The 56,643-nt window shown below is 40.7% G+C and carries 67 protein-coding genes (2 of these 67 only partly in view); 12 read left to right on the plus strand and 55 right to left on the minus strand.

Going from position 1 to position 56,643, the window contains the following annotated elements:
* Positions 1–417, plus strand: the 3' portion of a protein-coding gene (locus HMPREF9455_RS13295; protein WP_006800226.1) for a helix-hairpin-helix domain-containing protein. 240 nt of this gene lie to the left of the window's left edge; only the last 417 of its 657 coding nucleotides appear in the window; its start codon lies off the left edge, out of view; the stop codon is at positions 415–417.
* Here HMPREF9455_RS13295 and HMPREF9455_RS13300 read toward each other — a convergent pair.
* The 5 genes from HMPREF9455_RS13300 to HMPREF9455_RS13320 are packed head-to-tail and all read right to left on the minus strand — an operon-like array spanning position 414 to position 4,188.
* Positions 414–1,064 (minus strand): helix-turn-helix transcriptional regulator, encoded by a 651-nt coding sequence (locus HMPREF9455_RS13300; protein WP_006800227.1) that lies wholly within the window; start codon positions 1,062–1,064, stop codon positions 414–416. The two genes, HMPREF9455_RS13295 and HMPREF9455_RS13300, sit on opposite strands and share 4 nt — an antisense overlap.
* A gap of 42 nt (positions 1,065–1,106) precedes the next feature.
* The gene (locus HMPREF9455_RS13305) at positions 1,107–1,931 is read right to left on the minus strand and encodes an alpha/beta hydrolase (protein WP_006800228.1); all 825 of its coding nucleotides are present in this window, start codon (positions 1,929–1,931) and stop codon (positions 1,107–1,109) included.
* 26 nt (positions 1,932–1,957) lie between these two features.
* Positions 1,958–2,785, minus strand: coding sequence for an alpha/beta hydrolase (locus HMPREF9455_RS13310; RefSeq protein ID WP_044216320.1), 828 nt, complete (start codon positions 2,783–2,785; stop codon positions 1,958–1,960).
* Between the two features lies 1 nt (position 2,786).
* Positions 2,787–3,194, minus strand: a complete 408-nt coding sequence (locus HMPREF9455_RS13315) for a hypothetical protein (protein ID WP_006800230.1) — start codon at positions 3,192–3,194, stop codon at positions 2,787–2,789.
* A gap of 4 nt (positions 3,195–3,198) precedes the next feature.
* Positions 3,199–4,188, minus strand: a complete 990-nt coding sequence (locus tag HMPREF9455_RS13320) for a lysylphosphatidylglycerol synthase transmembrane domain-containing protein (RefSeq protein WP_245532194.1) — start codon at positions 4,186–4,188, stop codon at positions 3,199–3,201.
* A gap of 534 nt (positions 4,189–4,722) precedes the next feature.
* On the opposite strand from HMPREF9455_RS13320, the gene pbpC reads away from it, so the two are divergent.
* Positions 4,723–7,116, plus strand: a complete 2,394-nt coding sequence (gene pbpC, locus HMPREF9455_RS13325; protein ID WP_006800232.1) for a penicillin-binding protein 1C — start codon at positions 4,723–4,725, stop codon at positions 7,114–7,116.
* 342 nt (positions 7,117–7,458) lie between these two features.
* Here the strand turns inward: pbpC and rplQ are convergent, their stop codons facing one another.
* From rplQ to HMPREF9455_RS13495, 34 genes are all read right to left on the minus strand, one after another.
* Entirely contained in the window at positions 7,459–8,091 is a 633-nt protein-coding gene (rplQ, locus tag HMPREF9455_RS13330) for a 50S ribosomal protein L17 (protein WP_006800233.1), read from the minus strand.
* A gap of 8 nt (positions 8,092–8,099) precedes the next feature.
* Entirely contained in the window at positions 8,100–9,092 is a 993-nt protein-coding gene (locus tag HMPREF9455_RS13335) for a DNA-directed RNA polymerase subunit alpha (protein WP_006800234.1), read from the minus strand.
* An 8-nt stretch (positions 9,093–9,100) separates the two neighbouring features.
* On the minus strand, positions 9,101–9,709 hold the full coding sequence (gene rpsD, locus HMPREF9455_RS13340; protein WP_006800235.1) for a 30S ribosomal protein S4: 609 nt from the start codon (positions 9,707–9,709) through the stop codon (positions 9,101–9,103).
* A gap of 109 nt (positions 9,710–9,818) precedes the next feature.
* Positions 9,819–10,208, minus strand: a complete 390-nt coding sequence (gene rpsK, locus HMPREF9455_RS13345; RefSeq protein WP_006800236.1) for a 30S ribosomal protein S11 — start codon at positions 10,206–10,208, stop codon at positions 9,819–9,821.
* Between the two features lie 10 nt (positions 10,209–10,218).
* Positions 10,219–10,599 (minus strand): 30S ribosomal protein S13, encoded by a 381-nt coding sequence (gene rpsM / locus HMPREF9455_RS13350; protein ID WP_006800237.1) that lies wholly within the window; start codon positions 10,597–10,599, stop codon positions 10,219–10,221.
* Between the two features lie 33 nt (positions 10,600–10,632).
* Positions 10,633–10,749, minus strand: a complete 117-nt coding sequence (ykgO, locus tag HMPREF9455_RS21100; protein WP_006800238.1) for a type B 50S ribosomal protein L36 — start codon at positions 10,747–10,749, stop codon at positions 10,633–10,635.
* Positions 10,750–10,760: 11 nt separating this feature from the next.
* Positions 10,761–10,979: a translation initiation factor IF-1 gene (gene infA, locus HMPREF9455_RS13355; protein ID WP_006800239.1), complete on the minus strand. Its 219-nt coding sequence runs from the start codon at positions 10,977–10,979 to the stop codon at positions 10,761–10,763.
* 18 nt (positions 10,980–10,997) lie between these two features.
* Complete coding sequence (gene map, locus HMPREF9455_RS13360; protein ID WP_006800240.1) at positions 10,998–11,798, minus strand: type I methionyl aminopeptidase; 801 nt, start codon at positions 11,796–11,798, stop codon at positions 10,998–11,000.
* Positions 11,799–11,809: 11 nt separating this feature from the next.
* Entirely contained in the window at positions 11,810–13,126 is a 1,317-nt protein-coding gene (gene secY, locus HMPREF9455_RS13365) for a preprotein translocase subunit SecY (RefSeq protein WP_006800241.1), read from the minus strand.
* Between the two features lies 1 nt (position 13,127).
* Complete coding sequence (gene rplO, locus HMPREF9455_RS13370; RefSeq protein WP_006800242.1) at positions 13,128–13,577, minus strand: 50S ribosomal protein L15; 450 nt, start codon at positions 13,575–13,577, stop codon at positions 13,128–13,130.
* Positions 13,578–13,607: 30 nt separating this feature from the next.
* Positions 13,608–13,784, minus strand: a complete 177-nt coding sequence (gene rpmD, locus HMPREF9455_RS13375) for a 50S ribosomal protein L30 (RefSeq protein ID WP_006800243.1) — start codon at positions 13,782–13,784, stop codon at positions 13,608–13,610.
* Between the two features lie 18 nt (positions 13,785–13,802).
* On the minus strand, positions 13,803–14,321 hold the full coding sequence (gene rpsE / locus HMPREF9455_RS13380) for a 30S ribosomal protein S5 (protein ID WP_006800244.1): 519 nt from the start codon (positions 14,319–14,321) through the stop codon (positions 13,803–13,805).
* A 5-nt stretch (positions 14,322–14,326) separates the two neighbouring features.
* Positions 14,327–14,671, minus strand: a complete 345-nt coding sequence (rplR, locus tag HMPREF9455_RS13385; protein ID WP_006800245.1) for a 50S ribosomal protein L18 — start codon at positions 14,669–14,671, stop codon at positions 14,327–14,329.
* 19 nt (positions 14,672–14,690) lie between these two features.
* Positions 14,691–15,245, minus strand: a complete 555-nt coding sequence (rplF, locus tag HMPREF9455_RS13390; RefSeq protein ID WP_006800246.1) for a 50S ribosomal protein L6 — start codon at positions 15,243–15,245, stop codon at positions 14,691–14,693.
* 22 nt (positions 15,246–15,267) lie between these two features.
* The gene (gene rpsH, locus HMPREF9455_RS13395; RefSeq protein ID WP_006800247.1) at positions 15,268–15,663 is read right to left on the minus strand and encodes a 30S ribosomal protein S8; all 396 of its coding nucleotides are present in this window, start codon (positions 15,661–15,663) and stop codon (positions 15,268–15,270) included.
* A 128-nt stretch (positions 15,664–15,791) separates the two neighbouring features.
* A complete protein-coding gene (gene rpsN / locus HMPREF9455_RS13400; RefSeq protein WP_044216278.1) occupies positions 15,792–16,061 on the minus strand; it encodes a 30S ribosomal protein S14 in 270 nt (89 codons plus the stop codon).
* 1 nt (position 16,062) lies between these two features.
* A complete protein-coding gene (gene rplE, locus HMPREF9455_RS13405; protein WP_006800249.1) occupies positions 16,063–16,626 on the minus strand; it encodes a 50S ribosomal protein L5 in 564 nt (187 codons plus the stop codon).
* Entirely contained in the window at positions 16,626–16,943 is a 318-nt protein-coding gene (rplX, locus tag HMPREF9455_RS13410; protein WP_006800250.1) for a 50S ribosomal protein L24, read from the minus strand. The genes rplE and rplX overlap by 1 nt, the downstream gene beginning before the upstream one ends.
* Before the next feature lie 20 nt (positions 16,944–16,963).
* Positions 16,964–17,329, minus strand: coding sequence for a 50S ribosomal protein L14 (gene rplN / locus HMPREF9455_RS13415; protein ID WP_006800251.1), 366 nt, complete (start codon positions 17,327–17,329; stop codon positions 16,964–16,966).
* Positions 17,330–17,331: 2 nt separating this feature from the next.
* Positions 17,332–17,589 carry a 30S ribosomal protein S17 gene (gene rpsQ / locus HMPREF9455_RS13420; RefSeq protein ID WP_006800252.1) on the minus strand — a complete coding sequence of 86 codons (258 nt, stop codon included), beginning with the start codon at positions 17,587–17,589 and terminating at the stop codon, positions 17,332–17,334.
* A gap of 6 nt (positions 17,590–17,595) precedes the next feature.
* On the minus strand, positions 17,596–17,793 hold the full coding sequence (gene rpmC / locus HMPREF9455_RS13425; RefSeq protein ID WP_006800253.1) for a 50S ribosomal protein L29: 198 nt from the start codon (positions 17,791–17,793) through the stop codon (positions 17,596–17,598).
* A gap of 5 nt (positions 17,794–17,798) precedes the next feature.
* Positions 17,799–18,230 carry a 50S ribosomal protein L16 gene (gene rplP / locus HMPREF9455_RS13430; protein WP_006800254.1) on the minus strand — a complete coding sequence of 144 codons (432 nt, stop codon included), beginning with the start codon at positions 18,228–18,230 and terminating at the stop codon, positions 17,799–17,801.
* Positions 18,231–18,252: 22 nt separating this feature from the next.
* Positions 18,253–19,011 (minus strand): 30S ribosomal protein S3, encoded by a 759-nt coding sequence (gene rpsC, locus HMPREF9455_RS13435; RefSeq protein WP_006800255.1) that lies wholly within the window; start codon positions 19,009–19,011, stop codon positions 18,253–18,255.
* A 6-nt stretch (positions 19,012–19,017) separates the two neighbouring features.
* On the minus strand, positions 19,018–19,425 hold the full coding sequence (gene rplV, locus HMPREF9455_RS13440; RefSeq protein ID WP_006800256.1) for a 50S ribosomal protein L22: 408 nt from the start codon (positions 19,423–19,425) through the stop codon (positions 19,018–19,020).
* 46 nt (positions 19,426–19,471) lie between these two features.
* Positions 19,472–19,741 (minus strand): 30S ribosomal protein S19, encoded by a 270-nt coding sequence (gene rpsS / locus HMPREF9455_RS13445; RefSeq protein ID WP_006800257.1) that lies wholly within the window; start codon positions 19,739–19,741, stop codon positions 19,472–19,474.
* Positions 19,742–19,763: 22 nt separating this feature from the next.
* Positions 19,764–20,588 carry a 50S ribosomal protein L2 gene (gene rplB / locus HMPREF9455_RS13450; protein ID WP_006800258.1) on the minus strand — a complete coding sequence of 275 codons (825 nt, stop codon included), beginning with the start codon at positions 20,586–20,588 and terminating at the stop codon, positions 19,764–19,766.
* A 7-nt stretch (positions 20,589–20,595) separates the two neighbouring features.
* On the minus strand, positions 20,596–20,889 hold the full coding sequence (gene rplW, locus HMPREF9455_RS13455) for a 50S ribosomal protein L23 (protein ID WP_006800259.1): 294 nt from the start codon (positions 20,887–20,889) through the stop codon (positions 20,596–20,598).
* Between the two features lie 10 nt (positions 20,890–20,899).
* A complete protein-coding gene (rplD, locus tag HMPREF9455_RS13460; protein WP_006800260.1) occupies positions 20,900–21,529 on the minus strand; it encodes a 50S ribosomal protein L4 in 630 nt (209 codons plus the stop codon).
* Complete coding sequence (gene rplC, locus HMPREF9455_RS13465) at positions 21,529–22,143, minus strand: 50S ribosomal protein L3 (protein WP_006800261.1); 615 nt, start codon at positions 22,141–22,143, stop codon at positions 21,529–21,531. Before rplC ends, rplD begins: the two co-directional genes overlap by 1 nt.
* A gap of 38 nt (positions 22,144–22,181) precedes the next feature.
* Positions 22,182–22,487 carry a 30S ribosomal protein S10 gene (gene rpsJ, locus HMPREF9455_RS13470; protein WP_006800262.1) on the minus strand — a complete coding sequence of 102 codons (306 nt, stop codon included), beginning with the start codon at positions 22,485–22,487 and terminating at the stop codon, positions 22,182–22,184.
* Positions 22,488–22,580: 93 nt separating this feature from the next.
* Entirely contained in the window at positions 22,581–24,704 is a 2,124-nt protein-coding gene (gene fusA / locus HMPREF9455_RS13475) for an elongation factor G (RefSeq protein ID WP_006800263.1), read from the minus strand.
* 24 nt (positions 24,705–24,728) lie between these two features.
* Positions 24,729–25,205, minus strand: coding sequence for a 30S ribosomal protein S7 (gene rpsG / locus HMPREF9455_RS13480; RefSeq protein ID WP_006800264.1), 477 nt, complete (start codon positions 25,203–25,205; stop codon positions 24,729–24,731).
* A 163-nt stretch (positions 25,206–25,368) separates the two neighbouring features.
* Entirely contained in the window at positions 25,369–25,791 is a 423-nt protein-coding gene (rpsL, locus tag HMPREF9455_RS13485) for a 30S ribosomal protein S12 (RefSeq protein WP_006800265.1), read from the minus strand.
* 360 nt (positions 25,792–26,151) lie between these two features.
* Complete coding sequence (locus tag HMPREF9455_RS13495; protein WP_006800266.1) at positions 26,152–27,645, minus strand: OmpP1/FadL family transporter; 1,494 nt, start codon at positions 27,643–27,645, stop codon at positions 26,152–26,154.
* A 385-nt stretch (positions 27,646–28,030) separates the two neighbouring features.
* Here HMPREF9455_RS13495 and HMPREF9455_RS13500 point away from each other — a divergent pair, with 385 nt between their 5' ends.
* Positions 28,031–29,257: an MFS transporter gene (locus HMPREF9455_RS13500; protein WP_006800267.1), complete on the plus strand. Its 1,227-nt coding sequence runs from the start codon at positions 28,031–28,033 to the stop codon at positions 29,255–29,257.
* A 125-nt stretch (positions 29,258–29,382) separates the two neighbouring features.
* A complete protein-coding gene (locus HMPREF9455_RS13505; protein ID WP_006800268.1) occupies positions 29,383–30,366 on the plus strand; it encodes an alpha/beta hydrolase in 984 nt (327 codons plus the stop codon).
* 59 nt (positions 30,367–30,425) lie between these two features.
* Here the strand turns inward: HMPREF9455_RS13505 and HMPREF9455_RS13510 are convergent, their stop codons facing one another.
* Both HMPREF9455_RS13510 and HMPREF9455_RS13515 read right to left on the minus strand, forming a co-directional pair.
* Positions 30,426–30,980, minus strand: coding sequence for an NAD(P)H-dependent oxidoreductase (locus HMPREF9455_RS13510; protein WP_006800269.1), 555 nt, complete (start codon positions 30,978–30,980; stop codon positions 30,426–30,428).
* A 167-nt stretch (positions 30,981–31,147) separates the two neighbouring features.
* Positions 31,148–33,088: an NAD(+) synthase gene (locus tag HMPREF9455_RS13515; RefSeq protein ID WP_006800270.1), complete on the minus strand. Its 1,941-nt coding sequence runs from the start codon at positions 33,086–33,088 to the stop codon at positions 31,148–31,150.
* Positions 33,089–33,894: 806 nt separating this feature from the next.
* On the opposite strand from HMPREF9455_RS13515, the gene HMPREF9455_RS13525 reads away from it, so the two are divergent.
* Positions 33,895–34,491: a MarC family protein gene (locus HMPREF9455_RS13525; protein ID WP_006800272.1), complete on the plus strand. Its 597-nt coding sequence runs from the start codon at positions 33,895–33,897 to the stop codon at positions 34,489–34,491.
* 101 nt (positions 34,492–34,592) lie between these two features.
* Here HMPREF9455_RS13525 and trxA read toward each other — a convergent pair whose 3' ends face one another.
* The 10 genes from trxA to gltX all read right to left on the minus strand — a co-directional run bounded on the left by trxA (position 34,593) and on the right by gltX (position 45,076).
* Complete coding sequence (trxA, locus tag HMPREF9455_RS13530; protein ID WP_006800273.1) at positions 34,593–35,066, minus strand: thioredoxin; 474 nt, start codon at positions 35,064–35,066, stop codon at positions 34,593–34,595.
* Positions 35,067–35,077: 11 nt separating this feature from the next.
* Entirely contained in the window at positions 35,078–35,242 is a 165-nt protein-coding gene (locus tag HMPREF9455_RS21655) for a hypothetical protein (protein WP_006800274.1), read from the minus strand.
* Complete coding sequence (locus tag HMPREF9455_RS13535; protein WP_006800275.1) at positions 35,223–35,447, minus strand: DUF6132 family protein; 225 nt, start codon at positions 35,445–35,447, stop codon at positions 35,223–35,225. Before HMPREF9455_RS13535 ends, HMPREF9455_RS21655 begins: the two co-directional genes overlap by 20 nt.
* Positions 35,448–35,471: 24 nt before the next feature.
* Positions 35,472–37,913 (minus strand): DsrE/DsrF/DrsH-like family protein, encoded by a 2,442-nt coding sequence (locus HMPREF9455_RS13540; protein ID WP_006800276.1) that lies wholly within the window; start codon positions 37,911–37,913, stop codon positions 35,472–35,474.
* 48 nt (positions 37,914–37,961) lie between these two features.
* On the minus strand, positions 37,962–38,321 hold the full coding sequence (locus HMPREF9455_RS13545) for a MarR family winged helix-turn-helix transcriptional regulator (protein WP_006800277.1): 360 nt from the start codon (positions 38,319–38,321) through the stop codon (positions 37,962–37,964).
* Between the two features lie 179 nt (positions 38,322–38,500).
* Positions 38,501–38,932, minus strand: a complete 432-nt coding sequence (locus HMPREF9455_RS20755; RefSeq protein ID WP_006800278.1) for a Dabb family protein — start codon at positions 38,930–38,932, stop codon at positions 38,501–38,503.
* A 1-nt stretch (position 38,933) separates the two neighbouring features.
* Positions 38,934–40,121: a C1 family peptidase gene (locus HMPREF9455_RS13555; protein WP_006800279.1), complete on the minus strand. Its 1,188-nt coding sequence runs from the start codon at positions 40,119–40,121 to the stop codon at positions 38,934–38,936.
* A 31-nt stretch (positions 40,122–40,152) separates the two neighbouring features.
* On the minus strand, positions 40,153–42,240 hold the full coding sequence (locus tag HMPREF9455_RS13560) for an HD family phosphohydrolase (RefSeq protein WP_006800280.1): 2,088 nt from the start codon (positions 42,238–42,240) through the stop codon (positions 40,153–40,155).
* Positions 42,241–42,314: 74 nt separating this feature from the next.
* The gene (locus HMPREF9455_RS13565; protein ID WP_006800281.1) at positions 42,315–43,553 is read right to left on the minus strand and encodes a 3-deoxy-D-manno-octulosonic acid transferase; all 1,239 of its coding nucleotides are present in this window, start codon (positions 43,551–43,553) and stop codon (positions 42,315–42,317) included.
* A gap of 11 nt (positions 43,554–43,564) precedes the next feature.
* The gene (gltX, locus tag HMPREF9455_RS13570; RefSeq protein WP_006800282.1) at positions 43,565–45,076 is read right to left on the minus strand and encodes a glutamate--tRNA ligase; all 1,512 of its coding nucleotides are present in this window, start codon (positions 45,074–45,076) and stop codon (positions 43,565–43,567) included.
* A 379-nt stretch (positions 45,077–45,455) separates the two neighbouring features.
* On the opposite strand from gltX, the gene HMPREF9455_RS13575 reads away from it, so the two are divergent.
* The 4 genes from HMPREF9455_RS13575 (at position 45,456) to HMPREF9455_RS13590 (ending at position 47,683) form a co-directional block, all read left to right on the plus strand.
* Positions 45,456–46,115 (plus strand): CPBP family intramembrane glutamic endopeptidase, encoded by a 660-nt coding sequence (locus HMPREF9455_RS13575; protein WP_006800283.1) that lies wholly within the window; start codon positions 45,456–45,458, stop codon positions 46,113–46,115.
* A 245-nt stretch (positions 46,116–46,360) separates the two neighbouring features.
* Positions 46,361–46,744 carry a DUF6249 domain-containing protein gene (locus HMPREF9455_RS13580; protein ID WP_006800284.1) on the plus strand — a complete coding sequence of 128 codons (384 nt, stop codon included), beginning with the start codon at positions 46,361–46,363 and terminating at the stop codon, positions 46,742–46,744.
* Positions 46,745–47,302, plus strand: coding sequence for an RNA polymerase sigma factor (locus tag HMPREF9455_RS13585; RefSeq protein WP_006800285.1), 558 nt, complete (start codon positions 46,745–46,747; stop codon positions 47,300–47,302).
* Between the two features lie 39 nt (positions 47,303–47,341).
* Positions 47,342–47,683, plus strand: coding sequence for a hypothetical protein (locus tag HMPREF9455_RS13590; RefSeq protein WP_006800286.1), 342 nt, complete (start codon positions 47,342–47,344; stop codon positions 47,681–47,683).
* 90 nt (positions 47,684–47,773) lie between these two features.
* Here the strand turns inward: HMPREF9455_RS13590 and HMPREF9455_RS13595 are convergent, their stop codons facing one another.
* Positions 47,774–48,049, minus strand: coding sequence for a hypothetical protein (locus HMPREF9455_RS13595; protein WP_006800287.1), 276 nt, complete (start codon positions 48,047–48,049; stop codon positions 47,774–47,776).
* Positions 48,050–48,342: 293 nt separating this feature from the next.
* Positions 48,343–49,803 (minus strand): tryptophanase, encoded by a 1,461-nt coding sequence (locus HMPREF9455_RS13600; protein ID WP_006800288.1) that lies wholly within the window; start codon positions 49,801–49,803, stop codon positions 48,343–48,345.
* A gap of 348 nt (positions 49,804–50,151) precedes the next feature.
* Here HMPREF9455_RS13600 and HMPREF9455_RS13605 point away from each other — a divergent pair, with 348 nt between their 5' ends.
* Positions 50,152–50,973: an aldo/keto reductase gene (locus HMPREF9455_RS13605; RefSeq protein ID WP_006800289.1), complete on the plus strand. Its 822-nt coding sequence runs from the start codon at positions 50,152–50,154 to the stop codon at positions 50,971–50,973.
* A gap of 77 nt (positions 50,974–51,050) precedes the next feature.
* On the opposite strand, the gene HMPREF9455_RS13610 is transcribed toward HMPREF9455_RS13605, so the two are convergent.
* Both HMPREF9455_RS13610 and HMPREF9455_RS13615 read right to left on the minus strand, forming a co-directional pair.
* On the minus strand, positions 51,051–53,756 hold the full coding sequence (locus HMPREF9455_RS13610; protein ID WP_006800290.1) for an outer membrane beta-barrel protein: 2,706 nt from the start codon (positions 53,754–53,756) through the stop codon (positions 51,051–51,053).
* A gap of 147 nt (positions 53,757–53,903) precedes the next feature.
* On the minus strand, positions 53,904–54,665 hold the full coding sequence (locus HMPREF9455_RS13615; protein ID WP_006800291.1) for a DUF3667 domain-containing protein: 762 nt from the start codon (positions 54,663–54,665) through the stop codon (positions 53,904–53,906).
* A gap of 257 nt (positions 54,666–54,922) precedes the next feature.
* On the opposite strand from HMPREF9455_RS13615, the gene HMPREF9455_RS13620 reads away from it, so the two are divergent.
* Both HMPREF9455_RS13620 and bamJ read left to right on the plus strand, forming a co-directional pair.
* A complete protein-coding gene (locus tag HMPREF9455_RS13620; RefSeq protein WP_006800292.1) occupies positions 54,923–56,458 on the plus strand; it encodes a glycine--tRNA ligase in 1,536 nt (511 codons plus the stop codon).
* A 2-nt stretch (positions 56,459–56,460) separates the two neighbouring features.
* Positions 56,461–56,643: the 5' portion of a BamJ family beta-barrel-assembly machinery protein gene (gene bamJ / locus HMPREF9455_RS13625; protein ID WP_006800293.1), read on the plus strand. The gene runs 399 nt beyond the window's last position; 183 of the gene's 582 nt are visible here — the first part of the coding sequence; its start codon is at positions 56,461–56,463; its stop codon lies beyond the right edge, outside the window.

Here is a 56,643-nt window from a genome sequence, read left to right on the forward strand (position 1 = left end):
CAGAAGAAACTAGAGACAGGGGGAACCGTGGAACTCAATACTGCCGACACCGCATCGCTGAAAAAGATACCCGGGATAGGGACCGGATTCGCAAAACGGATAGTCAAGTATCGTAATCTGTTAGGTGGCTTTGCGGATATCACTCAACTGAAAGAGGTCTGGGGACTGGATAATGAATTATATGACAAGATCACGCCGTATATTGTGCTTGTTCCACAGATAGAGAAAATAAAAGTCAACTCGGCTGACTTCAACGAATTGAACAGGCATCCCTATATAGATTACAAGCAAGCCAGAGTCATTGCAGATATCAGAGAGCGGAAAGGCAGGATAGAATCACTAAAACGCCTGCGTTTGCTCGAAGAATTTACCGACGATGACATCAAAAGGCTTACACCTTATCTTTCCTTCGACTAGATATAATATTCGGCGAGGTCTACCAGTCCGGCACGCATAGCATACTTAATAGCCTCGTGCACATTGTTTACTTCCAACTTACGGAAGATATTTTTACGGTGAGTGATGATCGTATGAAAGCTAAGATTACGGTTCGATGCTATTTCTTTCGTCGTCCGTCCCAATGCTATCTCCTTGAGAATCTCTTTCTCTGTAACAGTAAGAATATGATCCAGTGATTCGATCACAGGCTTCTGGCTTTGCAAAAGCTGGTTTGTAACACGTCCGCAGATAAAACGTTCGCCACGGAATATATGCAGCAAACCCATATTTATCTCATCCAGTTCGCATGACTTCAGGACAATACTAAACGACTCACTGCTCATAATCAGGCGACGGAGAAAGTCATAACTCAACTCTTCGGAAAACAATAGCCAACGGGACTGTGAAAATCTATACCCTACATTTAGCAGTTCGTCTACACTCCCAAAATCGGAGAGGGTATAATCCAGTATCACAACTGCATCGGGGGTAGCTGTAAGCATCTTCACCAGATCGCCCTTACTGTCGGCGACCTGAACAGATGATGCCTTGTTGGTATCACTTATAAGGGTTTCTATCCCCACACGTGTGATATCCTGCCTGTCGACTATAATTACATCTTTCATCCCAATCTTTTGCGATTTGATATGATTAAAGCTCAAAGATAGTTATTTCCGTCCAAAGAACTTTGAAAAAAACATCATTTGATAATCTACGGCATTGTTCCAGTAGTCATGTGTATGTGCTCCCGGACGTATAATATAATCGTGAGGAATATTCATATATAACATTTTCTTATGCAGTTCTTCATTTACATTATAAAAAAAGTCATTCACCCCACAGTCTATTATTATGGCCAGTGAGTTCGGCTCTATCTTATACAATTGGTCTATAACAGTATGTTCATTCCATTGCCCTTCATTCTCTTTATATTTTCCAAGCCAGCTTTTCATTTCCCAATTGTTGGGAAAAGGACGGATATCTACCCCTCCGCTCATAGAACCGCATGCACCAAACATATCACTATGATTGATCCCAAGCCACAAGCCGCCATGACCACCCATACTGAAACCCGTTACAGCACGCCCTTTTGGGGAAGCTACAGTATTGTAATGTTCATCTATATACTTAATCAACTCGGAGCTTACATATGTTTCAAATTGCATTGACGGATCAACAGGGCTATCCCAGTACCAACTATTCTGCCCGTCGGGACAAACCACGATCATCTGCCAACGCGTAGCATCCTGAGGCAAACTCTTTTTAGTACCGTTTACCCACGTGTCATATTGTCCTCCATAGCCATGCAAAAGGTAAAGAACCGGGTACTTCGCGGGATTACTCTTGTCATATCCTTCCGGCAGAACAACTACATTTTTGATAGTCTTATTCATTTTAGGGCTGAATACCTGAATGGTATCTACTGTTTGCGAAAACAATGGCAGGCATGTTATAGCCACCAGCAAAGTCAAAGTTGTAAATAGTTTTTTCATTTTGTCAGATCATTTAGTTATTAGGTTTATAAGTTGCTCTTATTAAAAAAGTCGGAGAAAAACTGTAGCTGTTTTACAATAGCTTTATTCCAGTATTTACGGTCATGTCCTCCGGATTCTACAATATATTGGTGCTCTATCCCTTTATGTAGCATTGCCTGATGAAGTTGTTCGTTTACTTTCAGAAATCCATCTTCAGATCCGCAATTTATGATTACAGATAAAACATCCGGCTTTAGTTTTCCCAGCATATTAATAATCACACATTCATCCCATCGTTTTTTATTTGTGGCATAACCACCCAACTGGCTACTCAGTTTATACACCTTTGGGAAGGGACGGAAATCCACAGCGCCACTCATAGACCCACATACACCGAAAACACCGGGATGAAGGATAGCCAGACGCAAAGCCCCGTAACCGCCCATACTGAATCCCGATATAGCACGAGCCGGGGATGAAGGTATTGTTTTGTATTTATTGTCTATCGACTCTACCAGTTCCTCTGTTATGTATGTTTCGAATTGTGAAGCAGGATTTACCGGGCTATCGAGATACCAGCTATTTTCCCCGTTGGGGCATACGATTATCATATTATATTTGGTTGCGTCGTCAGGCAATTCTTTCCTTATTACCTTTGTCCATGAGATATGATCGGCCTGTACACCATGAAGAAGATACAGTACCGGATATTTTATGGTGTCCTGCCTGTTATATCCGGCAGGAAGAATGACAAGATTCTTTATGTCCCTTCCCATCTTTTTACTGAATACCTCAATAGTATCAACAGTCTGCGCATTGAGACTACCGATAAAGCAAAGCAAGGAAAATAATATATAAAGACTCCTTTTCATATCATCTGAATATACCCCAGTTGTCATTCAGTTTCTTTAAGGCCAGACCTTCTTTATTTTCTGATTCTTTAAGGCCTTTTACACAATACCAATATTCGAATGGAGCAATATAATTCTCGAAATCGACATTCAGATGAATTATTGCAGTGTCATCCGTATCATATGTTATCCAATATCTTCGCACCGACAATTTCTTTTTCAACGAGTCTATTATACTGAGATCTTCATCTTCACTCGATGTCGATATCTTATCTTTTAGCAATTCGAAAGAGAATCTGTTATCTTCATAAAACATCGTTATCTTTTCTTCCTCCGTATACCAGAATCGCTGGTAAGATATATAAAGCAATGCGGCAATTAAACATAGTGTGAATATTCCTCTGGTCGATCTGTTCCTTCTGTTGCTCATATAGTTAATCCTCTTTCTTTCCAAACGATTTCTTCACCCATCCCGGTACAATTACGGCACCTACAAACAGGTAATTGTAATAAGTAAGTAGCCGCCACAGCAGGATTATAACAGGTACTACACCTGCCAACGGAATAAATTCGCTCAGGTACTGTTTGAATATAAATTCCGTAAACCCGCTTCCTCCAGGAGTGGGACTGACCACCATAACAACCCACATAACAAACTGGCGGGCAAAAATCAACAGATTATCATGTACCTGAAAGAATGCCATAAAAATAGCATTCACTACCAGATAACGTGAACTCCACGACAAGATGGTAGCCATTATCAGCGGAAACCAATACGACAGCGTCTTACCTCTAATCTCCCTTGAACTTATAATAAGGTCATCTCCGGCTTTAGCCGCACTTTTGTGCCAACGACGAAGGAATGGTAGCCTGAATATCTTTATTATCAGCCAGCGGATAGCCTGAGGCCTGAAAAACAGCCCCACTATCAACAGTGTACACAGAAGCATCTTGATAATATAGGCAACAATGAAAAGCACCAACACCCCCGAACCCAATGCCGTATTGTCGGCAAACAGGTTATGGAAAGGGATAAATATAAGAAGTATAGGAAAGGTGACTACGAAAAACATCTCATCGAGCAGCAAAGTCACAAATACCATTGCCGTACTGCGCCCGACGGGAATTTTCTCTTTTGCCAGAAATAATACAGCCATACTCGAACCCCCTACTACGGAAGGGGTGACAGCTGTTCCAAACTCAGCCAACAGGGTAACTTTGATGCATTGTTTCCACGACAATTGCTTTTCTGTAAGGTAACGGTAACGGATTACAAAGCCCGTATCGCGCCCCAGCATAAAACAGAAAGCAACAAAAATCCAGAAAACAGTATGTTCCGTAATTGTGATTTGCCTGAGATCTTCCAGATTAAATTCACGGCTGAACATATAGATGATAACCCCCATACCTATAAATGTAGGCACAAGTATTTTCCAAATACTAAAACTTGAAGACTCCTTTCCCATCCGCAAAATCTGATGAATATACAAAAGTAAGAAAACATTTTATCTTTTTCTTTTCTTTTGTACATTTACAGTAAAGTATAATATTACACGAGATAATTTACAGAATATCACAAAAGAAATAAGGTAATTTCAGCATAGGATATGACATTCTTATTATAACTTTATCTATATATTATAACCGGCTTATATTAAAGCCGGAAGAGAAAAAGTTACAATAGTAAAAATATGCAATATGTGTCAAGTTTGTCAGGTTTTGGATTTCATGTAAGCGCAATTCCGTGTTGTTATGCATTACTTACAAATATTTCGGTTCATCGGATTTACAATGCAAATGGACGAGAATAAAGTAAAAACAACAAATAAAAAATTATTAAAAAGTGTAACTTTTGTTACCTTTTTGAATTTTCAATTCACTCCCTACAAAGGAAATAATGAAAACAATGCAAAAGTTGTCAAGTTTGTCAAGTTTTAACAAGTAAGTAGAAAAGAAAAATGGTAACACAATACCTACGAATTATAAAATCTTTCCTTATTCGCCAATGGGAAGGATACAAGGGAGCAAAGAAGAAATACCAAATCGGTATTCCTCTGTGCCTTGTCTTACTTGTATGGTATATATTCTGTCTGCCATCACCACTATTCCATGTACCATACAGCACAGTAGTTTCCGACAGACACGGAGAGTTGCTAGGCGCGCGTATCGCCAACGATCAGCAATGGCGCTTCCCCACTTCCGACTCCATACCTGATAAATACAAGACCTGTCTGATAGAATTTGAAGACAGACATTTCAACCGCCACTGGGGCGTAAATCCATTAGCTCTGGCCCGTGCTATAAAACAAAACATCAGTAGCGGACGGATTGTAAGCGGAGCCAGTACTATTACCATGCAAACTATCCGCCTCTCGCGTAAAGAAAGCCGAACCTTCGGCGAAAAATTCATTGAGATGATCCTGGCCACCCGCCTCGAATTCTCTTATTCGAAAGACGAAATACTTAACCTGTACGCCTCACATGCTCCTATGGGTGGAAATGTAGTAGGTATAGAAGCTGCGTCGTGGCGATACTTCGGACATCAGGCGGCGACTTTGTCCTGGGCAGAAGCAGCCACCCTTGCAGTACTGCCCAACTCTCCTACCCTGATGCACTTTGGTAAGAACAGAGACAAATTGCTTACTAAAAGAAACAGGCTGTTGGAGCTATTGTACCAACGGGAGATACTGGATAAGGTGGATTACGAGCTGGCGGCATCCGAACCCCTGCCCTTCCAGCCACATCCCCTGCCACAGGTAGCGCCGCACCTTGTTACCCGCCTGTATAAAGAACAGGGAGGGAAGCATATAACTGCCACTATAGATAAATCGCAGCAGGAACGTATGGAGTCTGTTCTCAGCCGATGGAATGCCGAATTTTCACAAAACGGGATAAAGAATATAGCTGCCATAGTCTTCGACGTAGAAAAGAATGAGGTGGTGGCCTATTGCGGCAATGTAGACTTCGAAAAAAGCACGTCGGCTAATCAGGTAGATGTGATACAGGCGCCACGCAGTACAGGAAGTATACTGAAACCATTTCTATATTGTGCGATGCTACAGGAAGGCGAATTACTACCCGACCAGCTACTACCCGATGTACCTATCAACCTGAATGGCTTTGCTCCGAAGAATTTCAGCCTGCAATACGACGGAGCTACACATGCTTCTGAAGCGCTTGCCCGCTCGCTCAATGTACCGTTTGTTGTTTCGCTGCGCAAATATAGTGTCCCTAAATTCTACAACCTCCTAAAACGGGCAGGAATGACTACACTCAACCGCACTGCCGACAACTATGGCCTGTCGCTTATTTTAGGGGGTGCAGAAGGCAAGTTATGGGACATCAGTACCATATATCTTCAAATGGCTCAACAACTCAATACATACAATCAAGAGGGCCGGTATTATGATATGAAGCAGCCCTCATATATTTTTAATGAGAATAATAACGAAAAGGGAGATCGAATCCCTGCTCCATTATTCTCGGCAGGAGCTATCTGGCAAACCTTCGAAGCTCTGACAAACGTAAATCGCCCCGAGGAGATAGACTGGCGCTCTATCCCTTCTATACAGAAAATAGCATGGAAAACGGGAACCAGTTTTGGTTTCCGCGATGGATGGGCAGTAGGTATCAGCCCCAAATACGTTGTAGGGGTATGGGTGGGAAACTCTGACGGAGAAGGCCGTCCGGGACTTACAGGTGCGCGCACAGCAGGTATGGTGATGTTCGACATATTCAATGTCCTGCCGCAAAGCCGTTGGTTTGCCAGACCGGAGAATGATCTTGTAAGAGTCGAAATATGCCACGAAAGCGGCTGCCTGAAAAGTGTGAACTGTCCCGATACAGAGACTGATACGGTATGGGTAAGCAAAAAAGGGCTGAACGGCGCGGTTTGCCCTTATCACAAGCTAGTACATTTATCCGAAGATATGAAGTATCAGGTATATGACGAATGCGCAGGTAAAAGGGGCATTATCCATACTTCATGGTTTATACTGCCTCCGTCGTGGGAATGGTATTACAAAGAGCAACACCCGGCATACCGTCCGTTGCCTCCGTATTCACCCGAGTGCAGAGAAGATTCTGACATAAGGCTGATGGAGTTTATCTATCCTTTCCCGAATGCAATCATTAGCTTACCGAAGCAATTGGATGGCACTCCCGGCCAGTTGGTTTTCGAACTGGCTCACCGTTCTCCGCAAAACCGGGTATTCTGGCATCTGGATGGACAATATATCGGAGAAACTAAAGGGTTCCATAAAATGGAGTATAGTCCGGCTAAGGGAGAGCACCATTTGATAGCTGTTGATGAAAGCGGAGAAAGTATTTCGGTAAAATTTTCAATAAAATGATTATTTTTTATAATGCACAATTATTTGATTATAAACACATTATATGGTTATCATTGAAAAATTGCAATATTTATTCATTTTTTTAAAATTCGTTATGCAACGTTTTACATATTTAGCCATCTTATAATTGTAGAGTAGTAAAAATACCTACTAGCGAATAGACAGACTTCCCAACCTTACACAGAGTTTTTTTACAAACTACATGGCTTCACATTCACATTCGCTACTGATGTGATGTTCTGAAAACAATAGTTCGACAGAAGAGCTAGCTTTTATTAAGCAAAAAAAAGTATCCTGAATCCAGGATACTTTTTTTATTATATTAAACAAGAGTATAACCTCTTATTCTTCAGTCTTTGGCTTCTCTTCTGCAGCAGGAGCCTCAGGAGCCACTTCATCTACTACAGGCAAAGATCCCGGAGCAGCTTCTAATGCTTCCACTTCTTCCACAACCGGTGCTTCAGGAGCAACTACATCTTTAGCTTTCGCTTTAGGAGCCGCAGCGCCTTTAGCAGCAGTTTCAGGTTGGTCCGCAGCCTTCTTAGATCTACGGGTTCTACCTTTCGATGCAGCTTTCTTCTCCTTCAACATATTTTCGTTATAGTCTACCAATTCGATAAAACACATAGATGCATTATCACCCAAACGGTTACCTGTTTTGATGATACGGGTGTATCCTCCCGGGCGATCAGCTACTTTCTGAGATATGTTCTGGAACAACTCAGTTATGGCAGCCTTAGTCTGATTGCTGTTTATCTTAAGATCCTGGAAAACCAGACGTCTCGAATGTGTTGTATCTTCTTTCGATTTTGTAATCATCGGCTCTATAACCTTCTTCAAAGCCTTCGCTTTGGCCACGGTCGTAAAGATACGTTTATTAGGGCTCATGATCAAAGATACACACATATTAGCCAGCATGGCATTTCTGTGTGAGCTGGTACGCCCTAAATGATTAAATTTTTTATTATGTCTCATGTCGCTTACTAATCTTTATCTAATTTATATTTAGAAATATCCATACCGAAAGACAGGCTCAGGCTATCCAATAGTTCATCAAGCTCGGTAAGTGATTTCTTACCAAAGTTTCTGAATTTAAGAAGGTCATTCTTATTGAATTGCACTAATTCACCCAGTGTTTCTACCTCTGCCGACTTCAAACAGTTAAGAGCACGAACCGAAAGGTTCATATCAGATAACTTAGTCTTAAGCAGCTGACGCATATGCAGAATTTCTTCATCGAATTCTTCGTTTCCATCTACTTCGCTTTGTTCAAGGAGAATCTTCTCATCAGAGAACAACATAAAGTGGTGGATAAGAATCTTTGCAGCTTCTTTCAATGCATCCTTTGGATGAATAGATCCGTCGGTTGCTATTTCTATAACAAGTTTCTCATAGTCCGTTTTTTGTTCTACACGATAGTTTTCTATCGAATATTTTACATTACGGATGGGAGTATAAATAGAATCAATAGCTATAACATTAACATCGTCGGACAGATTGCGATTTTCATCAGCAGGTACGTATCCACGGCCTTTGTTAATATTCAATTCGATTTGGAAGCTTGCGTTCTTGTCTAAATGACAGATTTCCAAGTCAGGGTTCAATACTTCAAATCCTGACAGATGCTTTCCAATATCTCCAGCTTTGAATACTTCGGCACCTGAGACTGTAATACTCACCTTCTCGTTTTCGATCTCTTCTACTATCTGCTTGAAACGTACTTGTTTCAGATTCAGAATGATATTTGTAACATCTTCTATAACACCCGGTACGGTGGCAAATTCATGTTCAACACCGTCGATTTTTATAGAAGTGATAGCAAAACCTTCAAGAGATGAAAGCAGAATACGGCGTAAAGCATTACCAACGGTAATACCATATCCGGGTTCTAAGGGACGAAATTCGAATTTTCCGAAGAAATCGTCCGCTTCTAACATCAATACTTTATCCGGTTTTTGAAATGCTAATATAGCCATGAATTTAATTAATTTTTAGAATACAACTCTACGATCAACTGCTCTTTAATGTTTTCAGGGATATCTGCTCTTTCAGGCAGGTGAAGAAACTTACCTGTCATAGATGCTGCATCCCATTCGATCCAAGGGTATTTGCTATGGTTAAACCCAGACAATGCTTCACTTACTACTTCGAGAGATTTTGATTTCTCACGAACTGCGATCAATTGTCCCGGCTTGATTGTATAAGACGGAATATTCACGACTGAGCCATCCACTGTAATGTGGCGGTGAGATACAAGCTGACGGGCAGCTGCTCTCGTAGGTGCTATTCCAAGACGGAAAACGATGTTATCCAATCTTGATTCCAACATTTGAAGCAACACTTCACCTGTGATACCACGTGATGAAAGCGCTTTGTCAAACATATTACGGAATTGTCTTTCAAGCACACCATATGTGTATTTTGCTTTTTGCTTTTCACGCAATTGAATACCGTACTCCGACGATTTTTTCTTCCTTCCGTTCCCGTGTTGTCCGGGAGGATAGTTCTTTTTAGAAAGAACTTTGTCAGGTCCGAATATTGGCTCTCCGAATTTACGGGCGATTTTTGATTTTGGTCCAGTATATCTTGCCATTTCTTTTCTAATTAATAATTGATGAAAGCTGAAATTGTGCAGCCGCGATTACAGAGAGGGTAAACTTGCAATCAAAATCACAATTTAAGTTCCAAATTTAAAATTTTGATTAAACTCTTCTGTGTTTTGGAGGACGGCATCCGTTGTGAGGAAGCGGAGTAACGTCAACGATTTCTGTTACTTCTATTCCTGCTGCATGGATAGTACGGATAGCAGACTCACGTCCGTTGCCCGGTCCTTTTACATACACTTTTACTTTTCTCAATCCTAAGTCAAATGCAACTTTAGCACAATCTGATGCTGCCATTTGAGCTGCGTACGGGGTGTTCTTCTTTGAACTTCTGAAACCCATTTTCCCTGCCGAAGACCAGCTGATTACCTGGCCATCGCTGTTTGTAATCGAAATAATGATATTGTTGAAAGAAGAATGCACATGAGCTTGTCCTGTAGCATCCACTTTAACGTTTCTCTTTTTCGCTGCGACTGTTTTCTTTGCCATATCAAATTAATTATTTTGTAGCTTTTTTCTTGTTAGCAACAGTTTTCTTTCTACCCTTACGTGTACGGGCATTATTTTTAGTACTCTGACCTCTCAAAGGTAGACCGATACGGTGACGGATACCTCTGTAACAGCCTATATCCATCAATCGCTTGATATTGAGCTGTACTTCCGAACGCAAGTCCCCTTCTACTTTAAACTGGGCAGCGATAATTTCACGCACTTTACCTGCCTGATCATCATTCCAGTCTTTTACTTTGACATCTTTGTCTATTCCTGCTTCAGCAAGGATTTTGTTAGCAGAACTACGTCCGATACCATAAATGTATGTCAAGGCTATCTCGCCTCTTTTATTTTGTGGTAAATCGACACCAACTATTCTTATTGCCATATATTTTTTCGATTAATTTGCAAAATTAATAAATTATCCCTGACGTTGTTTGTACTTAGGATTTTTTTTGTTAATAACGTATAAGCGTCCTTTTCTTCTGACAATTTTGCAATCAGCAGTACGCTTCTTCAATGATGCTCTTACTTTCATATGTTTGTTTTTTATTTGTATCTGAATGAAATCCGTCCTTTTGATAAATCATAGGGTGACATTTCCACACGTACTCTATCTCCCGGAAGTATTTTGATATAGTGCATACGCATCTTTCCTGAGATGTGCGCTGTTATTTCATGTCCGTTTTCAAGTTCGACACGAAACATTGCGTTCGATAGTGCTTCTACGATCACTCCGTCTTGTTCTATTGCTGCCTGTTTAGCCATATATATAATAAAAGGTTTTTAAATTGCGTTATTTCCTAAAACAGCTTCTACAAATTCAAATGTAGATAAAATATCAGCTTTACCCTGACGAATAGCCACAGTATGCTCGAAGTGGGCCGAGGGTTTACGATCACGGGTTCTGATAGTCCAACCATCGCTTTCGAAAACAACATTTTTGCTTCCCATGTTAATCATCGGCTCTATTGCTATACACATCCCTTTTTTGAGTAAGGGACCTGTACCCCGTCTGCCATAGTTAGGAACTTCAGGCGCTTCATGCATCTTACGTCCTATACCATGTCCTACCAGTTCGCGAACGACCGAATAACCACGCTTCTCACAATATGTCTGAACGGCATCACCGATATCGCCTATGCGATTACCATCTACAGCCTTTTCTATTCCTTTATAAAGAGCCTCTTTCGTTGCCCTAAGCAAAGCCTTCACGTCTTCTGCTACTTCTCCTACACAAAATGTATAGGCTGAATCACCGCAAAATCCGTTTTTCTCTGTACCACAATCGACAGAAATAATATCACCGTCTTTAAGAACATAGTCTGTTGGAAATCCATGCACAACCTGTTCATTAACTGAAGCACAAATTGCACCCGGAAAATCCACAGCGCCCGGAGCACCCTTATATCCCAAGAAAGAAGGTCTGGCTCCATGATCCTGTATAAATTCTTTTGCAATTTTATCTAATTGAGCCGGAGTAACCCCCGGTTTTATATGCTTTGCCATTTCGCCCAAGGTCATACCTACAAGGCGATTGGCTTCGCGCATCAATTCGATCTCTTCGTCTGTTTTCAGAAATATCATTTATAACCTCCTTAATATGCTGCAATTGAACCAGAACGACCTTTGATTCTTCCCGATTTCAATAAACCGTCATAATGTCTCATCAACAAGTGACTTTCGATCTGCTGTAATGTATCCAACACAACCCCAACAAGAATCAACAATGATGTTCCTCCAAAGAATTGTGAGAATTCACGGCTCACACCAAAGTAGCTGGCAAACGCAGGAAGAATAGCAACCATAGCCAGGAACAATGATCCCGGGAATGTTATACGAGACATGATAGAATCGATATAATCTGCTGTTTTCTTCCCAGGCTTGATACCGGGTATAAATCCGTTATTACGTTTCAGTTCGTCAGCCATCTGCACAGGGTTTATAGTCACAGCTGTGTAGAACCATGTGAAAGCAATAATAAGAAATGCAAACACAACATTGTATGCTACACTGGTATGATCCATAAAAGAACCCCAGAATCCGCCTTTTTCGGTAGAGAATCCCGCAATAGAGATCGGTACAAACATAATTGCCTGAGCAAAGATGATCGGCATCACGTTAGCAGCATTAACCTTCAATGGTATATACTGACGTGCACCACCATATTGTTTGTTTCCTACAACTCTTTTTGCATATTGTACCGGTATACGGCGTGTACCTTGTACCAACAGAATTGCACCGCAAATAATAAGCAATAAGAATACAATCTCTGCAAGGAACATTACCAATCCACCTCCCTGGCTTGCCAGACGTGAAGAAAATTCACCGATAAGCGCATGTGGCAGACGGGCTATAATACCCACCAAAATGATGAAAGAGACTCCGTTTCCGATACCTTTATCTGTGATACGCTCTCCTAACCAAAGAACAAACATACTACCTCCGGCCAAAATAATGGTTGAAGGAATAAGAAATTCCCATGAAGTAGGAGCTGCCGCACCCAGCGCACCTAACAGGTATGCCGGTCCTTGAAATAGAAGTATGGCTACTGTCAGATAACGTGTGTACTGGTTCATTTTGGTACGCCCGCTTTCTCCTTCGCGCTGTAGCTTTTGGAAATATGGCACAGCCATACCCAACAACTGCATAACGATAGAAGCGGAGATATAAGGCATAATACCCAACGCAAAAATTGATGCATTAGCAAATGCACCTCCCGAGAACATGTTCAATATGTCCAGAATACCCCCTGAAGTCTTAGCCTGAAGGGCATTAAGAGCTTCCGGGTCTACTCCTGGCAGAACGATATGAACTCCGAAGCGATAGATCACCACGAAAAAGAAGGTAATCATGAGTCTTTTTCTAAGATCCTCAATCTTCCATATATTTTCCAGTGTTTTTACTAATCCCATCTTACTTCAGTTTAGTTACTGTTCCACCTATTGCTTGAATTGCAGCCTCTGCTGTTTTTGAGAAAGCGTGAGCTTCAACATCTACCTTTGTAGTGATGGCTCCGTTTCCTAATATTTTCACTAATTGATTGGAAGAAATAAAACCTGCATCGATCAATGTCTGAATATCGATTTTAGCAAGCTTCTTAGTTTCTGCCAAACGTTGCAATACATCCAGGTTGATGGCTTTGTATTCTACTCGGTTTATGTTTTTAAATCCGAATTTAGGCAAACGGCGTTGGATAGGCATCTGCCCTCCTTCAAATCCGATCTTCTTAGAATAACCTGATCTGGACTTAGCTCCTTTATGACCTCTTGTGGAAGTGCCACCTAATCCTGAACCCGTACCACGTCCGATTCTTTTTCCGGTTTTAGTTGATCCTTCAGCAGGTCTCAAATTTGATAAACTCATATTTTTATATTTTTTATCTTATAAACTAAATTACTCTACAATAGTAACCAAATGGTGTACTTTGTTGATCATTCCTCTGATAGCAGGTGTATCTTCGTGTTCTACTACACGGTTCAACTTTTTCAGCCCAAGAGCGTCTAAAGTTAACTTTTGGTCTTTCGGACACTTGATTCTGCTCTTAACTTGTTTAACTTTAATCTTTGCCATAATAAGTTTCTTTGCAAATTAACCTTTAAACACTTTTTCCATAGAAATACCTCTGTTCTGAGCTACAGTGTATGCATCTCTCAGCTCTCCTAAAGCTTCGATAGTAGCCTTCACAAGGTTGTGAGGGTTTGACGAACCTTTCGATTTAGCCAATACGTCTGTTACACCTACGCTCTCAAGTACGGCGCGCATCGCACCTCCTGCTTTCACCCCTGTACCGGGAGCAGCCGGGCGAATAAGTACTTCAGAACCTCCAAAACGGGCAACTTGCTCGTGAGGTACTGTTCCTTTAAGTACCGGAACTTTGATAAGGTTTTTCTTAGCAGCTTCAACTCCTTTAGCTATAGCTGTCGTTACTTCACCAGCTTTACCAAGACCCCAGCCTACTATACCATCTTCATTTCCTACCACTACGATAGCAGCGAAACTGAATGTACGTCCCCCTTTTGTTACTTTAGTAACACGGTTGATCGCAACTAGCCTGTCTTTTAATTCGATATCGTTGGTCGATTTTACTCTATTGTTAACTCCTGCCATGTCTATTAAAATTTAAGTCCACCGTTACGGGCAGCATCTGCCAATTCTTTAATTCTACCATGGTACAGGTAACCGTTACGGTCAAATACCACAGTTGTTACACCAGCTTCCTGAGCATTCTTAGCAATTAGTTCGCCAACTTTCGCAGCTATTTCTTTTTTAGGAGCTTTGTCTGTTATTTTGAGAGACGAAGCCGCTGCCAAAGTCTTACCTGTAAGATCGTCGATAACTTGCGCATATATTTGCTTGTTGCTTCTGAACACTGTCAGACGCGGACGTTCGGTAGTTCCTGAGATCTTTCCGCGTACGCGTAATTTTATTTTATTTCTTTTATCTGTCTTTGTTACCATGATTACTACAGTTTATGATTTATTTACCTGCGGTTTTACCAGACTTGCGACGGATAACTTCACCGACAAAGCGTATACCTTTACCTTTATAAGGTTCCGGTTTACGGAATGAGCGAATTTTCGAGCAAACCTGACCGATCAGTTGTTTATCACAAGATTCTAAAATGATTAGCGGATTCTTGTTTCTCTCAGATTTTGTTTCAAGGTTTACTTCTTTTGGCAACATCAAAAAGATATTGTGAGTATAACCTAATGAAAGTTCCAAGATCTGACCGTTGTTTGAAGCACGGTAACCAACCCCTACTAATTCCAATTCTTTGCGATATCCTTCAGAAACTCCAACAATCATGTTGTTGATCAACGATCTGTACAATCCATGTAAAGAACGGTGAGCTTTTTCATCAGATGGACGTGTTACTGACAACACACCATTTTCAACAGAGACTTTGATATCCGGATTAACTTCTTGCGATAGTTCTCCTTTTGGTCCTTTTACTGTAACTAAATTATCCTTGCCAACAGTAATATTTACTCCGGCCGGAAGATTTATGGGTAATTTTCCTATTCTTGACATAACTTTACTATCCTCCCCTTAATTAATAAACATAACACATTACTTCGCCGCCAACTTTCAGCTCGCGAGCTTCTTTGTCTGTCATCACTCCTTTTGAGGTAGATACTACAGCTATACCCAGTCCGTTAAGGACACGAGGCAAATCTTTATACCCTACATATTTACGAAGACCTGGAGACGAAACACGGATTAATTTCTTAATCGCGTTCACTTTATTTACAGGATCGTATTTCAAAGCTATTTTGATAGAGCCTTGAGGTCCTTCTTCTACAAACTTATAGTTAAGAATGTAGCCTTTTTCCAAGAGAATTTTTGTAATCTCTTTTTTCAAATTTGACGCCGGAATTTCTACAACTCTGTGTCCAGCCATGATGGCGTTTCTTACACGCGTCAAATAATCTGCTATTGGATCTGTCATGATTAAATTGATTTAAATTAATCCCGACTGTCGGGACAATATTTAAAAACTGTTTTTATAATAAAAGAGTGAAAAATGAAGAATGAACGCATCAATTCATAATTCTTCATTTATCATTCTTTGTCTTTTTACCAACTTGCTTTTTTCACTCCCGGTATCAAACCTTTAGAAGCCATTTCCCTGAATTGGATACGGGAAATTCCGAACTGGCGGATAAAGCCTTTCGGACGACCTGTAAGGCTGCAACGGTTATGCAGGCGTACTGGTGAAGCATTCTTAGGTAGAGCTTGCAGCGCTTCGTAATCGCCTTCGGCTTTGAGTTGCGCTCTCTTAGCTGCATATTTAGCAACCATCTTAGCTCTTTTTACCTCACGAGCTTTCATTGATTCTTTTGCCATCTTATATCAATTCTTTTTTTGCGTTCTTAAATGGTAATCCGAACTCTCTCAGCAGGGCATACCCTTCTTCATCCGTTTTCGCGGAAGTTACAAAGGTAATATTCATTCCCAAAATACGACTAATATTGTCGATATTAATTTCAGGGAAGATGATTTGCTCCTGGATACCTAATGTATAATTTCCTCTTCCGTCAAGCTTGCTTTCGATACCTTTGAAGTCGCGGATACGAGGCAATGCTACACGTACAAGTCTTTCAAGAAACTCATACATTCTGTCGTGGCGCAGTGTAACCATCACACCGATAGGCATTTTCTTACGCAACTTGAAGTTTGAGATATCTTTCTTAGAGTATGTCGCTACTGCTTTTTGTCCGGTGATAGTTGTAATTTCGTTAATCGCTGTTTCGATTATTTTCTTATCGGCAACTGCTATACCAAGACCTTGGTTGATTACTATTTTCTTCAATACAGGAACCTGCATCGATGATTTATAACCGAATTCTTTCATCAAAGAAGCTACAATACGGTCTTTATAATCTGTTCTAAGAGTTGTTGTATTGCTCATTATTTAATTTCCTCCCCTGATTTTTTAGCGTAACGTACTAGCTTTCCATTCACTTCTTTACGACCAATACGTGTAGGTTTTCCCGATTTAGGGTCTACTACGTTAAGGTTTGAGATATGAATAGCAGCTTCTTTTTTCTCTATTCCTCCCTGAGGACTTTTAGCGTTAGGCTTAGTAGATTTGGATACCATGTTCAGGCCTTCAACGATAGCGCGGTTCTTTTCAACCAACACTTTCAGTACGCGGCCGGTTTTACCTTTGTCGACACCGGTATTCACATAAACTATATCGCCTTTTTTGATATGTAATTTACTCATTGCTTTTTTAGTTTTATGGATTATAGTACCTCTGGTGCCAACGAAACGATTTTCATATTAGTTGCGCGAAGTTCGCGGGCAACTGGTCCGAAAATACGGCTTCCTCTGATTTCACCTGCTGCGTTTAGCAATACACAAGCATTGTCATCGAAGCGGATATAAGAACCGTCTACACGGCGGATTTCTTTTTTAGTACGCACGATGATAGCTTTTGTTACAGCACCTTTCTTAATATCACTCGAAGGGATTACATTCTTGATAGCAACCACAATCACATCCCCTACAGACGCATAACGTCTTCTTGTACCGCCTAATACGCGGATACATAAGCATTCTCTAGCTCCACTGTTATCAGTAACTACTAGTCTTGATTCTTGTTGTATCATAATTATTTAGCCCTTTCGATTATTTCGATTAATCTCCATCTTTTAGTTTTACTCAACGGACGAGTTTCCATAATGCGTACTGTGTCGCCGATGTTACACTCGTTCTTTTCGTCGTGAGCATGATATTTCTTCGTTTTGTTAACGAATTTTCCATAAATAGGGTGTTTTTCTTTCCATTTTACAGCTACTGTGATGGTTTTATCCATCTTGTTGCTGAAAACGACCCCGAATCTTTCTTTTCTTAAATTTCTCGTTTCCATCAGCTCTTATTTATTTTTTAGTTCTCTGTGGCGGATCTCTGTTAAGAAACGTGCGATATCGCGACGTTTTTCTTTAATCTTAGTCGGAGCATCCAATGGAGATACACTGTGGTTTAACACCAATTGGTTTAATGCTATTTTTTCAGCATCTAATCTTTCTTTCAATTCTTTGTCCGAAAGTTCTCTTACTTCTGCAATTTTCATACTTCTTAAGCGTTTTGAGTTAAGTCATAATCTCTGCGAACTATAAATTTAGTAGTCACAGGAAGCTTTTGTGCTGCAAGGCGCAATGCTTCTTTTGCCACATCATAAGATACTCCTTCGATTTCGAATAGTATTCTACCAGGTGTAACCGGTGCAACGAACCCTTCAGGAGATCCCTTACCTTTACCCATACGGACTTCGGCAGGTTTCTTAGTGATTGGTTTGTCAGGGAAAATTCTAACCCAAACTTGTCCTTGACGCTGCATGTAACGAGTTACTGCAATACGGGCCGCTTCTATCTGGCGCCCTGTGATCCATTTGTTCTCCAGGGTTTTGATGCCAAACGAACCGAAAGCCAGTTCATGCCCTCTCTGAGCATTACCTTTCATACGACCTTTTTGCTGTCTTCTGAATTTTGTTTTCTTCGGTTGTAACATTTTACTTCAAACGTTTTTTTAATTACTTTCTCTTATTTCTCTTGAAACCTTTTCCCTGTTCTCTGTCGCCTCTGTCGTTACGACGGTCACCACCACCTCTGTTGTTAGAGTGGCCACCATCTTTAGACGCAACAAATGAAGGTGCAAGGTCTTTCTTGCCGTAAACTTCTCCACGGCAAATCCATACTTTGATACCTATCAAACCAACTTTTGTCAATGCTTCGGCATGTGCATAGTCAATATCGGCACGGAATGTATGAAGTGGAGTACGTCCTTCTTTATACATTTCTGAACGAGCCATTTCCGCTCCGTTCAAACGGCCCGATATCTGTATTTTGATACCTTCGGCACCCATTCTGATTGTAGAAGCGATAGCCATCTTGATAGCACGGCGGTAAGCGATTTTGCCTTCCACCTGACGTGCTACATTGTTAGCTACGATAACTGCATCCAGTTCAGGTTTTTTGATTTCGAAAATATTGATTTGAATATCTTTATCTGTAATTTTCTTCAACTCTTCTTTCAGTTTGTCTACTTCCTGTCCACCTTTACCGATAATGATACCCGGACGTGCTGTACAAACTGTAATAGTTACAAGTTTTAGTGTTCTTTCGATAACGATACGCGATACACTGGCTTTAGCTAGACGGGCATTCAGATATTTACGGATTTTGCTGTCTTCCAACAGTGTGTTGCCGTAATTTTTGCCTCCATACCAGTTAGAGTCCCATCCTCTGATGATTCCTAAACGATTTGCTATTGGATTTACTTTTTGTCCCATCTGCTATTAATTTTGATTTTCTTTATTTAGTGTATCTACGTGAAGGGTCACATGGTTTGAACGCTTACGTATTCTGTAACCTCTTCCCTGTGGAGCAGGACGCATTCTTTTCAGCATTGCGCCACCATCTACGTTTATCAATGATACAAATAGCTCACCATTTTCTGCTTTACGTTCATTTTTAGCTTCCCAGTTTGCGATAGCTGAACGCAATAGTTTTTCTAATCTGGCAGCAGCTTCTTTATTTGAGTATTTCAATACACCAAGCGCTCTGAATGCCTCCATTCCACGGATCATGTCAGCCACAAGGCGCATTTTGCGTGGTGAAGTCGGTACATCGTTCAACTTGGCAAAAGAAATGGTTTTTTGAGCTTCCTTTCTTTTTTCAGCTGTTATTCTTTTTCTAGCACCCATTATTTTTAATGTTTTCTTTTAATTAATTTATTGGCTTCTGCTCCAATTATTTTTTCTTGTTACCTCCGTGTCCACGGAATGTACGTGTGAGGGAGAATTCTCCTAATTTATGTCCTACCATATTTTCTGTCACATATACCGGAATGAATTTGTTTCCGTTATGAACAGCAATAGTGTGACCTACAAAGTCAGGAGAGATCATTGAAGCCCTTGCCCATGTCTTAACTACAGCTTTTTTACCTGACTCATTCATGGCCAAGACTTTTTTCTCAAGCTTAACATTAATATACGGGCCTTTTTTTAACGAACGACTCATAATTTCTTAATTAATCAGGTTATTATTTCTTTCTTCTTTCGATTATGTACTTAGAAGAATGTTTCTTAGGAGCTCTAGTCTTAAGACCCTTAGAATACAATCCTTTACGTGATCTTGGGTGTCCTCCCGAAGCGCGACCTTCACCACCACCCATTGGGTGATCGACTGGGTTCATTACAACACCACGGTTGCGAGGGCGACGTCCAAGCCAGCGAGAGCGTCCGGCTTTACCTGATTTTTCAAGAGCATGATCTGAATTACCTACACTACCTACAGTAGCTTTACAAGCCAATAGGATTTTGCGTGTTTCGCCCGAAGGCATTCTTATGATAGCATAGTCTCCTTCGCGGGAAGTCAACTGTGCAAATCCACCTGCCGAACGAACCATTTTAGCTCCTTGTCCGGGACGTAATTCAATGTTATGAATAACTGTACCAATTGGAATCTTTGCCAGTGGCAATGTATTTCCAACTTCAGGAGCAGCTTCGGCTCCTGACATCACTGTCTGACCTACTACCAATCCCTGAGGAGCCAGAATATATGTTTTTGCTCCGTCAGCGTAATATAACAATGCGATACGAGCCGAACGGTTCGGATCGTATTCTATCGATTTTACAGTGGCTGGTATTCCGTCTTTTGTTCTCTTGAAGTCGATTAGCCTCAATTGTCTTTTGTGACCACCACCAAGATAACGCATTGTCATCTTTCCTTGGTTGTTACGGCCACCTGACGCTTTTTTACCGACTACAAGGGATTTTTCTGGTACACTTGCAGTGATTTCTTCGAATGTACCAATAATTTTGTGTCTTTGCCCCGGTGTTGTGGGCTTTAATTTACGTACTGCCATTTTTTATTTAGATATTACTAAAAAAGTCTATACTCTCACCTTGTTTAAGGGTGATTATCGCTTTCTTGAAAGCTGAAGTTTTACCACTGATTACACCAGCTTTAGTGTAGCGGCTTTTACGTTTTCCGTCGTATTTGATTGTGTTCACTGACTCAACCGTTACGCCGTAAAGTTCTTCTATCGCTTTCTTAATCTCCACTTTGTTTGCATCTGGAGCAACACGAAAACCATAACGATTCGGGAATTTTTCCGAAATCGCAGTTTGTTTTTCTGTTAATATTGGTTTAATTATAATTCCCATAGTATCCTCCTTATGCTTTTAAAAGGTTATCTATAACAGCAACCGATGACTCAGCCAATACCAGACTTGAACAGTTAAGTATTGAGTAAGTATTTAAATCAGAAGCTTTTACAACTTTTACTCTTTCTAAATTACGAGCCGACAAATATACATTTTTATTTTGGTCTGGCAAAACTAGAAGTATCTTTTTATCAGCCACTTGCAAATTTTTAGTCAATGCTACGAAATCCTTTGTTTTCGGTGCATCGAAAGAGAAGTCTTCAACTATTACGATCTGGTTTCCTTTTGCTTTGGTAGCAAGAGCAGATTTACGTGCAAGCTGCTTTACTTTCTTATTTAATTTGAAGCTGTAATCTCTTGGTTTTGGACCGAATACACGGGCACCTCCAACCAATACCGGAGAGTTGATATCACCACGACGTGCACCACCTCCACCTTTCTGGCGGATCAATTTGCGTGTACTTCCCGACATTTCACTTCTTTCTTTAGATTTGTGAGTTCCCTGACGTTGGTTTGCCAGGTATTGTTTCACATCTAACCAAAGAACGTGTTCGTTAGGTTCAATTCCATAAATAGCATCATTCAACGCTACTTTTTTACCGGTATCTTTACCGTTTTTATCTAATACACTCAGTTCCATTATTTCTCAATTATTACGATTGAACCTTTACTTCCCGGTACAGAGCCTTTAATCAACAAAAGATTGTGTTCCGGAATCACTTTAATTACTTCAAGGTTTTGGACAGTTGTGCGTACATTACCCATTTGTCCGCCCATTCTTGTTCCCTTAAATACCTTCGCAGGGTAAGAACAAGCACCGATAGAACCCGGAGCACGAAGACGGTTGTGTTGTCCCAAAGTAGCTTGTCCTACCCCACCGAAATTGTGGCGTTTAACAACCCCCTGGAACCCTTTACCTTTCGATGTTCCGATAACATCTACATACTGTGCATCTTCTAAGAAGTCTACAGTAAGTACATCGCCTAGTTTGCGACCTTCAATTCCTTTGAACTCGGCCAAGTGTCTTTGAGGTGCTACTCCAGCTTTTTTGAAATGTCCGGCTTGTGGCTTAGCTGTGTGCTTGTCTTTCTTTTCAACAAACCCTAGCTGTAAAGCTTCGTAACCGTCTTTCTCAACTGTTTTTACCTGAGTAACAACACAAGGACCCACTTCGATAACAGTGCATGGAATATTTTTTCCCTCGGCACTGAAAACGGATGTCATTCCGATTTTTTTTCCTAATAATCCTGGCATTTCTCTTAATTATTTATTTAAACTAGTATAAAAATTCATCAAACTTTGATTTCAACTTCAACACCACTTGGCAACTCAAGTTTCATTAGCGCATCTACTGTTTTAGCTGTAGAGCTGTAGATGTCGATCAATCTTTTATAAGAAGATAGTTCGAATTGCTCGCGAGACTTCTTGTTAACGAAAGTTGAACGGTTTACAGTAAAGATACGTTTGTGTGTTGGCAACGGAATTGGACCGCTTACTACTGCACCTGTTGCTTTTACTGTTTTAACGATTTTCTCGGCAGACTTGTCTACCAGCATGTAATCGTAAGATTTTAGTTTAATTCTAATTTTTTGACTCATTGTCTGTTTTTAATTAGTTATTCAAAAATTTATTATATAAAATAGATTCAGACTGCGATTAAGAGTCATTTACTAACCGCAGCCTGTATTTTATTATTTAATTAGATCGACACGTCCTTTAACATCGGTTAATACCTGGCGTGCAATCGATGGAGATACTACCTCGTAGTGAGAGAATGTCATTGCTGATGTTGCTCTACCTGATGTAATTGTTCTCAACGATGTTACATAACCAAACATTTCTGCCAAAGGCACTTTTGCTTTCACAATACGCGCACCCGAACGGCTCGATTCCATACCTTCCACTTGTCCGCGACGTTTGTTCAGGTCGGAAATTACATCACCCATGCTTTCTTCCGGAGTAACAACTTCCAGTTTCATAATAGGCTCCTGCAATACCGGACTTGCTTTCTCACAAGCATTTTTGAATGCAAACTTAGCAGCAAGTTCGAATGACAACTGGTCAGAGTCCACTGTATGGTATGAACCATCTACAAGCACCACTTTCAGTTTATCAAGCGCATATCCTGCAAGTACACCATTCTTCATTGCAGCAGCAAATCCTTTCTGTACAGAAGGGATAAATTCTTTAGGAACGTTACCACCCTTCACTTCATCGATGAATTGTAGTTCACCTTCGAATCCTGCATCTGTAGGACCAACTTTAACAATAATATCGGCAAACTTACCACGACCTCCCGATTGTTTCTTATAAACTTCGCGAAGTTCCACTGTCTGGGAGATTGCTTCTTTATAGGATACCTGTGGACGTCCCTGGTTACATTCCACCTTGAACTCACGTTTCAGACGGTCAATGATAATTTCCAAGTGAAGCTCACCCATACCTTCGATGATTGTCTGACCTGAGTCTTCATCTGTATGCACACGGAATGTCGGATCCTCTTCTGACAGCTTAGCAAGACCATTAGAAAGCTTATCCACATCTTTTTGAGTGATAGGTTCGATTGCGATTCCGATAACCGGTTCAGGGAAGTCCATAGACTCCAGAACAATCGGATTATTTTCATCACACAATGTATCACCTGTACGGATATCTTTAAATCCTACACCTGCGCCTATATCACCACAACCAATCACATCCTTAGGATTTTGTTTGTTTGAGTGCATCTGGAACAGACGGGAAATACGTTCTTTCTTCTCAGAACGGGTATTATATACATAAGAACCGGCAGCCAACTCTCCTGAATATACACGGAAGAAACACAAACGTCCTACAAACGGGTCAGTAGCGATCTTAAACGCTAAGGCACACATAGGTTCGTCCGGACTAGGGTGACGTACGATTGTATTTCCGTTTCTAGGATCTGTTCCTTCGATAGCTAATGTATCGATAGGGCTAGGAAGGAATTTACATACGCCGTCCAATAATGGTTGTACACCTTTGTTCTTAAATGAAGAACCGCAAAACATCGGGTTGATCTGCATAGAAAGAGTTCCGATACGAAGCGCTGCAAGTATTTCGTCTTCAGTAATAGAAGAAGGATCATCGAAGAATTTCTCCATCAATGTTTCATCACATTCAGCAGCTTTTTCCAGCATTTTTTCTCTCCACTCCTGAGCTTCAGCCAAGTACTCTGCCGGAATTTCATCCAGTTCGTAGTCAGCACCCATAGTTTCGTCGTGCCAGTACATCGCCTTCATTTTCACTAAGTCGACGATTCCTTTGAAGTTTTCTTCTGCACCGATAGGTATCTGTACCGGACATGGATTTCCGTTCAGCATTTCTTTTATCTGGCGAACTACTTCAAAAAAGTCTGCACCTGAACGGTCCATCTTGTTCACATAACACATACGAGGCACATCGTATTTGTCAGCCTGACGCCACACTGTTTCCGATTGAGGCTCTACCCCACTTACTGCATCGTAAGCAGCGATAGCTCCGTCAAGGATACGAAGCGAGCGTTCTACCTCTACTGTAAAGTCAACGTGTCCGGGAGTATCTATAAGGTTAATTTTAAATACCTCATTATTATATTTCCAGCTCGCTGTAGTAGCAGCAGATGTGATAGTGATACCACGCTCCTGTTCTTGCTCCATCCAGTCCATAGTGGCAGCGCCATCATGTACCTCACCGATCTTATGAGTAAGACCTGTGTAGAACAAAATACGTTCGGAGGTAGTGGTTTTACCGGCATCAATGTGAGCCATGATGCCTATATTTCTTGTATTTCTTAAATTGTCGATAATTTTTGCCATCGGTTTATAGCTCTTTCCTTTTTGTTAAAATCTGAAATGAGCGAAAGCACGGTTAGCCTCAGCCATTTTGTGCATATCCTCTTTTCTTTTATATGCGCCTCCTTGGCCATTGAATGCATCTGTAATTTCAGCGCCTAATTTATCGGCCATAGTCTTCCCGCCTCTCTTGCGAGCATACAGGATAAGATTTTTCATACAGATTGATTCTTTGCGGTCAGGGCGAATTTCGGTAGGAACCTGAAATGTTGCACCACCTACACGGCGAGACTTCACTTCTACTTGCGGAGTTACATTATCTAATGCTGCTTTCCATATCTCAAGAGCAGACTTTTCTTCGTTTGGTAATTTTTTCTTTACAATTTCTAATGCTGTATAGAAAATATCGAACGCAGTCGATTTTTTACCATCGTACATCAAGTGGTTAACAAACTTTGTAACCTTTACATCACCGAAAACAGGATCCGGAAGGATCTGTCTTTTCTTTGGTTTTGCCTTTCTCATTGTTTACTTAAAAAATTTTGTTTTTGTTTTTGGTTGCCAATTTTCTGATGTCTTCAACGGTTCCGCCGAACCATTTACTCAACCCATGTATAGCCTATCCAATAAACTTAAACCGTTTTAATACTTAATTAAAAATCTCGGTTAAAGGGATTGCCTCAAGGGATTATTTTTTCTTACCCCCTTTAGCTGGTGCACCTTTAGCTGGCGCTGCTCCCGGTTTAGGACGTTTTGCTCCGTACTTAGAGCGACGTTGTGTACGACCGTTAACACCGGCTGTATCCAATGTTCCGCGAACAATGTGATAACGAACACCCGGAAGGTCTTTCACACGGCCACCTCTAACAAGTACAATCGAGTGCTCCTGCAAGTTATGTCCTTCTCCAGGAATATAAGCATTCACCTCTTTTGTGTTTGTTAAGCGCACACGTGCCACTTTACGCATCGCTGAGTTAGGTTTCTTAGGAGTAGTTGTGTACACGCGAATACAAACACCTCTGCGTTGAGGGCAAGAATCCAATGCACGGGATTTACTCTTTTCAACCAAAACAGTACGTCCTTTTCTTACTAATTGTTGAATCGTAGGCATCTTGTTTTAATCTTTAGAACTTTAAATTCAATTTTTATTATACATTTTACTTTATCGAACAACACAATAAACAGAAGCTATTTCAATGACAATCAAATATTTGCCACCAAAACAAGCCTCTTTTCATGCTTTATTCGGGTTGCAAATGTAGACATAATCAGCAAGATACACAAATAATTACAAAAAAAAATAAGAAAAAGCGAATGAATAAACTTATTAGGTTCAGCGGATTAGTTATTACCTGCTTAATTCATTTCCGTTCCGATTATTTAATCAAATTCATTCATCAAAAAGAGCAGGAAAGATTTTGATCTTTCCTGCTCCTATACTATTAATTATATAATTTGTATACGGTCTACCTTAAAACGAAATATCCACTCCCGCAGCAAACACCTTATTGGTACGAGAGAATATATCTTTACCCGGAACCGGAGTCTGGTCTGCAGGGATTACATTGTTATAATTATCCCAATTTTTCTCATAATCAGAGTATGTAGTCCAGAAATAACCGACATTAATCTTTACGTTTTTAGCTACATTTACCGCACCACCTAAACCAATAGAATAGGAGTTACAAGAAAAGCTCAGGTCTGTCTGGTATCCGTCAGTTACACCATAACGGGTTATTTGTCCTCCGGCACTAACAAGAAACATGCGATCTATCTGATACTCAATACCAGCAAGATATTCATTTGTCCCTCCATTAATAAAGTTTTGCTTTTCAATTTTTTCCGACGTATTTGCAGGATTTGTAACTGTTGCCATGCCTGCATCCGAATCGAAGAAATGGTGATAACCCACACTCGCCAACAACTTCGGTGTTATCTGATACGAAACCCCTACTGTATATAGCGCAGGTATGTCATGAGCTGTATTTACCCCATCCTTAAACTGTCCGGTATCATCACGTTTTGTTTTATTCTCTACATTAAGCGCAGTTTTGAACTCATACTTCATACCAATATTCAGATTCTTATAGTTGAAGTTAAATCCTAATATCGGGGATATTCCCCAACCCGACTGAGAAGATTCAAGATACATATCGGAAGTCTTCGTAGCAAGACCTTCCAACGTTGGTTTATACTGCGCCGGAAGGGCAGGATTCTGTGCCAGTCCTTCAAAATAATCGGGAGCAGAAACCATTGTACCTGTACCCAAAGCCGGAACATTAGACGTAGGATTTATCATGATATTCCTCAAATGTCCTTCATATTTATTATTCACAATATTAAGGCGGAAACCTGCATATGCAGAAAACATATCGTTTATTTCGTAAGAGCCTCCGATTTGCGCGCCATATATAAATGACGAACCTCTCATATATGCATCCACGGAATACTGATTTGCTGTCAATGTAGCACCTGGCATTGCCTGTCCTACCAATGCCCCTAACTTAGTAACCGTTCCGGGCAGTACGGCCAGCTGCGCTTCGAAAGAAGGAAGGCCTCTATCGAATGTAGCCTTACCACCGCCTCCTGTAACCGCGATATTTCCGGAAAGCACCCATTTACCTGTTTTATAGGCGGCCTGCAAACTTGGAATGATAGGCGCTGATGCTGTTCCTTCAAATTCTTTTGTTGCGCTGCCGCCAAAACCGGCGAAAGGTGCAAAAGTAGAAGTGATAGTTCTGGTCTGAAAAGCACTTTGATTAGTAAATGAAAAATGGAATCCGTCATTTAGTTTCACCAAACCAGCAGGATTTGTATATGCAGCATCAATCTGAAGTGATGCATCACGGGCAACCATTCTGATAAAGTGGGCACTTTGATTGGTATTAGTCAATATACCTCCTGCAAAAATAAAAGAGGCCTGACATAGAGATAAAATGGTTATCAGTAGAGATTTCTTATTCATTATTAATAAAATTAGTTAAATGAGGGGACAAAGATATGAGTATTATATTAGTTTCAAAAGAAACTACGTTAAAAATACGACTTTATCTTACTGATAATCAAATATTTGTTGTCTATGCAACTATATTGAATATCTAATATCTTGACTCAATAACATTTACATTCAAGAAAAAAATGTACCTTTGCAACACTAAAAAAATACTACAATGAGACTCATACGTCTTTTCACCATTCTCTATCACTGAGGGACTCCTCATTCCTCGCAATCCTTAATTTTAATTAAGGCAAAATCCATTTTCACATACATTTGTTTAATATACAACAAATCACAGACACACACTGGTTTGTTTAACACACAGCTCTTTCTATCAGAGTAAATTACATTTATGAATAATTGGAAAAGAACATTCATTATCATATGGTCGGGACAATTTTTCTCTACACTGACCAGTTCTATAGTAGGCTTCGCAGTCGTATTCTGGCTTAGTATAAAAACAGGTTCGCCCGAAGTCCTGGCCTCTGCCATGATTGCCGTGCTGCTCCCTTTCATTATCCTCGGCTTGTTCACAGGGGTATATGTAGACCGCTGGGACAGAAAACGCACAATGATACTAGCAGATAGCTTCGTCGCTCTCTGTTCGGCAGCATTAGGTCTCCTTTTTTATTTGGAAATGACCCCGTTGTGGCTCATCTATCTTCTGCTGGCATTACGCTCGGCAGGAAGCGCATTCCACATGCCTGCCATGCAGGCATCCGTTCCGTTGTTGGCTCCCGAAAGCGAGTTGATGCGCATTGCTGGGATAAATCAGATGATACAGTCTATCAGCAATATTGCAGGCCCGGCACTGGGGGCTGTACTTATATCATTCCTTAGCATGACTTATGTAATGATGTTCGACGTCTTGGGCGCAGCAATAGCCTGTATATCGCTTCTATTCGTAAAGATACCGAATCCTGAAAAGAAAGAAGACATCGATCCTAATGTATGGCTGGAAGTGAAAGAGGGAATCAGACACCTGTTCATGAACAGGGGAATCACCTATCTTATGGTTTCGGTAATAGGAATTACATTCTTTATAGTACCTATCGCCGCTCTTTATCCATTAATGACAACGAGTTACTTCGGTGGAAATGCCTACCAGATGGGACTGGTAGAAACAGCATGGGGTATCGGCATGCTGATAGGGGGAGCAGTTCTCAGCCTCAAATTTATGAAGACCGCAAATAAGGTTTTAAGTATGAACATTGTAGCTATGGGGCTGGGTATAACATACTGGGCTATGGGTATATTGCCTACATCAGGCTTTGCCTTATTTGTCGTACTAACTGCCCTCAGCGGGATAGCAGGCTCCATATACTGGAGTTCCTTTACGGTAATCCTGCAAACTAAAATAGATCCGGCCGCACTGGGTCGTGTATTTTCCATATACGATAGCATAAGCCTGCTGCCAACGATACCGGGATTACTTGCCACCGGATTTATTGCTGAAAGAATAGGGTTACTCAATGCGTTTATCATAGCAGGAGTGGCAACACTTGCCATAGGTGCAATTGCCAGCTTCGTTCCGGCGATAAAAAGGTTAGGCTACACCACAAGGGGAGTAAAAGAATGAATCCGTTAAATTAACGTAATTAAATAGCCCCTTTAACCGAATCATAAAACTAATAGCCGAAAGTAAATGTTGTAATTGAATACAAAGGTTTACTTCACATAATTAACCCCTTAATTATATTGGCTATGAGTAATGATATAAAAAAGCCTCTAAATTACCTGGAGGACCCGCATCTTAGTAAGAAAACCAAAGCTTTTCTTAAAGTATTGAATGCCGCCGGCAAGCCGGTAGAATCGCTGCCTGTACCCGATGCCCGCAATGTACTGGTAGAAGCACAAGCATCTGTAAAGGTAGACTTGTCGGGAATCGACGAATCGGAAAAAACAATCACAGCGGACGGATATACAATCAAGTTGAACATCGTACGTCCGAAAGGAGTAAAGGACAAACTACCCGTGTTCATCTTTATTCATGGCGGAGGATGGGTACTGGGCGATTATCCGACACACCAGCGCCTGGTACGCGATTTGGTGGTAGAATCAGGATATGCTTCCGTCTTTGTAAACTATTCATTATCACCCGAAGCCAAATTTCCGCAGGCAGTCAACGAAGTGTATGCTGCAACAAAGTGGGTTGCAACCCACGGAGATGAAATCAATGTAGACGGTAAACGGCTCGCCGTGGTAGGGAATAGCGCCGGAGGGAACATGGCTACTGTTACCAGCATCAAGGCTAAAGAAAATAACGGGCCCCACATCAAGGTACAAATACTTCTATGGCCTGTCACCGATGCAAGCACCGATTATGAATCATTCAAATTGTATGGTAAAGAGAGGTTTCTCACAACATCTCTTCTCGACTGGATGGCAGGACAATACATCTCAAAACCTGAAGATACCAAGAGTATTTATATGTCCCCGTTATTAGCGTCCATAGAACAACTCAAAGACTTGCCACCTACTCTTATCGAAGTAGCCGAAAACGACATATTAAGAGATGAAGGTGAAGCCTACGGACGGAAACTTGATGAAGCCGGTGTGGACGTAACTACAGTACGGTTCAATAGTGCGATCCATGACTGGGGTATGCTCAACGGGCTAGCCGATACACCGGAAACAAAAGCCCTGATCTTGTTATCCGCCGCGACACTGAAAAAATATCTGAAATAAAGATTCGTATATTATATATAAACGGCTGTTCAGATTGAATAGCCGTTTATATTATCAGATCACCAGATCTCCTGCGAGGTCTGTATAAATTGATTCACGATAGTCTTATATTGCTCTACTCCAATCGAAATATTCTTAGCAGAGTTAGGCGTACCTATTCCATATACAACCAGAGGCGTCTTCCATACCATGCCTGCATATGTAGCTCCAGCTTGATAGGGACGTAGTAATTCATCGACGGAAAAACCTATCTTGCCTCCGCTCCTGTATGCCTCCTGATTCCATCCGGTCGTTGTAACTACCATAAACGGTTTACCCGCAATTGCAGGAGTCTTTGCTAAAGAATTCATCACCTCGTCCTGCCACTCTTTTAGTTTTGCAGGTGCAGACATCCAGTAGAAAGGGAATTGAAAAATGACAAATGATGCTTTGGCCATAATATTCGCCCAATCCGTAACTGTATATTCCTTATCGCCATATAAGTTGTACAAATCTACATCGACAGGATTATATACGGCATCCAGCAAGGCTTTATTAGCTTCCGATTCGTTCCAGTCAGGGTGTGCCAATAGAATGACAACCTTATTCTTTTCATTTCTGTTTTCCAGTTCCATGTGTGATTTTTTTAGAATTAGAATGCGAAGTTCTCCTTCTACAAATATACATTTTTTTTCAATAGTGTTATCTTCAATGTAATATTTGATTAAAAATTTTGCTTTATCTGGTAAAGTCACCTATATTACTCACAGGCAAACCATTACAGACATTACACAGAAGCAAATCAATGCAATGTATCCAACTGCTTCATCCACAAAGCCACCGCTGCATCGCTCGGCATACGCCAGTCACCCCGTGGCGACAGGTTCACTGAACCCACCTTCGGACCATCCGGCAGACACGAGCGTTTGAATTGTTGGGAAAAGAACCGCCAGAAAAATGTCCGCAGCCATTTCAGTATCATTTCATTCTCATACTGCCCACTAAAAGCATGTTTTGCCAGATAATAGATCTTAGCAGGAGAGAAACCGAAACGAAGTACATAATATAAAAAGAAATCGTGTAGAATATAAGGTCCCACCACATCCTCAGTTCTCTGTGCTATTGTCCCGTCCTCTGCCGCAGGGAGCAATTCGGGGCTGACAGGTGTATCCACCACATCTTCCAGAATTATTTTTGACTCCTGATCCATCTGTGTTTCAGCAACCCACGACACCAGGGTACGCACCAGTGTTTTCGGAACACCTGTATTCACAGCATACATAGACATATGGTCACCATTGTAAGTACACCAGCCCAAAGCCAACTCTGAAAGGTCTCCTGTACCGATAACCAAACCATTCACCTTATTGGCATAATCCATCAGTATCTGTGTACGTTCGCGCGCCTGTGAATTTTCGTATGTTATATCATGTGTACCTGCATCATGCTCTATATCTTTGAAATGCTGAACAACCGCATCTTTTATCGATATCTCCTTAATAGTAACGCCCAATGACCGCATCAGCTTTATGGCATTGGTATAGGTACGGTCGGTAGTTCCGAATCCCGGCATTGTAATACCATAGATGCCTTCGCGAGACAAGTTCAGTTTATCAAATGTCTTCACCAATACCAGTAATGCAAGGGTTGAATCGAGTCCGCCCGACACACCTATCACAGCAGTCTTGCCATTCACATGCAGCATCCTCTTTGCCAAACCGCCCACCTGCATGGAAAAGATCTCATCGCAGCGTTCATCCAGTGTAGCATCTTGTGCCGGAACAAAGGGGGTGGACGAAACATAGCGATTGAGTGCAAATTCTTTTTCCTCCTTATTTATATCTATGTCTATCTCTTCGAATTGTATATTATCCAATACCCTGTACTCTGATAATGAGAACGATTTATTTCTCAGCCTGTCATTCCTCAACCGTTCTATATCTATATCTGCCGCTATCAGCTGACTGTCGAATGAGAAACGTTCCGCTTCGGCCAGTACAGACCCGTTTTCGGCTATCAGACTGCTGCCTGCAAAAATAATATCGGTAGTAGATTCTCCAGCTCCGGCGGCCGCATAGACATACCCGGCGATACAACGGGCCGATTGCTGGCTTACCAATGCTTTGCGATAGGCATGCTTTCCTGTGGTCTCATTACTTGCCGACAGGTTGAATATAACTTCAGCCCCGCTCAACGCTGCCGCGCATGATGGAGGAATCGGTGTCCACAAGTCTTCACATATTTCTATTGCAAAGCTGAATCCGGGCGTTCTGAATATCAGATTAATTCCTACAGGTACACACTGTCCGCAGAGGGATGCCGACTGCGCTTTCAATTCCTCCGAGGACGAGAACCAACGTTTTTCGTAAAACTCATTATAATTGGGAAGGAAAGTTTTCGGTACTGCTCCATGAATATACCCGGCGGCAACAACTACCGCCATATTATAAAGCCTGCCTGATATTTCGACCGGCACACCGACAATGACTGTCACCGACAAGTCGCGTGTAGCATCACATATTCGTTGCAGCGATTTCTCCGCTTCCTCGAGGAGCAGCCGTTGCAGGAACAGGTCGCCGCAAGTGTACGCCGTAATACCCAGTTCGGGAAATACAATGACTGAAACGCCCTTGCTCTGCGCTTCGTGTATTTGCTTAAGTATCTCATCTGTATTATAATCACAATCAGCCACCTTTAGCGAAGGACTGGCTGCCGCAACGCGGACAAATCCGTAGTTATTCATATGAGCAATATATTTTTACAATGACAAACTTACAAAAGTTTTTTATGTTGTTTATCTGTTTCTTTTGGACAAACCCATGAAAATTTGAAACTTCTATAATTATCAGTTATTTTTTACATTAATTAACCATAAAATGTTAAAACCTGACACTTCTGACATATTTTTCATTATTTTTTATTCTGTCATTTTTGCATTCATTAACCATTCATGGTTAAATCTCTTTACCTCAAGGGTCACAAAGATTTACACAACCATCGGTCACAGGAGCGTAGCGTATGTAAAGAACACTTTTTTCAGTAAACAGTTAGCAGTAAACCAACTTGTAACTCGTAACTGCCCGCAGGGCGAAGAAATAACATTCGCCGAAGCGAAGGCGAGGCAAACTTGTAACTTTTTCCAAAAAGTAACAAAGGTAACACATATATCAGTAAACAGTCAACAGTTAGCAGTCAACAATAGAACTCCTTTTATCCTCATTGTAAGTCCCCCAAGGGCCAGGGCTGTTAAGTTCTCCACTTTATTCTGTTATTTTCTGCTGTCATTCTGAACGAAGTGAAGAATCCCGACACTGAGAAACGAGATGTTTCACTTCGTTCAACATGACAAAGAGGATATAAGAATTCAGAACTTAACAGCCCTGCCCAAGGGGGATTGAGGGGGTTCTTGTTTATATTTCAAAGAGCTATCGGCTAACAGCTAAACACTATCGGCTATATACATAGATAAACTTCTACAAAAAGAATAAAATTTCATGCATTTGAACCAAAAATATATACCTTTGTTATATCTTAAAAAAAGTAAATATTATGGGATTCGATATCAGTTTAACGCAAATCTTAAGCGCATTTGTAGTCTTGTTCGTTTTAATCGACGTATCAGGCTCCATCCCTATATTTCTAAGTTTCAAAGGGGAAGGTCGGGACGTTAATCCATTACAGGCAGCTATCTATTCATTTATCATAATGACAGCTTTTCTGTTTATCGGAAACTGGGTACTGAAATTATTCAATGTCGATGTTTCATCCTTTGCCGTTGCCGGAGCGCTGGTCATCTTCATCATATCTATAGAGATGATATTCGGCGTGGAAGTCTTCAAAAATGATGCTCCCGGCGGCTCAAAAACACTTGTTCCTATTGTTTTCCCCTTGATAGCCGGACCCGGTACATTTACCGTATTGTTGTCTATGCGCGCAGAATATGATGTCTCGAATATTATTATTGCATTGTTCCTGAATATGATAATCGTATTCCTTGTACTTAGATACCTCAATGTAGTGGAAAAGATACTGGGTATAGGCGGAGTATACGTCTTGCGCAAATTTTTCGGGGTCATAGTTATGGCAATCGCCGTAAGATTATTTACTGCAAATATCAATGCGCTGCTGGACAGCTTGCAGCAATAAAATAAAAGATCCAGTACTTCATTCGAAATACGGGATCTTCTCTTTATTAATTCGAATAAGTTGTTGAATTAAATTATTCAATTACTAATTTCCCAAATACATCATTTCTTCAACAACACCTTATCAATCGCCTCTTTCAATGCAGGCTTAGGCAATGCGCCCTGTGCCATCTGAGGTTGTTCCTCACCCATAGGCACAAACAGCAGGCTCGGGATACTTCTGATTCCGAACAAAGCGGCAAGCTCCTGTTCTTCCTCCGTATTTATCTTATAGATATAAATTTCGCCGTCATATTCAGCAGCCAGTTCTTCCAGTACGGGAGCAATGGCTTTACATGGGCCACACCAGTCGGCATAAAAATCTATCAGTGCGGGTTTGTCGCCCAGATATTTGAATTCACCCGGATTAGCCTCATAGTTAGCTACTTTTTTCAAAAAGTCTATTTTATTTAAATGTATCGTTTTCATCTTAGTCTCCTTTTTTGTTGATTCTTTTGTTTGATTGTTTTTTGTTTGTCCGTTGCAGGAACTGAATGTCAGTCCGGCTATAAACAGCATCAATAAAATATGTTTCATAACTTCCTCTGTTATTTTGGGTTTGTTTCTTCTGTTGTCTGTTCATAATCCGCAGTACCCGTCTGGCAGTATCCTGTAACACAACACGATGATAATATATATATTATAAGCACCGCAAATACCATGCCCTTAATATAGACAGGCAGCATGCTCCATTTATTCACTATCTTGCTCATTCTTTGTTTCTTTTTTGAAAAGGCTGAACAATAAGCTCCCCATCACTGCTCCCCAGATCATACTGTTTACTGGCGAAGCCGTAATAGGACATGTTCCGCTGCTGCATCCGATAAAGTACCAGTACAGATAACCGGTAACGGCTCCGGAAGCTGCACCAGCGACATATGTCCAGTTTCGTTTCAATATGGTTATTAATTTGTCCATTGGTCAAAGATAATTTAATATTTTTCAAATAAACAGATTCACATTAGCATTCTCAGCCCTGTCGAGATAGGCAGCCACACCACCGATGGTAATATCGTCCATCAGTTCCTCTTTCTTTATTCCCATTACATCCATCGACATGGAACAAGCAATAAACTCCACTCCATTATCTTTGGCTTGCTGAATAAGGCTTTCGAGGCTGTCGATACGCTTATCTTTCATTATCATACGCATCATTTTACTGCCCATTCCGCCCATATTCATTTTTGAAAGGCTTAATTTTTTACTGCTCGACGGCAACATTAAACCGAACATCTTACCCATAAAGTCTTTCTTTACAGTTGGTTTTTCCTGCTTCTTTATCACATTCAGCCCCCAGAATGTAAAGAATATACTTACCTTCTTACCCGAAGCCGCCGCTCCGTTAGCTATAACAAAAGATGCTAGCGCACGGTCAAGATCATCACTGAAAACAATGAGCGTTTTATTGTCTCCACGGACAACAGACTTTTCGCCTACAGACTGTTTCTCCACAACAGCAGTAATCACTCCTCCTGAATTCTCCATGCCGAGAACTTTAGCGCCCACCATACGGCTCCATCCATTAAGGTCTTCACCGAAAGCCTGGTCGGTCACTTTTATTTCGAGGCGGTCGCCCGCTTCTATCTGGTCATAGTTTTTTTTCAGTTGCATTATCGGGCCGGGGCATTGCAGCCCACAGGCATCTATCGCGATCGTTTTCATATTGGTGAACTGTTGTATTGCTGGTTTATTTTCTTCTTTACCGGATACATTAGCTGTGTCTAAAGCTGAATAATCTTCTGTGGCGCAGGAATAGGTCTTATACCCTCCCGACAGGTTGAAAATGTCTTTATATCCATGTTGCGCCAAAATGCGATAAGCAATATATCCACGCAATCCGACAGCGCAGTATAATATTATCTTCTTATCTTCCGGTATTTCCTGCAGGCGGCTGCGTATTTCGTCCACAGGGATATTTACCGAGCCGGCGATGTGTCCGAACTGATGTTCTTCCGCAGTACGGGTATCGATAATAAATACATCCCGTTTATCCTGCTTTTTCAGTTCATCCCACTGAATGATATTTACTTTCTTCTTCAGAATATTATCCGCTACAAAGCCTGCCATATTAACAGGATCTTTTGCCGATGAATAAGGTGGAGCATAAGCATGTTCCACTTCCTGCAGATCGTAAATAGTACCTTCCTTTTTTATTACTTGCGCAAACAGGTCGATGCGCTTATCCACACCGTCGAAGCCTACGACCTGAGCGCCTAACAACTTACCATCGGCAGGTGAAAAATTGATTTTCACGGACAGAGGCAATGCATCGGGATAATAGCCTGCATGGGAGCTGCCATGTGTATAGGAAGTAATATGAGGGATATTTTCCCTGTCCAGCAATTTGGACGAAGCCCCTGTGGCGGCAACCGTAAGGTCAAATACCTTGGCTATAGATGTACCTATTGTGCCCGCATACTTATATTTATTATTTTCGAGAATATTGTCTGCTACTATACGTGCTTGCTTATTGGCTGGGCCTGCAAGGGGAATAAGAGCATGCTTGCCGATCACGGGATTGAATACTTCTACTGCATCCCCTAAGGCATACACATCCTCTTCCGACGTCTGCATATAGTCGTTTACCTTAATCCCGCCGAGCGAACCGAGTTCGAGTCCGGCTTCCCTTGCTAGCTTCGTTTCAGGACGGACACCAATACTAAGGATAGCCATACCGGCATCCAACGCAACTCCCTTTTCCAATAAGACTTTCAGGTTATCTCCTTCCGGTTCAAAACCTGTCACCCCTTCTTCGAGATAGAGCGATACGCCTTTTTGCTTCAGGTGCTGATGCACGATAGCAGCCATTGCATAGTCGAGAGGTGCCATCACCTGATTGCCTTTTTCGACCACAGACACCTTTATCCCTGCATCATGCAGGTTTTCCACCATCTCCAGGCCGATAAAACCGCCACCGATAACAACAGCTGTTTTAGGTTTATGCCGATCTATATAACCCTTTATCTTATCCATATCGGGCACATTACGCAAAGAGAATATACGGCTGTCATGCAAACCTGTCAGAGGCGGTTTTATCGGTTCTGCCCCGGTGGATACAATCAGCTTATCGTAACTTTCGATATAACTGTCTCCGGTAGCCAGATTATGTACCAACACAGTTTTGCTTTTAATATCGATACCTGTAACTTCCGACTTTACCCGTATATCTATGTTGAACCGGCTGGTAAAGCCATCTACAGTTTGCACAAACAACCTGTCGCGCTCGCTTATCGTCCCGCCGATATGATATGGCAGACCGCAATTGGCATAGGATACATACTCTCCCCGTTCGAATAATATAATTTCAGCGTTTTCATCTACACGTCTGAGCCTTGCTGCTGCTGTTGCCCCTCCGGCAACTCCTCCGATTATTAGTACTTTCATAATTTATAATATAAATATTTGCTATTAGCAATCAATTGATTAAATTTTTTATTCCTGCAACTTTGAAATTAAAGAAGTCAGTTCGGAAAAATCCATTCCCTGCGCCTGCATTTCTTTTGTTTTCTGTTTCCCCGAGTCCGTCAATGTAAAAATCATCTGACGTTTATCGGTAGTTCCCATTTCACGGACTATATACCCCTTGTCCTCCACGGTGGTAATGACACGAGAGACACGCGAATTAGATAAGCCTACAAAGTCACACAACTCATTAGCCGACCTCGGCTTACCGTCTTTCAGACAGCAAAGCAACATCCCTTCGTTGATAGTGATACCATTAGCTTCAGAAAAACGCTTTTCGAAGTTGTAAAGGGCTTTATATATATCTTTTAATTTACAAATTGGTTCCATTTTATTTATTTGCTAGTACGAAATATTTACAAAGGAAATATTTTTATTTGAATATACAAAATATTTTAGTGCTTTTTATATAGAACAAAAAGGTTTAAAAAGGTTTAAAAAGATTCTCATAAAAAAAGAGGATGAATATATACCCATCCTCCTCAAACTATATTATATATAACAACTGATTATTTGACAGCTACAAAATCCGCCTCAAGAAAATTTGTGACCTCGGTATCCCAACGTTCTTTTACAAATTTTACATGCTCAGGATGATCATTATAGGCCTTATAGGCTTCCTGATTATCGAAAACCATTGAAAAATAGAACTTATATTCATTCTTACTGCTTACCTGACGCGAAACTTCGAAGTTTTTCACCATAGGAAGAGCACTTAAAATACGTTGTCCGTCTTGTAAGAACTTATCGGTTTCGGGGGCATTCACATCGTATTTCAGATTGAACATGACTGTATGCCGTATATTCCCTTTTTCAAGTTTTGCCGAAGTACCGGATTGTTCAACGACAACGTTTTCACTTACCTCTTTCTCCTGCTTAGACCCGTTACATGCGCTAAACAAAGAAGATATAAACAGAAGTCCTACTATTCTTATTATCATATTATTTGAGAGTAAGTTTCTTGGCTATTCCTTTTGGTAAAGCATCTTTGTGTATCATTACACTCATTGTCTTATACTTTACAAACGCTTCCGAAGCATACCAGATACCTTTATATGCGCCAGCCTCACCCCAGGAGTTTTTCACCAGATAATACTTATTTCCATTCTGGTCTTTAGCGATGCCATATATCTGCATACCATGATCGTCGGTAGTTTCCTGATTATCGTATGCTATCTGACGCATCTCCTGTGTAATTGTTTTTTCTTTCACAGGTCCCTCTTCTATCTTAGCTTTTATACGATTGTTTTTCTCTGTTTGAGAAAGACCTAGCCAATGTGCCTGGTCCGAACCTACATTTTCAGGAGCCTCGTCGTCAGGAATAACAGCTAAGCCGTTACGGGTAAAACCGATCTCGCTCACATCGGTAGCCCATGCTACTGTATAGCCGTTATTCAAGGCATCATCGATAGTTTGCATCAATTCATCTATTGGCAGGTTATATGAAAGCGACCAACGCCAGTTGTCCGGTATCTCAAGGGCAAACGGAGCATAGAACGGATGATGAGTAAACGAGGTAAGAGATATATAATTACTTGCCTCCAATCCTAAAGATTGACGCAGCGACCCCGCAGTATATGATTTTCCCTGATATTGGAAATTTTGAGGAACAGATCCGAAGTAAGCATCAAGAATACCATTCAAACCTTGTTTCCATACCGGGGAGATACGCTTATTCTTATTTTCGTTAACACCTTTTACATATCCGGAAAGGCCGGCTTCAACTTCTCCGTGTTTGTGCATAGTTTCACCATAGTTAAGACCGGTATAAGCCTCATTCGGAAGTACACCATACTCATTTAATGTTTCTACCACATCGGCAAAAGAGCCTCCCTGAGCAAAATTCAGGTTACCTCCCACCCTTACAAACTTATCCGCCTTATCTGCATAATTGCGGCGCACAATGTACATTTCCGACAGGTCGTGCTCACCTTTACCCATACGGATAATTTCCGATTCGAGAAAGCCCAGTCCTGAGAAACTCCAGCAAGTACCACTATTCCCCTGATTCTTGATAGAGGTGATTGGATTTTCTTTCACAACCGAAAACTGATAACCGCTTCCGGCACTCTGGGCACTTATACCCAATGTCAGCAAAATAAATGCTGATAACACTACTAATTTTTTCATCTATGTTTTAGTTTTTACAGTATTAAAATCCTTATTGTTCTATCAATGTCTCGTCATTCTGCTTCTTCAATTCGGGATAGGCTACACGCATATGACGCATACTTACCAGTTTTTCGGAAAACACTTCTTTTGCTAATTCTATATCTTTAAAAGTAATCGGCGCATTCTTGAAAAGCCCATCGGCCACCTGCGAATCTACAAGCCTGTTGACTAGTTCACTTATTGCTTCTTTACTGTTATCTTTCAGGCTACGAGATGCGGCCTCTATAGTATCTGCCATCATCAACAAAGCGGTTTCACGGGTAAACGGATTAGGACCCGGATAAGTAAAATCGGCCTCATCCACCACTTCATCGGGATGACTATTTACATATGAATTATAGAAATACTTTGCTTTCCCTTTTCCGTGGTGTGTCTGTATAAAATCGATAATCTGTTGCGGCAGATTATATTTTCTGGCAATCTTCACCCCTTCTGCGACATGTCCGATAATAATGCGGGCACTTTCCTTCTCTGTAAGCCCGGCATGCGGATCGATACCTTCAACCTGATTTTCGGTAAAGAAAATAGGGTTTACCATTTTACCTATATCATGATAAAGAGCCCCTGTACGGACAAGAGTCGCATTCGCCCCTATACGGTGTGCCGCCGACACCACCAGTGTGGATACCTGCATCGAGTGCTGGAATGTTCCGGGCGCGACTTCGGACAACTCCTGTAACAATGGCCTGTTGGTATTCGATAATTCTATCATGCTCACTTCGGAGATGAAACCGAAAACCCGTTCGCACATATAGACCAGCAAATAAGCAAATGATACAAATACAAAGTTGATGCAGAAATAAATATACATTCTTCCGTTCTCTATCAGGAGAGAGGGGTCTCCTTCTGTACATAGAATCCAGGCCGTGTATGTAATCACATACGTCAGCAAAATGAGAATGGAGCAATACACGAGCTGAGAACGCTCCGAAAGATTTCTCAGACTGAATATACACATATATCCTATCATCACCTGAATAACTATAAATTGTGCCATCTGAGCCAATGGAAGCATCAGGGCACAAATGAGCACGGTAATCATATGTGTGGTCATAGCTGTCCGCGAATCGATAAATGTACGGATCAGTATAGTAGGTATGGCAAAGGGAACCAAATACATCAGGCTGAACATCTTGGTGTCGGCCATCAGCCCGGTGATAATGGGAAATATCCCGACCATTATAAGTATGAAAATGATATTCTTCCGGTTGTTATACTCATGCAACCTGTAAAACTTAAGATACACCATCAGCGACATCAACAGCAAAGAGAGCATGACAAGCTCTCCGAACATCAGCCAGCCGGGCTTGGACTTTGTACCTACTTTGCTTTCTACTTCACGGTTGTAAGAATCAAGTATATTCTTTGTACGGGCATCGACGATCTCGCCCCGGTCTATTATTTTTTCTCCCGATTGGACTTCTCCCTCGTATAATGCTACCTGCTTGAGCAGTTCTTCCTTCTCGTTAGACGACATCTTTTCGTCATACAGCACGTTTACATTCAGGTAGTCATTCAAGTTGATAGCTCGCAAATGACTTATATCTACACTGGATGGCGCATCACTTATTATTTTCTCATAAGCCTGCTTAGGGGTATAGAAAGATGCCAGATGGCGGGTACTGGCAACATTATTATCATTTACCAGTTGCAGTTGTTTTTTGTTCAGTTGCTGAACTTTATCATAATCCTCAGCGGATATTATACCGGCCTTATATACTTCGTTGAGTTTACGGTTCACATAACTTATATATTCTGAGGGGATACTCTTCGCTAAAGCATCCTGCGAAAACTGAGATACTGTCTTCTTTGATATGGTAAGATCGGTATAATAATATGGCTGATAAGACCGCATTATGCTGTCTTTTTCTGCTTGTACCTGCTTATCGGATTTATGGATATGAAAATTGAACGGAGCAGTCAGCAAACCATATTGCCAGGGCCTGTTCTCGGTATATGAATACTTATATTTGCCTTCACGGGGCAAAAAATACCAAATGACCAGAATAGTCACTATAAAAAAAACCGGGGTAGGTATCTTAATCTTGGAATTGAATATCTTATTAATTTGCGCCATAACACTATGGTTTAGAATACAAATCTACAAGAATATTTTTTATTAGAAGAAAAATATACCTGAAAACGAAGAGTTCACAGTTTCAGTACATTCATTACCCTGTCTACGACTCCACTATTGGAACGGACATAATCTCCCGCATGTTTTCCGGCAGCGCTGAGGGTTTCGTCATATTGGAGAAATTCGTCCATCAACCCTCTGAATGATTCGGTATCAGCGATAGAATATCCTCCCCCCTGTTCGCGAAGCCCCTGGGCTTCACGGAATTTCTTGAAGTTGGGTCCAAATATCACAGGAATTTCATATACAGCAGCCTCAAGTACGTTATGTATGCCGACACCAAAGCCACCTCCCACATATGCGACCTGCCCATACCGGTAAATGGACGACAAAAGGCCTATACAGTCGATGATAAGGCAATCATAATCGGCCATCATCTCAGGTATGGCATTCGAATAACGGATGTAAGGTCGTTGAAGATTGCCCTCTATATATTTCAGGTGAGCTTCATTTATTTCGTGCGGCGCAATTATCATCTTCAGGTCGGTAGTCATATTGAAGTATGACATAATCACATCTTCATCTTTTGGCCACGAACTGCCTGCTACCAATATTTTTTCACTTTCGGCGGCGGCCTTCTTAGCAAATGCCTCGACAATATTTAACTGTTTAGCCTGTTGCTTTATATCGAGTACCCTGTCGAAACGGGTATCGCCACATACTTCTACATTTGTCACTTTTATATCCCGCAACAATTCGGACGAATTGGTATCCTGCACACAGATGCATGTATATTTTTTCAGCAATTTGCGCATATCCATTCCATACCATTTGAAGAAGATCTGTGAAGAACGGAAGATAGCCGAAACCATATAGATAGGTATTCCCTGCTTGTGAAGGGTATTCACAAAATTATACCAGAACTCGTATTTGATAAATATTGCCATTTCGGGCTTTACCAGTTTCAAGAACTTCTTTACATTGCGTCTCTTATCGAATGGCAGGTAACAAACAATATCGGCCAGTGGATAATCTTTACGGACTTCATATCCCGACGGGGAAAAGAATGTAAGTAATATCTTATATTCAGGATTCTTACGTTTTACTTCTTCTATTATCGGACGACCCTGTTCAAACTCACCGAGCGAAGCAGCATGAAACCATATATATTTTGCATTAGGGTCAACTTTTTCCTTGAGTACCTTATATGTTTGCTTATGCCCTACTATCATCTTTCTCGCCTTCTTGTGGAAAGGGGAAATGATGCGAACGATAAATGCATACAGATATATGGCGAAATTATAAAAAAACATGTTTACGAATTTTAAAGGTCCTGAATCGCTTTTTGCAGACGAACGATAGTCTCGTCCTTACCAATAGCAGCCGTTATATCGAACATATGCGGACCTTTCGATTCGCCCACAACAGCCAGACGGAAAGCATTCATAATATTCCCCAGATGGTAACCTTTCGATTCTATCCATGCTTTTACAATTTCTTCCTGACTGTGCGCAGAGAAATCGTCTATATCCTTCAATATATCGATCAATTCGGCCATTTGCGCAGGAGAGTCTTCTTTCCAGCGTTTTTTCACCACCTTTTCATCGTATGAAACAGGTGCAACGAAAAAGAAGAAGGATTGGTCCCATAATTCTTTCACAAAGCTCACCCGCTCTTTAACCAGTCCCACGACTGTTTCTACATAGCCGAGAGTAACATCAACTCCTTTTTCCTCCAGAATGGGATAATATATATTAGCTATTTCGGCATTCGGGCGCAATTGTATATACTGATGGTTGAACCACTTGCCTTTTTCATAATCGAATTTAGCTCCGCTCTTGCTACATTTTTCAAGAGAGAAAAGCTGTACAAGTTCATCCATAGACATAATCTCCTGATCGTTGCCCGGATTCCAGCCTAAGAGTGCAAGAAAGTTGATAACGGCTTCGGGCAAATAACCGCTTTCGCGGTAGCCGGATGAAATCTCTCCTGTTTTCGGGTCTTTCCACTCCAACGGGAATACGGGGAATCCCAGACGGTCTCCGTCACGCTTGCTCAATTTACCGTTTCCTTCGGGTTTAAGCAATAATGGCAGATGGGCAAATTGCGGCATAGTAGCCTCCCATCCGAAAGCTTTATATAAAAGCACATGCAAAGGGGCCGACGGCAACCATTCTTCACCACGGATAACGTGGGTGATTTCCATCAGATGGTCATCGACAATATTTGCCAGATGATATGTAGGCAGGTTATCGGCCGACTTAAATAATACTTTGTCGTCGAGCACCGAAGAATTGTATTTTACTTCGCCACGGATAATGTCATTTACAAGCACTTCCTGATTAGCTTCTATTTTGAAGCGAACAACATACTGATTACCTCCATCGATCAGAGCCTGTACTTCTTCGCTGCTTAGTGTCAAGGAATTCCGCATTTCGCCACGTGTAGATGCATCGTACTGAAAATTGGCTACGGCAGCGCGCTTTAACTCAAGTTCTTCCGGTGTATCGAAAGCAATATACGCTGCACCTTTGTCCAATAATACATCGACATATTTACGGTATACCTCTTTCCTGTCCGACTGGCGGTATGGAGCATAAGCCCCGCCAACATGCGTCCCTTCATCAAACTTTAGCCCGAGCCATGTAAGAGCCTCTATTATATACTCTTCGGCTCCGGGAACAAAACGTTGCGAATCGGTATCTTCGATACGGAGAACAAAGTCTCCACCGTGCTTTTTAGCAAACAGGTAATTGTATAATGCCGTGCGTACACCTCCAATATGCAATGGGCCTGTAGGGCTGGGTGCAAAGCGTACCCGTACTTTCTGAGACATATCTTATAGTTTAAATCAAGGCTACAAAAGTATATAAAATAAGTGAAAAACGAATTAGCTGTATCTGATTTATGATTTTGAAACCAATTTATCTATGCTAAAAAGCTATTAGTGATTAGCCTTCAGTTTTTATAAACTGTATATAAACAAATAATACCCCCTTTGCCACCGCCCCTATAGAGAAGACGCGAGGATGACTAGCTTTTAACAAAAACAGACGGAACACATAATACTGAAATAGTGGCGGCGGATAAGGAACTGGAAGAAGAACAAATCAAAAGATTCACACGGCTGAGAGAGGTAGAAAAAAAATAATTTAAACAGGTTCTAAATATAAATCGAATTTTCATAACTTCGTGCGATACAATTGTGATACGATATGGAAAACAGCAATATAAGCCTTTATAAGAAAGACAGGAATATTATCATCTTATCCCCTTTCATTATTATTCTTATAAATATAATCGTTGCTCTTTCTTTCGGAAAACTGATCGGAAAATGGGCTTTTATTCCTGTTATCCTTATAGAATGGTGTATATTTTCTTTCCTTATATTCAGATATGGAGGAATAAATTCGGTGAAAAACTGGCTAAAAAAACCACAGGGAGGTATTGGCTGGACTATACTTGCACTTTCAACAGGACTTATATGCCTGCCTATATTTATATTCAATAAACATTTACTGACAGTATGGACAATATGGCTTCCCTGGATAGCACTGGCAGTAATAAACCCATGGCTGGAAGAATTTTATTGGAGAGGCCTTTTGTCAGATTACACAAACAATTGGAATAAATGGCTATCTATATTCTATACCAGTGTTGTTTTCTCTGCTAACCATGCTGTATTCGGGTTAAACTCCAACATGCTCAGAGGACCGGAACTCGTTACATCCACACTTATAATGGGTATAATATGGGCAATAGTTTACAAAAAGACAGGGAGCCTGAGATGGGCTATTTTTGCTCATTTCATGGTTGATTTTCTCAGTTTATCAGCGCCTGCATTCTTAGATTTACTGAATATGGGAAGAAGGTAGAACTCTATACTGACAATGGCACAATATTATGGAAAAGTAAAAACGAAAAAAGGTTAGGCTTGTTAGATTTTAACCGGCAATAAATATTATCCTTAAATAAGAATAAATAAAACACTACAAATCAATTGATTACAAAACAATATAAGTTTTACTGAAAAATATCTTCAAAAATTTGTAACCGAATGCAACAGCACGTAGTCATATATTCGGAAACAGATTAATTAACCATATAAAAATTAGAAATTATGGACTTTATGCACAACATTATACCAATTGTAGCTATCCTTTCTTCAGTAGCACTCCCTATTGGTTTCGGTATGTTCCTTGGACTAAAATCAATTGCATCGAAACACAAAGAACGCATGGAATTGATAAAACAAGGTATTATCCCACCGGATCAGACAAAGCCGACTCCAAACAAATACAGATCATTACGGAACGGCATCCTTTGCGTAGGCATTGCACTGGGACTTATTATAGCCCTTATCATATCGCGGGTTATGGAACTTGGAGAAGACGAGGCTTTCTGGGTAGTTGCCTCCGGAATACTATTGTTCCTCGGATTAGCCTATGTAACATTTTACATACTGGTGAAAGATAAAAAAGAATTTGACGACGACGCTGAATAAATGAATGAAAAGCAACAGATACACAAAGTGCTGAAGGGGGATACTGCCGCCTTCGGCTACTTTGTAGATACCTATCAGGACATGGCTATCACCATAGCTTTCCGTGTCTGCGGAAACAAGCAGGACGCGGAAGATATAGTGCAGAATGCCTTTGTCAAAGCTTTTCACAATTTGCATACATTCAGGGCCGACAGTAAATTCTCTACATGGTTTTACCGTATTGTTTACAACACCGCCGTCACGGAGACGAGAGGCAATATATACAACACCGAATTTGTGGATTATAAACAAATCGACATGAACGACTCTTATTCCGATATGGACACCATGGCTCAGGTAGAAGAAAATGAGCGGAAAGAGCTTATCAATAAAGCGATGGACCGCATACCTAAAGATGAAGCTGTGATACTAACCCTATACTATCTTGAAGACAACTCGGTAAAGGACATTGTACAGATAACGGGGCTGACTGATGCAAATATTAAAGTAAAGCTGCACCGGGCAAGAAAACGATTTGCCGACACCATAAACCTACTAATGAGGCATGAATGTGCCTAAGAAAATTTTTTATATATTTGAATAAATAAAAACAACGATATGCAAGATGATAAGATAAAGGAACTTCTGTCGGGCACTAAGATGAAAGCCGGAGAGAGTCTGAAATACAGAATCATGCAACAGATAGAAACGGAGAAGGCTCTGGTTCCCAAAAAGAAAGTGAACACACGCCCCGTTATAAAAAACATGCTCACCACTTTCGGTGTTATGTATGCACTCATCGCCATTGTAGGGATGGCTGTGTATTCGACATCGGGACAGAGCGGGTTAAGCTCGGCTACTTTCCTTGTTCCGGTAGTACTTATATCCTCTGTTTGCAGCATGTTTTGGATGATCTCGGTTTACGACGACCGCAGACGCAGCAAACATAAGGCTAAATAATAGCGAAAAATAAAAACGGCCTCAATCAATCGAGGCCGTTTCCTTACGTATACTAGTGAGGTATTTTATAATATGTAAGTATTCTTTCGTTTATTTTTTTACTTCACTTTTTACTTTTTTTGCTTCAGATTTTACTTCAGATTTAACAGTCTTTGCATCTGATTTCACATCAGCTTTTGCAGCCTTTGCATCGCTTTTTAGAACTTTAGTTTCTTTCTTTGCAGTTTTTTCTGCAGCCTTTACATCAGCCTTAGCTTCTTTTTTCACTTTAGATGCTTCTGATTTTGGAGTAACATTTTGAGCCATAACACTAGTAGACGCAATTAATGCAATTGCCATAACACTTGAAAGAATAATCTTTTTCATAATTTTTTGTCAATTAAAAAAGTTAAACATGTTGTTTAAATACGGAGCAAATGTATATCTGATTTCAGATTAGCCGCTGTTAATCCGCGTTAAAAAAAATGGCTCTATGTGTAAGGATTATTAAGGATTATTTACTTCGTTTAAATAGTGTCTCAGCGCTTGTTTTAGAACAAAAAATATATCCGGATTTTACACTTTTATTTACACTTTCACTAATTTAAGGTTTATTAGCATCAAATTGTCAGCAATAAAAAAAGGATCCGAAAATTATCGAATCCTTTCCTAATATATATCTATAAACTATCTCCAAAATCCTCCTTAAATTTCTCCAATAGTTTTTGTGGCCAATCGCTCACCGGTTCAAGCCCGCCCATAAAGAAACGGAGGACAGGCGGTTCATACACAAATCTAAGCCCTCCTATCAGATGGCGGTTCTCATAGAGCCAGGTCATACGGTCTTCCACATATTTGATCTGAGAAAGGGTGAATACACGGCGGGGAACGGCCAGACGCAGCAACTCCATATCGGCATATGTCTCATTGCCATATTCATCGCGCTGATTAGAAACTGAACCCCGTTCCATACCACGAATTCCCGAAATAAGGAAGAATGCGGCGGCAAGCGATCCTGCCGGATACTCCGTCTGAGGAATGTGAGAGCAGATTTCCATCGCGTTCACGTGGCAGCCCAGTACTCCCGCAGGAGTCACCACAGGGATACCCTTGGCATCGAGCGCATTCACTAAATAGGCGATAAATTGAGGGCTTTGGCAAATCATACTTTCATCCAGTGTCTCGTACAAACCCACCGCTATCGCTTCTATTTCCCGGACCGACATACCTCCATAGGTAAGGAATCCTTCGAACAGAGGGACCAGAGGCTCCAGTTCTTTGAATATCGCATGATTGTTGGTACAGATACCACCTCCACGGGATGAGCTTAATTTACGGGCCGAGAAGTAAACAAGATCAGCAAGGCCTGTCATACAAAGTATAATTTCAGCCATCGAACTATTCTTAAATTCTTCCTCCCGCTGTTTTACCAACCAGGCGTTTTCGCCAAGTAAGCTGGCATCCAATACAAGTTTGATTCCGTATTTATCGGCGATAGCGCGAACTCCCCGCAGATTCTCTATAGAAAAAGGTTGACCACCAATCAGGTTTGTGGAGGCCTCCATACGGATGTACGGTATATTTGCCGCCCCATGCTTTGTAATGCATTTCTCCAGCTTTTCCAGATTCATATTCCCTTTGAAAGGGTGTTTACTGTTTATCACATAGGCTTCGTCATACAACAGCTCTTCTATCTTACCGCCATATTGGGTTATGTGCGCCATCGCCGTTGTGAAGTGGTAATTCATAGGCACAATACTGCCCTTACGGATAAAAGCATTGGAGATAATATTTTCGGCAGCACGTCCCTGATGTACCGGTAAAAGGTACTTCTTGCCGAGAACATCTTCAACGGCTTTTTGATAACGTACAAAACTCTGCGAACCCGCATAGGCATCGTCGGCAATCATCATGGCCCCCATTTGGCGGTCGCTCATAGCGTTTGTTCCGCTATCGGTAAGCATATCAAGGAATACATCCTTCGTATCGAGTCTGAATGTATTGAACCCGGCTTCGCATAACGCTTCCAAGCGGCGTTCGATGGGAACTAAATGTAATTTTTGCACTACACGTACCTTGTGCAGCTCCAGTGGAATATCTTCTCCACCATAGAATTTAATTTTAGTTGAATTGTCTGACATGATATTAGTTTATATAGTATGTTAAAATAGATAACGCAAGATATAAATAATTATTCAATAAGCAACAGAATTGCACATTAGATAATGAAAATTCACAAAACAAGAAACTTTAGCTGTCCTTTTGTTAATATTTAACTCATAATAAATCATCTTGTGAAGGCTATAGAATCAGAAAGATAGTACCTCTACTGTTAAAAACCGGCAGCATGCCTACCTGTGTGCTTATTGTTTATTCCAAGACATCAAAGGACTAAAGATCAATCTGCATATATAAAAATTATCTAAACTTAATAACAGCTTTAATTGTTAAATTAGCAGCATAATCAATAATCTCAAAATATATAAACAATGGAAAAAGTAAAACTGAATAATGGAGTGGAAATGCCATGTATTGGTTTAGGTGTTTTTCGTATCGAGGATAACACCGAGGCACAAAGAGTAGTAGAAACCGCGCTAAAGGTCGGATACAGGCATATTGACACGGCTATGTATTATCACAACGAAGAAGCAGTAGGCAAAGCAATCAAAAATTCAGGTATTCCACGAGAAGAAATTTTCGTCACCACCAAAATGTGGAATGCCGACCAACGGAATGGAAAAGTAAAGGAAGCATTCGAAGCCAGCCTGAAAAGGCTCAATCTGGACTATCTGGATTTGTACCTGATACACTGGCCGGTAGAGGGTAAATTTGTTGAAACATGGAAGAAATTCGAAGAAATTTACCAGAGCGGAAAAGTAAAAGCTATCGGGGTAAGTAATTTCAAGCAACATCATCTCGAAACATTGCTAAAGGAGGCAACAATAGTACCTGCAGTAAATCAGATAGAACTACATCCCTACCTGACACAGCAAAACGATCTGGATTTCTGCAAAAAAGCAGGCATTCAGACAGAGGCATGGAGTCAGTTTGCCGCAAATCAGACAGGTTTATTCGAAGAAAAAATACTGACGGATTTAGCTGTAAAATATTCAAAATCTCCAGCCCAGATCATCCTTCGCTGGGACTATCAAAGAGGGGTGGTAACGATACCAAAATCTGCCAACGAAAAGAGAATGGCTCAGAACCTCCATATATTCGACTTTAAACTGACAGAAGAGGAGATTGGAAAAATCAATTCATTAAATAAGAATAAACGTGTCGGTCCAGATCCGGATCATGTTGATTTTTGAAAAATCTATTATAAGAAGCCTCCTCGAATTCCTTTAAATTTGAGGAGGCTTTTGTCTACACATTACTTTTATTAGTCCTAATAATATCCACCCTCATATACTTCGTCTGCTTCATCTACCCCCTTCTTCCCCTTAATTATATTGAATTTATAAGAGAAAGTCAGCAGGAAATACTGGTTTATTGTATTCGAGCGTGAATCGGACATATAGTTGCCACTTACATAACGGGTAATATTATTCCTGTCGTTCAGTATATCGAAAACCTGTGCTTTTATCGTACCCCTTTTCTTTTTCAGGAATTGTTTTGCAATGGATGCATTCCATAACATCTCACTATTTTTGAAGTCATCTTCGTATCCCGAATAATAAGAATAATTAATACTACTGGTAAGAATAAAGTCATACGGAAGCCTCCACATGGCAAAATGATTGAGCGTATAATTCGTCGTATTCCTATCTTGCAAATCGGTCAGATTATTCCTTGTCATATTATACGATACACCCGCCCGCAGATTGGTTTCAAACTTATCGTTCTTAAATCTGACAGATACTTGTTCTGCAAGTACTACATTATGGGTTATAGCTTTTTCACCATTGGTGTACCCTATATTCTTATAATAATTCCCCGTCGAATTATTGGTAACAGTGAATTTCTTGTTTTTCAGGGGTGTATTATACATAAAGTTTATGTTTGCTCCCATATTTCCACTTACATTCCTGTATGTATTAATGCTATTCCCCTGTTCATCTATCAATGTATAATCTACAATATTGTTGAATGTATAATTAAATCCGCCCATAAGCATCAGGAAACGGCTTGTCTCATAGTCCGATTTCTGATAAAAGACATTTAAATTATTACTGTAACTGGGTTTCAGGTTCGGATTCCCGTAATATTTCGACAAGGCGTTTACAATTACCGTATCGGCCGAAAGCTGACTGATTCCCGGCTGACCTGTAGAACCCGAATAATTGAAATCTATATTTGTCCTTTCATTCGGAGTATAGGAAAAATTGAGGCTGGGAGAAAAGTTTACTACACTCTGCCTCAAATTTTCGATAATAGAATCGCCAAGGCTGATTTTACTGCGGGAACGTGAAGGATCTACACTAAAACCAATAGTATACCTGTATTTTTCTTTTGTAGCCTGAAAATTGAGGCTGATGTTCTGATTGATATATGTATTCTCCGTATTTCGTGCATAAGCCGAATCTATAAGAGTATAGTTACCTTCAGCATCTCTTTTTCGCACATCCCGCATCCGCTCCGAGTCATTCAATCCGTAAGAGTATGATAATTGTAAACGGTAATCCTTTCCAAGCGGCTCTACATAAGACATAGATATATTGTAGCTATTGGAGTTATTGTCGGTATTGGTGCGTTGGTCTATTACCTTATCTTCCACATCTCCCGTATAAGTTGTATAGGAATAATTGGTCCCTTTACTATTCTCTTTTCGTAGTGAGTTGTTAAAGGACAAACTGACAGTCCGCCCTTTATTGTTCAGTTTACGGCCAACGGTAAAGTAATTATTTATACTGTATCCGTCTCCTTTCGACCGATTGGTGGATTGTCCGGAGGTTGTATCCTTTTCTGCCACATAAGAGAAGTTTGTCGACGTTTGATCACTCTCTGTATTATTGAAGTTGATGTACGAACGGGCAAAAATAGTAGTAAGAGTATCAGGTTTCCATTGTATATTCATTCCCACATTCATATTATCCCGCTTGTTGGTCGATGACATATCCTGTTTTGCCAAACGGTCGCCAGTAGAGAGGAACGTCTGGGTATTCGTTTTGGTTTCCATCAGGTTCTCGTTGTCAGAGTACCTTACATTTCCCCCTATTTTAAATTTCTCCGACACTTGCACATAAGCATTCACTCCCACATTCTTATTCTTATCTATGCCATTGTCCATCCCCGACATATACTCATCATCACTCACATTATTCATATCACCCACAAAGGAAAGCTGATTATCGCCCCGCATGTGATTTACCAGTACCTTATTGGCGTATTTATCGTCACTACCGTATCCGCCTTTGACATCGCCGAAAGTACTTTGCTTCAGTTCTTCTTTTACAACCAGATTAAGTACCTGTTCGGGGTCTTTATCCCTGAATCCTGTCACTTTCGCCGTTTCGGATTGTTCCTTGTATAGCTGTAGTTTTTTTATCATATTGGCAGGCAGATTGGCGAGAGCCATTGGTATATCATTCCCGAAAAACTCTTTGCCATCCACCAATATTTTACTTATAGCCTTCCCGTTAGCTGTAATATTCCCATTAGCATCCACCTCTACTCCGGGGATATTCTTTAACATATCCTGCAACATATCACTTTCCTGCGATGAGTATGAACCTGCATTGTATTCGATAGTGTCGCCTCTCACCAGGATACCGGGAACTTGGGCTTCCACTACAGCAGCGCCTAATTCGATCGTATTCTCTTCCAAATAAATATCTCCTGTCGAATAATCCGGATTTTTAACAGTAGTATTAAAATTTTGTAAAAAAGTCTTATATCCTATAAATGAGACTTCAAGTATATATTTACGTGGAGGAGCCGAAAGTCTGAACTCGCCTTTATCATTCGACGCAACACCCTGTATATAAGAGCTATCACTCTTATTTAACAAACGAATGGTTGCGGATGCGATCGGCTCTTTCGTTTTCTCGTCAAATATGGCACCTTGTATATAGCCCCTGACCTCCGTCTTTCCTGTCTGAGCAAGGGAAGAGAGACTTATCATAAATAAAATAAACAGATACAGATGCCTCATTAAATATCTTATTTTATATAAAAAACGAAGGTAACGCTTTTTTTAGTATTTCTTTATAGAGTGATAAAGAGAGCAAATTCGTTAAAGGGATATGAAGAAAATTCTATAAAAAGAGATGAAGGGAATAACCATTGTGCCGGATTTCAGTTACAGCTGTATATTATAAAACTTAAAGACTTCGAAAACAACGGTTATTATGATAACGAGCAGGATATAAGTAAAAACAAAGCTCAACAATACTTTTCCCACAACTTTAAGCCATGAAGACGATTTGAAAAACTGACTCAGCCCCCATATAACATATATAGAGGCTAGTATATGCACAATATGATAAATCTCAGCTGATTTTGTAAAACATATTAAAGGATAGAATAATAGCAAAATAACAGTTTTTGCTCCATTAATATATGAGAATATCACCAGATGCTCCGTGTAATTATACCCGCTCTTATAAAAAAGAAAATAGGTAGACAGAGCAAAAAAAGGCAATGTCACCAACACGGCCAGTGAATAATGGGCCGAATACAAATCATAAAGCGGTATATATCCAAGAACCTCATTACCGGGGTTATTCATCTCTTTCATGGGAAAGAAACGGAAGAAATGGAAAACAATACTATAAATCAACCCCCATACAATAAGGAAGAGGAATGGCTTCATATATTTAACTCTCTTCCCTGCCAGATAATTCTTCATTGTGTTTCCCGGTCTGACAAGAAGTTCTTTCACCGTATAAAGCAATCCCTTATTTATATGTAGCAATCCATATTGCAGTTCTTCGACAAGATGAAGAAGTGTAATTCGTGATGTATGCACCGATTGTCCGCAGATACCGCAATAATTATCTGTTACCTCATTCCCGCAATTGAGGCATTTTTTCTTTTCTCCTCGCATATTTCTATATTTCATGGTGATTAAACATCGTAAGAAACAGATTAGTTTAAAAATACGGATTCTTTATTTATATTATCGCCTCTGCATATTTAGGCCTTCTCCTCTCACAAAAATTAGAGTATGGAGAAGTATGCTTAATAAAAAATCATAATATTCAATCTTTAATTATTCTATAAGTGATATGCCACGCCCTTCTATATCAAAAAAAAGTGTTTACTTTGTGCAACTTATTCAATTACATATAAAACAAACATAAAACGAGTTGAAGGGATATGTCAGAAGATGTTTTTAAGAAGATAGTTTCACACTGCAAAGAGTATGGTTTTGTATTTCAGTCCAGCGAAATATATGATGGTTTAAGCGCCGTGTACGATTACGGGCAAATGGGTGTGGAGCTGAAAAACAATATTAAGAAATACTGGTGGGACAGCATGGTCTTGCTACACGAAAATGTAGTAGGTATCGACTCCGCCATCTTTATGCACCCTACCATCTGGAAAGCTTCGGGACATGTGGATGCTTTCAACGATCCTTTGATCGACAACAAAGACAGTAAAAAACGTTATCGTGCCGATGTATTGATAGAAGAGTACATGGCAAAGATCGACGATAAGATAAACAAAGAAGTAGAGAAGGCAGCAAAAAGATTCGGCGACAGCTTCGATGAAGCCATGTTTCGCCAGACAAATCCTCGCATACTCGAAAATCAGGCGAAACGCGACGAGGTACATACCCGCTTTGCAAAAGCATTAAACGATAGTAATCTGGAGGAACTTCGCCAGATTATCATCGATTGCGAAATAGTAGATCCTATCAGCGGAACACGTAACTGGACCGATGTACGTCAGTTTAACCTGATGTTTGCTACCGAAATGGGTTCTACTGCCGATGGTGCAATGAAAGTATACCTGCGCCCCGAAACGGCACAGGGTATCTTTGTAAACTTCCTGAATGTACAGAAAACAGGGCGGATGAAGATACCGTTTGGTATAGCGCAAATAGGTAAAGCTTTCCGCAATGAAATCGTTGCACGCCAGTTTATTTTCCGTATGCGCGAGTTCGAACAGATGGAAATGCAGTTCTTTGTTCGCCCGGGAGAAGAACTGGAATGGTTTGCCAAATGGAAAGAAACCCGTATGAAATGGCACAAGGCTCTTGGATATGGAGATCACAAATACCGTTTCCATGACCACGATAAGTTGGCACACTATGCAAATGCAGCTACCGACATTGAATTTGAGATGCCGTTCGGGTTCAAGGAAGTAGAGGGTATTCATTCCCGTACCGACTTCGACCTGAGCAGCCACGAACAATATTCAGGTAAAAAATTACAATATTTCGACCCTGAACTCAATAAATCGTACACTCCTTACGTTATTGAAACGTCAATCGGTGTCGACCGTATGTTCTTATCCACTATGTCAGCAGCATATTGCGAAGAAGAACTCGAAGGAGGTGAAAGCCGTGTGGTATTAAAACTGCCGGCAGCGTTGGCTCCGATCAAGCTGGCTGTATTGCCTTTGATAAAGAAAGACGGACTACCGGAAAAGGCTCAGGAGATAATCGATAATTTGAAATTCGATTTCAAATGCCAGTATGACGAAAAAGACAGCATCGGTAAACGTTACCGTCGTCAGGATGCTATTGGCACTCCTTATTGCGTAACGGTAGACCACCAATCACTGGAGGACAATACAGTTACAATCCGCTACCGCGACACAATGGAGCAGGAGCGCGTAGCCATAGACAGACTGGCTGATATAATAGCCGACAAGGTAAGTATGAAGAACTTATTGAAAACAATATAAATATGAATAAAAAACTATTTGCTTTAATCGCCATATTTTGCTCACTGGCATTTTTTATCTCATGTAGTACTGATAATGATAACACAGTGATAGATGAAGAATGGAAGGCGTATAATGAAAAGCAGATCGCGGATATCGATAAATCGGTATATCAGTCCCGTGAATCGGAAAGTAAAAATGGCACT

Source organism: Dysgonomonas gadei ATCC BAA-286 (genome assembly GCF_000213555.1).
GTDB lineage: Bacteria > Bacteroidota > Bacteroidia > Bacteroidales > Dysgonomonadaceae > Dysgonomonas > Dysgonomonas gadei.

Coding starts and splice junctions, on each gene's coding strand:
- HMPREF9455_RS13300 (WP_006800227.1), bottom strand. CDS start 1,064: ATGAAAGATGTAATTATAGTCGACAGGCAGGATATCACACGTGTGGGG.
- HMPREF9455_RS13305 (WP_006800228.1), bottom strand. CDS start 1,931: ATGAAAAAACTATTTACAACTTTGACTTTGCTGGTGGCTATAACATGC.
- HMPREF9455_RS13310 (WP_044216320.1), bottom strand. CDS start 2,785: ATGAAAAGGAGTCTTTATATATTATTTTCCTTGCTTTGCTTTATCGGT.
- HMPREF9455_RS13315 (WP_006800230.1), bottom strand. CDS start 3,194: ATGAGCAACAGAAGGAACAGATCGACCAGAGGAATATTCACACTATGT.
- pbpC (WP_006800232.1), top strand. CDS start 4,723: ATGGTAACACAATACCTACGAATTATAAAATCTTTCCTTATTCGCCAA.
- rplQ (WP_006800233.1), bottom strand. CDS start 8,091: ATGAGACATAATAAAAAATTTAATCATTTAGGGCGTACCAGCTCACAC.
- HMPREF9455_RS13335 (WP_006800234.1), bottom strand. CDS start 9,092: ATGGCTATATTAGCATTTCAAAAACCGGATAAAGTATTGATGTTAGAA.
- rpsD (WP_006800235.1), bottom strand. CDS start 9,709: ATGGCAAGATATACTGGACCAAAATCAAAAATCGCCCGTAAATTCGGA.
- rpsK (WP_006800236.1), bottom strand. CDS start 10,208: ATGGCAAAGAAAACAGTCGCAGCGAAAAAGAGAAACGTTAAAGTGGAT.
- rpsM (WP_006800237.1), bottom strand. CDS start 10,599: ATGGCAATAAGAATAGTTGGTGTCGATTTACCACAAAATAAAAGAGGC.
- ykgO (WP_006800238.1), bottom strand. CDS start 10,749: ATGAAAGTAAGAGCATCATTGAAGAAGCGTACTGCTGATTGCAAAATT.
- infA (WP_006800239.1), bottom strand. CDS start 10,979: ATGGCTAAACAGGCAGCAATAGAACAAGACGGAGTGATCGTAGAAGCA.
- map (WP_006800240.1), bottom strand. CDS start 11,798: ATGATATTTCTGAAAACAGACGAAGAGATCGAATTGATGCGCGAAGCC.
- secY (WP_006800241.1), bottom strand. CDS start 13,126: ATGGGATTAGTAAAAACACTGGAAAATATATGGAAGATTGAGGATCTT.
- rplO (WP_006800242.1), bottom strand. CDS start 13,577: ATGAGTTTATCAAATTTGAGACCTGCTGAAGGATCAACTAAAACCGGA.
- rpmD (WP_006800243.1), bottom strand. CDS start 13,784: ATGGCAAAGATTAAAGTTAAACAAGTTAAGAGCAGAATCAAGTGTCCG.
- rpsE (WP_006800244.1), bottom strand. CDS start 14,321: ATGGCAGGAGTTAACAATAGAGTAAAATCGACCAACGATATCGAATTA.
- rplR (WP_006800245.1), bottom strand. CDS start 14,671: ATGGTAACAAAGACAGATAAAAGAAATAAAATAAAATTACGCGTACGC.
- rplF (WP_006800246.1), bottom strand. CDS start 15,245: ATGTCAAGAATAGGAAAATTACCCATAAATCTTCCGGCCGGAGTAAAT.
- rpsH (WP_006800247.1), bottom strand. CDS start 15,663: ATGACAGATCCAATAGCAGATTATTTGACGCGTGTAAGAAACGCCATC.
- rpsN (WP_044216278.1), bottom strand. CDS start 16,061: ATGGCAAAAGAATCAATGAAAGCTCGTGAGGTAAAAAGAGCTAAGATG.
- rplE (WP_006800249.1), bottom strand. CDS start 16,626: ATGAGCAATACAACAACTCTTAGAACAGATTATAAAGACCGTATTGTA.
- rplX (WP_006800250.1), bottom strand. CDS start 16,943: ATGAGTAAATTACATATCAAAAAAGGCGATATAGTTTATGTGAATACC.
- rplN (WP_006800251.1), bottom strand. CDS start 17,329: ATGATACAACAAGAATCAAGACTAGTAGTTACTGATAACAGTGGAGCT.
- rpsQ (WP_006800252.1), bottom strand. CDS start 17,589: ATGGAAACGAGAAATTTAAGAAAAGAAAGATTCGGGGTCGTTTTCAGC.
- rpmC (WP_006800253.1), bottom strand. CDS start 17,793: ATGAAAATTGCAGAAGTAAGAGAACTTTCGGACAAAGAATTGAAAGAA.
- rplP (WP_006800254.1), bottom strand. CDS start 18,230: ATGTTACAACCGAAGAAAACAAAATTCAGAAGACAGCAAAAAGGTCGT.
- rpsC (WP_006800255.1), bottom strand. CDS start 19,011: ATGGGACAAAAAGTAAATCCAATAGCAAATCGTTTAGGAATCATCAGA.
- rplV (WP_006800256.1), bottom strand. CDS start 19,425: ATGGGTGCTAGAAAAAGAATAACAGCTGAAAAAAGAAAGGAAGCTCAA.
- rpsS (WP_006800257.1), bottom strand. CDS start 19,741: ATGAGTCGTTCGTTAAAAAAAGGCCCGTATATTAATGTTAAGCTTGAG.
- rplB (WP_006800258.1), bottom strand. CDS start 20,588: ATGGCAGTACGTAAATTAAAGCCCACAACACCGGGGCAAAGACACAAA.
- rplW (WP_006800259.1), bottom strand. CDS start 20,889: ATGGGAATTATAATTAAACCAATATTAACAGAAAAACAAACTGCGATT.
- rplD (WP_006800260.1), bottom strand. CDS start 21,529: ATGGAACTGAGTGTATTAGATAAAAACGGTAAAGATACCGGTAAAAAA.
- rplC (WP_006800261.1), bottom strand. CDS start 22,143: ATGCCAGGATTATTAGGAAAAAAAATCGGAATGACATCCGTTTTCAGT.
- rpsJ (WP_006800262.1), bottom strand. CDS start 22,487: ATGAGTCAAAAAATTAGAATTAAACTAAAATCTTACGATTACATGCTG.
- fusA (WP_006800263.1), bottom strand. CDS start 24,704: ATGGCAAAAATTATCGACAATTTAAGAAATACAAGAAATATAGGCATC.
- rpsG (WP_006800264.1), bottom strand. CDS start 25,205: ATGAGAAAGGCAAAACCAAAGAAAAGACAGATCCTTCCGGATCCTGTT.
- rpsL (WP_006800265.1), bottom strand. CDS start 25,791: ATGCCTACGATTCAACAATTAGTAAGAAAAGGACGTACTGTTTTGGTT.
- HMPREF9455_RS13495 (WP_006800266.1), bottom strand. CDS start 27,645: ATGAATAAGAAATCTCTACTGATAACCATTTTATCTCTATGTCAGGCC.
- HMPREF9455_RS13500 (WP_006800267.1), top strand. CDS start 28,031: ATGAATAATTGGAAAAGAACATTCATTATCATATGGTCGGGACAATTT.
- HMPREF9455_RS13505 (WP_006800268.1), top strand. CDS start 29,383: ATGAGTAATGATATAAAAAAGCCTCTAAATTACCTGGAGGACCCGCAT.
- HMPREF9455_RS13510 (WP_006800269.1), bottom strand. CDS start 30,980: ATGGAACTGGAAAACAGAAATGAAAAGAATAAGGTTGTCATTCTATTG.
- HMPREF9455_RS13515 (WP_006800270.1), bottom strand. CDS start 33,088: ATGAATAACTACGGATTTGTCCGCGTTGCGGCAGCCAGTCCTTCGCTA.
- HMPREF9455_RS13525 (WP_006800272.1), top strand. CDS start 33,895: ATGGGATTCGATATCAGTTTAACGCAAATCTTAAGCGCATTTGTAGTC.
- trxA (WP_006800273.1), bottom strand. CDS start 35,066: ATGAAACATATTTTATTGATGCTGTTTATAGCCGGACTGACATTCAGT.
- HMPREF9455_RS21655 (WP_006800274.1), bottom strand. CDS start 35,242: ATGAGCAAGATAGTGAATAAATGGAGCATGCTGCCTGTCTATATTAAG.
- HMPREF9455_RS13535 (WP_006800275.1), bottom strand. CDS start 35,447: ATGGACAAATTAATAACCATATTGAAACGAAACTGGACATATGTCGCT.
- HMPREF9455_RS13540 (WP_006800276.1), bottom strand. CDS start 37,913: ATGAAAGTACTAATAATCGGAGGAGTTGCCGGAGGGGCAACAGCAGCA.
- HMPREF9455_RS13545 (WP_006800277.1), bottom strand. CDS start 38,321: ATGGAACCAATTTGTAAATTAAAAGATATATATAAAGCCCTTTACAAC.
- HMPREF9455_RS20755 (WP_006800278.1), bottom strand. CDS start 38,932: ATGATAATAAGAATAGTAGGACTTCTGTTTATATCTTCTTTGTTTAGC.
- HMPREF9455_RS13555 (WP_006800279.1), bottom strand. CDS start 40,121: ATGAAAAAATTAGTAGTGTTATCAGCATTTATTTTGCTGACATTGGGT.
- HMPREF9455_RS13560 (WP_006800280.1), bottom strand. CDS start 42,240: ATGGCGCAAATTAATAAGATATTCAATTCCAAGATTAAGATACCTACC.
- HMPREF9455_RS13565 (WP_006800281.1), bottom strand. CDS start 43,553: ATGTTTTTTTATAATTTCGCCATATATCTGTATGCATTTATCGTTCGC.
- gltX (WP_006800282.1), bottom strand. CDS start 45,076: ATGTCTCAGAAAGTACGGGTACGCTTTGCACCCAGCCCTACAGGCCCA.
- HMPREF9455_RS13575 (WP_006800283.1), top strand. CDS start 45,456: ATGGAAAACAGCAATATAAGCCTTTATAAGAAAGACAGGAATATTATC.
- HMPREF9455_RS13580 (WP_006800284.1), top strand. CDS start 46,361: ATGGACTTTATGCACAACATTATACCAATTGTAGCTATCCTTTCTTCA.
- HMPREF9455_RS13585 (WP_006800285.1), top strand. CDS start 46,745: ATGAATGAAAAGCAACAGATACACAAAGTGCTGAAGGGGGATACTGCC.
- HMPREF9455_RS13590 (WP_006800286.1), top strand. CDS start 47,342: ATGCAAGATGATAAGATAAAGGAACTTCTGTCGGGCACTAAGATGAAA.
- HMPREF9455_RS13595 (WP_006800287.1), bottom strand. CDS start 48,049: ATGAAAAAGATTATTCTTTCAAGTGTTATGGCAATTGCATTAATTGCG.
- HMPREF9455_RS13600 (WP_006800288.1), bottom strand. CDS start 49,803: ATGTCAGACAATTCAACTAAAATTAAATTCTATGGTGGAGAAGATATT.
- HMPREF9455_RS13605 (WP_006800289.1), top strand. CDS start 50,152: ATGGAAAAAGTAAAACTGAATAATGGAGTGGAAATGCCATGTATTGGT.
- HMPREF9455_RS13610 (WP_006800290.1), bottom strand. CDS start 53,756: ATGAGGCATCTGTATCTGTTTATTTTATTTATGATAAGTCTCTCTTCC.
- HMPREF9455_RS13615 (WP_006800291.1), bottom strand. CDS start 54,665: ATGAAATATAGAAATATGCGAGGAGAAAAGAAAAAATGCCTCAATTGC.
- HMPREF9455_RS13620 (WP_006800292.1), top strand. CDS start 54,923: ATGTCAGAAGATGTTTTTAAGAAGATAGTTTCACACTGCAAAGAGTAT.